Source organism: Mycobacterium sp. Soil_C_30 (genome assembly GCF_057656995.1).
In genome coordinates, this window is sequence record NZ_JBDGJH010000026.1 from 1 (window position 1) to 57671 (window position 57671).

Genomic DNA, 57671 nt, shown 5'->3' on the forward strand with positions numbered 1-57671 from the left:
CTCCTTCTCCGCGAGCGCCCGGATCGCCGCACGCAACTCGTCGTGCTCCTCCGGCAACGCAAACAAATCAAATGACGGATTACCGGCCACGGGAAACTCCTCGAAGAATCGTGCTGGCGGCGCGCGTCCGACGGCGAGCCGCGTGTTGAACGTATGGCAAGCGAGTGGCGCCGCCCGTTGGACTGCGGCACTGAGTACCATGACACAGGTACTGAGTACCTGGCAAGTAGGAGGGCGGGTTATGGCTGCGCAATCGATTCGGGACCGCCTGGTGGTAGCAGCGTTCGCGCTCTTCGAAGAGCGCGGATTTTCGGCGACGAGCGTCGACGACATTGCTGCGCGTGCACAAGTAGGCCGCACGACGCTGTTTCGTCATTTCGGATCCAAAGAAGCACTCGTGTTTCCTGACCACGACGCTCTGCTCGCGCGGGCTCAGCGCACCCTGTCCGAAGCGCGCGGCCCCAGCATGAAGACCGCCGTCATCGAAGTGGCCACCGACGTATTCGACCACTACCTGGCAGAGGGCGACCTCGCGCGATCAAGGTACCGGCTCACCCGCTCGGTGCCGGCACTGAAGGATTACGAGGTTTCAACGGTGGCGCAGTACGTCCGCTTGTTCGCCAAACATCTCAAGCGTTCCGAGCCCGCAGGGTGGAATACAGAACTCAGTGCTGAACTGTTCGCGAACGCCGTGGTGTCAGCGCACAACTTTGTCCTTCGGCGCTGGCTTCGGGGGGAATGCGCAGAGCCACGGACTGAACTCGCCCAAGCACTGGCAAAGGTGGCCACCACCGCCCAGTCGGGCGCCGACTCTCACACCGCCGTCATCGCCTTCTCCACAAAGGAGTCACTCGAGTCCGTCGTCCCGCGTTTACGTCGGGCGCTGGAAGAGTCCGATGCGGACAACCCACCGTCCAAGGCGTGACCCGCAGTCTCGAGCACAACAGCGGCACCGTCCGTGTGCGCACTTCGTCACGACGGGAGTTTGCATGCAGCACAAGGCTTTCCTAGATCACCGCAGACCTGCCGACATGCGGGTGAGGTCAACCTGACGGCGGGTAACCCGCGTGAAGGGTTCAATAACCGCGGCCGAAACATCATGCCTCGCGGATACCTGCCCTTCAGCAATCGGTGCCGCCCAACGTGCGACTCGGCCTAACATCAGTGTTTACACCCCGAGGTCACGAGACCGGGCCGAGGACTACCTCGCCTCGTTATCAGCAGAGAAGTGCATGTGGCGGTGAACGTCGCGGCCGACCGGCATTGCCATTGAACCCTCAAGGCGAAGCAGGTGCGTGGGGCAAGAACCGGTCGTCACTGCGTGCTTCCTGCTCCTCAATCCACCACTCGCGATGGCTCTCAGGCGACTGCCTCAGGCCGGGGCCCCGCGCTTGGCGCTGTGCATACTTCTCCTCTCACGGCAGCTCATTTTTCCTCGCCCTCGTGGACAGTGTCGCGATCCCCACTCCCCGCTTCCTACGGCGCCTGACGGGACTCGTTGACCGTCTTTTGGCTTGTCCCGCGGGCGAAGCGTTGATCGCGTGCCGACGCCAGGGGTCTCACCTAGATACCTCGTGAGAGCGAATTACTCTCTGCACAACGGTTTCAGGGAAAGTCCTACGAGGACGACATGTGGTTCTGGCGTTTGCAGGGCAAGTTGCGGGGTAACCGCATCAAGTCGCCGGACATTCCTCTAGCCGCTGGGAAACGTTGCCGGGTCGACCCACTTTCATCTAAGGAATCAACCGATGCCTGCATCGAACGCTGTCCCCACACCTACCCCCACTGAGGTCAGGCGAACTCCTGTGCAGAAGGGTGCCCTCGCCGTAGGCGCGGTGTTCCTTCTAGTAGGTGTGCTGGGTTTCATACCCGGCATCACAACCAACTACGACCAACTCACGTTCGCCGGCCATCATTCTGAGGCCGCGCTGTTCGGAATCTTCAATGTCTCGGTGTTGCACAACATCGTGCATCTTGCGTTCGGTGTAGCTGGCGTGGCGCTGGCCCGCACGTTCGACACGGCGCGGGCCTACCTCATCGGCGGCGGCGTGATCTACCTGGTTCTGTTTCTCTACGGACTCGTCATCGACCACAACAGTTCGATGAACTTTGTTCCGGTGAACAACGCCGACAACTGGTTGCACCTGGGTTTGGCCGCCGGGATGCTCGCGCTCGGGATCGTCCTGGGCCGTCGGCATGCAGAGCCGGCTCGGTCGGTGGGCTTACCCCCCGAGACGCCGAACGCAGCACGTCACCCAGGTGGTCACACGGAATAGGCAGCAGCGAGTATCGCCTGCAAGACGCCGCTGACGCTCACCGGGCACTGGAGTGATTTTGACCGCGGATTCGGGAGTCGACTGATCACCAATTCGGGAGTCGTCGACGGTTCGCAGCGAGCCGGATTGATCACGAATTCGGGAGTCGTTGGAGCTCGGTTGCCCAGGGCGGATCGTGTTGTAGGCCTCCCAATACCGTCTGGCGAACGCGGATGGTGTTTATGAACCGCGGCATCGACGTCAACTCACCCGGCGGCCACATCCTGGACGTCATCGACACGTGCGCCGCTCCGGTGGACTGGCGATGGCGGGCGACCGCACGGCCGAGTCTGGGCGCGGACTCTTGGGAAATGCCGCATTCTCGTTGCGAGGTGACCGATAGTTCCACCATCGCGAGGGGGGCTGCATGGGCATGGTCGGGGAACGGGCCGTGGTACTGGGCGCGAGCATCTCGGGCCTGCTGGCGGCGAGCGTACTTGCCGACCGTTTTGACTCGGTGACCGTAGTGGAACGAGACGAACTTGGTGATTCACCTGAGGTGCGCCGTGGCGCACCTCAGGCACGTCATTTGCACGGCTTATTGATGCGCGGCTCCCAGATCCTCGACGACCTGCTACCCGGGATTCTCGATGAACTCGTCGCCGACGGAGCGCAACACTTCGACGGGGCCGATCTGTCGCGGATGTATCTGTGCATGAACGGTCACGTGCTCGCACGCGCTGGAGACGCCCGGCAGCTCGGGATCTACGGACCGAGCAGACCCTTCCTCGAAACTCACATTCGCCGGCGTGTGCGGTCCTTGGTCAACGTGGAACTCCTCGACGGCCATGATGTGGTCGACGTGACGTCCACACCGTCCCACGATCGGGTGACCGGCGTGCGGGTCGCACCCCACGCTGGCGGTACCGAATCGACATTGGGGGCCGATCTGGTCGTCGACGCATCGGGCCGGGGCGCGCGGACGCCAGCCATCCTCGAACGTCTGGGCTATCAGCGCCCCGCCGAAGACAAGCTGACTGTGCACCTGAAGTACTCCAGTCAGCTGCTGCGTGTACCGCCGAACATGTTGCGCGAGATGGTCTTCCTGATCACCCCGGTACCGGGGCGACCTACTGGACTCGCCTGGGCGCGCTGTGAGAACGACACCTGGATGCTCACTCTGTCGGGCATGGCGGGCAGCCAACCACCCGACACCTTCGCAGAGTTCCATGGCTTCGCCGCAGCTATGTTGCCTGATTACGCGCTTGCGGCCCTGCGTGCGGCAACACCGCTGGGTCCGACCGCGCAGCACCGCTATCCGTCGAGCCGGTGGTACCGCTATGACCGCCTCCGCCGCGTGCCTGAAGGTTTAGTCGCCTTGGGAGATGCGGTCTGTAGTTTCAATCCGGTATACGCACAAGGCATGACGGTGGCCGCGTTGCAGGCGCTCGCTTTGCGTGACTGCTTGGCACGCGGAACAACGCGCCTGCCACGGCGCTTTTATCGCAGCGCCGCCAAGCCGATTCGGCAGGCCTGGCAGCAGGTCATTGGCAATGATCTGTCGCTACCGGAGGTCGACGGGTCACCACCGCTGTCGACACGGCTGATCAACCCGTACCTCGAACGGGTTTTGACCGCGGCCGAAAGCGACCCGACGGTGATGGAGGCGTTCATGCGAGTTGCCTGGCTGGTGGATGCACCGCCGCTGTTTGATGCGTCCCTCCATCGTCAGACGCGCACTGAGTGCGCGCAGTAGGGGCGGTGCAGCCGCGGTGGTTAATGCCTCGGCCCAGCCGTAGGTGAACGTCACTTCGACCGGCAAGCGATCCGTGCCAATTCCCATTCCTGGTCGTCGGCTACGGACGGTCAGAGGCCGGGACTGTCGGTGACCTTGGGGTGTCCTTGGCACGGGTGTGAGCCAGGCGGAAGGAGTCGGTGCCGGTTCGATGATGTTGCCGCCGAAGGTGAGTCGGTCCACGATCGCTGCGCACAACCGTGGGTCGGTGAACGTTTTGGTCCACCCGGAGAAACTTTCGTTGGAGGCGATCGCCACCGAGGCCTTCTCTTCGCGTTCGGTGAGAACCTGGAACAGCAGCTCGGCGCCGCGACGGTCGAGTTCCATGTAGCCCAGCTCGTCGATGCAGAGCAGATCAACGCGGCCGTAGCGGGCGATGGTCTTGGACAACTGTTTGTCGTCCGAGGCTTCGACGAGTTCGTTGACCAGCTTGGTGGCCAGCGTGTATTTGACCCGGTAGCCGGCCATCGCCGCCTCGGTGCCCAACGCGATCAGCAGATGGCTCTTGCCGGTGCCGGAGTCGCCGATCAAACACAGCGGCAACCCTTTCTTGACCCATTCGCATTTAGCCAAGGTGTGCACGGTGGCGGCATCGACGTGCGGGTTCGCGTCGAAGTCCCAGGTCCGCAACGACTTATCGCGGGGAAACCCAGCGCCTTTGATCCGCCGAGCAGCCCGGCGCCGGGCGCGGTCGTCGCATTCGGCCATCAACAGTTCAGCCAGGAATCCCCGATAGGACATCTGCTCGGCGGCGGCCTCGTCGGCCAATTCGGCGAAGTTGGCGCGGATCGTGGGCAGGCGCAGCATCCGGCAGGCCTGCTCCACCGCAGCGCCGGAGGCCTGTTCGGTCAGTCCGCGCCGGTGCGGCAGGCTGGTGCTCACAGGAGTCGTGGTGGTCATGGCGTGGCAGTGTCCTTCCTGGGGTTGCGCAGCAGAGTGTCGTAGGCCGCGACCGAGGGCAGCGGCCGGGAATCGGTGGGCAACGCGGCCAGCCGCGATGCGGTCAGCGACGCCACCACCTCGGCATCGGACTCGTAGTGTTCATCGGAATGTTCAGAGGTGTTGTCCTCAGCGGCCTTTCGCGCTTCCAACACCACCGAATCAGCGGTCAACGCACCTGCGGCCAGGGCCCGGGCCAACCCGATCACCAGCACTTCGTGCGGTAGATGGCGGTGCGCGAGCAGCACCCCGATCAGTTCGCGGGTGCCGGCGGCGTCGCCGTGGGTCTTGCGGGCGCGGCCCACCAGGCGTCGTGCACCGGGGTGAACCGCCCGGCCGCGCGGGCCTGCTCCAGCGCCGTCGATCCCGGCAGAGCGCCAGGCTTGCGCAGCAGGATCTCCAGGTAATGATCCAACTGCAGGCGGGTTTCGGCCTTCCCCGGCAGGCGCTCATGGGTCGCGACCAACTGGCGGTCGCAGTACACCTCCAGATGCGAAGCATGCAGCTGCACCCGCACCTGGCGGCCAGCGAACCGCACCGGCACCGAATACCGATTGGTGCGCACCGTGATCTGACTGTGCCGATCCACCCGCAAGTTGAACCAACGGCCCGTCTCGAACGCAGCATCAGGCAGCGGCACCAACAGCGGCGCCTCCACGGTGAACAGTTCACCGACGGTACGGACCCGAGCGCCGATACGGCGGTCCAGGTCATCAGCGTCCCACTTGCCGGTCATCGCGTTGAGTTCGGCGATTGACTCGACCTGGGGGACCGGCACGAAGTGATTGCGTCGGAACCAGCCGATCTGGCCTTCCACCCCGCCCTTCTCGTGAGCGCCCTCGACGCCTGGCTGACAGTAGAAAGCCTCGATGCCGTAGTGGGAGCGAAACGCCACCCAACGGTCGTTTTCCACGCGGTGCCGCGACAGACCCAGCACCGCCGAGACCGCCGACTTCAAGTTGTCGTACCGGATCCGGCCGAACGGAACCCCGCCCAGAACCTCAAAGGCGTGCACGTGGCCCTCCAGGAACGCTTCCTGGCCGGCAGACAGGAACACCCGATGCACCGCGCGGCCGGAGAACGACAGCCGCAGCGAGAACAACGTGCACGTAACCGGCTGCCCGCGCAGCTCGATCACCACATCGCCGAGGTCGACCTCTGCCTCATCACCAGGCCGGTGCGACTGCGGCACGAACACCTCGACCGGCGCTCGGCCCGACTCGGCCAGAATCTCCCCACGGCGCGACCATCCTGATCCCCTGAGTATCAGTTCAGCTCTCATCGACCTCGACGCGTCGAGCGCTACCACCAGTCTTGTATGGCGACCAATCAGCACGGTCTTGATTGCCGGTTGGAGGTCACCGTTGTTGCAGCACAATCTTTTCCGTTCGGTACCTTTGGTCGACCCTCGTCTGGGAGATTGGTGGTCGAGGGCGCCAGCTCACAGGGTTAGGTCGCTTCACCTCCGGCCCGCAACGTTCGAGGGCTCGGCTGGTGGTCTCGGATGTTGATATCAATTCACCGCGGCTTCGGTCACCGTGTTTCGTGCTGGCATACGCGGAGCTTGAGTGTGGGCGGATGATTGGTTGCGCAGAGCCCGCATGAGCGATGCGGGAAGGCGACTCGCGTTACCCACGCCGGTAATGATCTCAACGCCAATCGCGCAGCGGACCGACCACATCGGCCAGCTCAGCCATGCCACCGTCGATGCCACCTGCAGGGAGTTGCCTTGGACCGGAGTCTCGTGCCGACACCAGAACTTATCCGGCCGATCCCGACGTGTCGGCCTCACGAGCTTCAGCAAGCGTCCCTGCACCCATAGCCGCGTCGCGAGGTCCATGCGCCCCTGGCAGCCAGTCAGCCTTCACACAAAACGCATCCTCGGGCACGCGAGGCGCCTTTCGCGGGCGATCGCGTGGCGGGGCGTCCGCACTGCAGCACGTTGTCCAAGAGTTGACACCTCACCTTCGTGGTGCGGCCTCGATATCCGCGACCGATACGGAATGATCTGCACCACAACGAATCTCCACCTCAACGGGTGCCCCACACACGGAGTGCGCCATCTTCACTTTTCCTCCGTCGGCACGAACCCAGCGGTCCCCCCATCGCATGAGTGCCAGCAGCGCGGGTAGGAAGTCCTCGCCCTTCTCGGTGAGGTGGTACGCCTCCCTCCCGCGTTGGCCGGGTTCGTGGTAGGGCCGCTTCTCTAGCAAACCCTCCTCGACGAGCTCCTTCAGCCGGGCGGCGGTGATCTTCTCGCTGAGCTTGGCCCTCCGCGAGAATTCGTCGAAGCGGTGCGCGCCGTAGAACGCCTCACGCAAGAGCAACAGGCTGGCGCGCCTGCCGACGACATCCAGCGCCGCCGCGACGGAGCAGCCGTCCGCCGACCAGGCATCGCGGTCGCTGAGCCGGCCAGTGAGTGTTATCGAGGACATAGCCACCATGGTGACAGCTGACTTGCCATCAGTAAAGTCAGACCCCTAGGGTCTGACTAGCAACAGACACAGCCAGAGGTGGCACCGAGCTGAGGAGATTGCGCGTGACCGCAGGAGCCCACCGCGATCGACACCGACCTCCAGCTCCGGGAGGGCTTACCGCGATGCGGCTGGTAGGGGCGATGGAATGACCACCTCAGCCAACAGCCGACCGGGCGCCGTCCTTGCGATCACGTCATCAGCCGCTTTCCTGGCAACGCTCGACCTGTTCATCGTCAACATCGCCTTCCCCGCCATCAGCGCTGACTTTGCGGACGCCGACTTCGGGCAGATGTCTTGGGTCCTCAACAGCTATACCGTCGTCTTCGCTGCGGTTCTGGCTCTGGCCGGCCGCCTCGCCGACCGCTCCGGCCACCGGCGTGTCTTCCTCATCGGGCTGGTGATCTTCACCATCGCGTCCGCGGCCTGCGCGCTGGCGCCCACCCTGTGGGCACTGGTGGCCGCCAGAACTGTGCAAGGTGTCGGGGCTGCCCTGATCACGCCGACCTCATTGTCGTTGCTACTGAACGCCTGGCCTGCGGAACGGCGCGCGAAAGCGGTCGGGATATGGGCGTCGGTAGGAGCGGTCGCAGCCGCACTCGGACCGCCGTTGGGCGGCCTGCTCGTCGCCGCGGGATGGCAGTGGGTGTTCCTCGTCAACGTCCCGATCGGCATCGTCACCGTGGTGGCCGCGGCACGCATTCTCCGGGAATCCGACATCGCGCCGATCGGACGACCCGATCTGTTCGGCGCTGCCTTCCTGGTGCTCGGAGTCGGTGCGCTGGCCTACGCATTGGTCGAGGTTCCCGAGCGAGGCTGGGGCGCAACGGTAGTGATCATCTCACTCGCCGTTTCTGTGGTGAGCATGACCGCAGTCGTCCTACGTTCGCGCCGCCATCCGGTGCCCGCGCTGGATCTTGCGGTGCTGCGTGTTCCCCAGTTCGCGCTGGCCACGGTCATGATGCTGGCGTTCTCATGCGGATTCGCCGGCATGCTCCTGGTCAACGTGCTGTGCCTCACTTCCACCTGGGGCTGGTCGGCTCAGGCGGCCGGCCTCGGGCTCGCGGCCGGCCCGGTTGTTGTTGTCGTCGTCGCCCGACTGGCGAATCGTCTTGCCGCACGGCTGGGAATCGGAGCTGTCGCCACTCTGGGCGCCCTGAGCTTCATGGCAGGTGCGCTCTGGTGGCTGTTGCGGCTCGGACCGTCGGAGAACTACCTGGGCGGTCTGCTGCCCGGTCAGCTGCTGACCGGGCTGGGGGTCGGGCTGATCCTGCCCACCCTGTCCTCCGTCGTGGGGTCCGCGCTGCCGGGACCACGCTGGGGTTCGGGTTCGTCGTTCATCAACACCGCCCGACAGGTCGGCTCGGTACTCGGCATCGCACTGATCGTCACCGTGGTGGGGACCCACATCGCGAGCGCCCCTACGGAGTTCGCCTCCATCCGCTCCGGCTGGGCGCTTCTGGCCGCGGCCGGAGCCACCAGTGCCGTCGTCGGCCTCGCCTTGACCGTTGTGGAATATCGCAACTCGTTGACAAACAGGCTTTTACGAGGACCGCACCACGAGAGTCCGCTGAGAACCCCGTGACCACACCATCGCACACCATGTCAGGAACAAATCAGATACGCAGGGAGTGTGACGCCGCGGCGTGACACTCCGTGATCTCGACGTCACCAATGACAAATCTGTCGCCGCGCTCGTCGAGGGTGTGATCGCCGAGTTCGGGCGCATCGACGTCCTGGTCAACAACGCCGGCATGGGACTGGCCGGCGCCACCGAGGAGAACTCGATAGCGCAACAACAGAAGTTGTTCGGCATCAACGTCTTCGGTGTCATCCGGATGACCAACGCCGTACTGCCACACATGCGGGCCCAGGGAGGCGGACACTCCATCTTCGGCTTCATGCCTGCCCCTTACATGGCCGCCCACAGCGCGACCGAACATGCCGTCGGGCTACTCCGAGTCCGTCGACCTTGAAGTCCGCGGCCACAAAATCAGAGTGTCGCTCGTCCACTATATCCCCGGTTGCTCCGCGACCACCGAGTTGACCAATGCACCTACGCCGTCGATTTCGACACTGACGGTGTCGCCGGGACGCAGGAATAGTTGCGGTTCCCGTCGATATCCCACGCCGCTGGGCGTTCCGGAGAGGATGATGTCGCCCGGTTGCAGGGTGGTGAACACCGAGATGGTCGCTATCAGGGTCGCGATGGAGAAGATCAGGTGGGAGAGGTCGGATTCTTGGACCTTCTCCCCGTTGAGGATGGTGCGGATGCCGGTTCCAGCTGCGTCTACTTCGGTGGGCGTGACGACGGCAGGCCCGATGGGTGTGCTTGTGTCCCAGGCTTTACCCTGAATCCATTGGTGGCTCTTGTATTGGAAGTCGCGCATGGTGACGTCGTTGGCGGTGGAGTATCCGAGTACGTGATCGAGGGCATGGCGCTCGGCGATCCTGCGGCCACGGCGCCCGATGACGATCGCGAGTTCACCCTCGTAATCAACCTGCATCGACTCCGGCGGCAGCACGATGTCGTCGAAGGCACCGATCAGGCTGGATGCGTATTTCGGGAACATCACCGGATACGTCGGTAGGTTTCGGTCGGGCTCGGGGAGGTGGTCTCGGTAGTTGAGTCCGACGCAGAGGATTTTTGACGGGTTCGGGACGACGGGCAACAGGGTGACGCTGTCGGCGGCGATGGCACTGCTGCTTCGTGGTGCTGCGGCGAGGGTGTCGATGGAGGTGTGGATGCCGATTTCTCGGAGCCCTGGCAGGTGCACACCTACGTCAACCGACTTGCCTCCGGCCATGCCGTCCTCGACGCCGCCCGCGCCGCACTCCAGCTACCCGACACCGGACTCGACCCCGACGGACCTGTCGCGCTCTACGGCTACTCCCAAGGCGGTGCGGCATCCGGTGCGGCCGCCGAACTAGCGCCCAGCTACGCTCCCGACCTGCACATCGTGGGTACTTACGCCGGAGCGCCACCGGCCGACCTATCCGGCCTTCTCCCTTCCCTTGACGGCAGTGTCACCGCAGGAATCCTCGGCTACGTCCTCAATTCGGCGGCAGCGTCCTATCCTGAATTCGCCGACACCATCCACCAGGCTCTGACTGCCGACGGCAAGGACCTCCTCGCCAAGACCCAAAACCAATGCCTGGCAGAAACTATGGCAAATTTTGCCTTCCGCCACGTCCAGCGCTACTTCGCCGTCGACATTGCCGCCGCCGCCACCCAGGAACCCTTCAAGAGTCTCTTCGACCAGCAACGCATCGGCCGCCTCAAACCAGATGCACCCGTGTTGATCGTCAGCAACCGTTACGACCCCCTGGTGCCTTTCGTGCCCGCCAACCAGCTCGGCCGTGACTGGTGCGCACAGGGCGCCGACGTCGAATTTTTCACCAACGAACAACCACCGCTGTTCAACAAGCTGATCCTCAATCACGCATTCCCCATCGTCGTCGACGCACCCCGCGCCCTCCGATGGCTTGCCGACCGCTTCGCCGAACTCCCGACCACCTCCAACTGTGGCCAGTTCTGAAGATCCACCGTGCACATGACGACCCCAGTGCTCGACTCTACCGAGCTTTCCCGCGACTTCTTATACACGGGGTTGGCGTATCAGCTGCTCCAAGGCGCACCTTTTACCTGGCTGAATGTGTTTGTGCCTCAATGGGTTCTGGAGCACCACCAGAATATGTTCGGTGAGGCGATCTCGCGCTGCGGAACCCGCCAGGACAGCGCCGAAACTGTAATCGGACGCAGCTTGGAGGTGGATACCATCGAAGCGCCGGCGCCGCACCAATTCCGGTAACCGTCCCGTACCTGGATCAGATCGGCGGGGACTGCACTGGGGCGCCCTTGCGATTTCAGCAGCAACCCCGATGTGGGGCAACGCAAGAGAGGCGCGGCCCCCATGGATCAGTTCGATTTGTCGAATCGCTGGCGTTGTCGAACCCCATACGCTGCCTCTTTCACAGCCTCATCGTCCTCCATTCCCGATCCCAGGGCGCCACCCAGCGTCGCCACTGCCGAGACCAGCCAAGCCATCCTCAATAGCGTTGGGAAATCGACGGAATGGCCGATGTTGTCGGCGACCAGTTGTGGCGGAAGCGTCCACCACGCGGTCAGCAGAAGCAGGATGAAAAGCCCTAGGTGGAAGATGGCAACGCCAACCGTCAAGGTGATGACCGTCGCTGCGTTGTACAACACCGCGCGCTGGCGCTCGTCGGGGGACCGCGGCCGTTCCCAGAGTTCGTGGTCGAGAATGAGCCATGCGATCATGGCGGCGGTCGCCAACATCGTCACCGCGCCCAATCGCCAAGGGCCCATGGTGTCGGACAATTGCCATATGGTCGGGTACGCGAGGCTGACCGCCCCAGTGGCGAACGCAGCCATGATCACCTTGGACATACCAGCCACCAGCCGCCACGGGCGGTTGGCGTAAACCATGCCCGAAAGAAGCCGCAACCGCGACAGAGTGGTCGATGCGACATAGCGGACCACATCATGGTCCTGCATCCGCGTCAGCTGCTTCATGGATCGGTGTGTTTTGTCCGGCAGCCCCGCTATCTCGGCCACGACCGTCTGCGCCGCGTTCCGCACCCGGCGGTCGATGAACAATCCGCCGGCACCGGGGACGGAGATCATTCCGAACTGGTTGTCAACGCTGATGTCGGCAACCACCGGCAATGTTCCGAGACGCCGTGGCAGGTCGGTCAGGTAGATCACGATGTCCTGGGACTCCCCCGCCGGGTCGACGGCACGGACCACCTCCAGGACGTCGGCTTGCTCATCGACAGGATATGCGTGGCGTCGCGTAGTCATCGCCCACGTGCCTTCTCGCGACACGTGTTTCGTCAGAGTCGTCGGCAGGGAACCAGAAAGACGCTCCGCAATCCCTACCGGAGCGCCGGGATCAGCGACTAGCAGGATGGACGGCAGCTCAGGTTTCATTCCCGTTCGCATACCCGGCCCAAAACCGGCAAAACACATCCGTTCGTGTTGGCGTGTGTCAGGTCCCGAAGTACTCGTGGATTTGGCGGATTGCCATAGACCCTTCACCGACTGCGGACGCCACCCGCTTGACCGAACCGCTACGCACATCGCCCGCGGCGAATACGCCGGGTCGACAGGTCTCCAGCATCATCGGTCGACGTCGTGTGTCTATCTGATGCTGGTAGACGTCGGAATAGAGCGCGGCTTGGCCCGTTGTCACGTAGCCGCGGCCATCGAGTTCGATTGTGCCAGCGAGCCAAGCAGTGTTGGGATCGGCACCGATGAAAACGAACAGAGCGCGGGCCTGGATCGTATGACGGTCGCCGGATCGGTTGTCCTCCGCGACCACCGCCGTGAGGACGCCATCTCCGTGTACTTCCCTGATCTCAGTACACGCACTCACGGTAATACGGGGATGCTGGCCAATCTGGTCGACAAGATATCGGGACATATCCGCATTGAGGTCCGCACCGCGGATCAGTACATGGACCCGGGAAACCCGTGCGGCGAGGAAGATCGCCGCCTGGCCCGCGGAATTACCGCCCCCGACTATGACGACGGGGCCCGTGCCACACATCAACGCCTCTTGACAGGTTGCGGCGTAGTACACGCCGTTACCCTCGAACGCTTCGATTCCGGGAACGGCCAGCTTGCGATAACGCGCTCCCATCGCGAGCACTATTGCCCGCGCCGTTACTGACGTCTTGTCACCGAATCGAAGGAGATGTTGTCCGCCATCGGTTTCCAGACCGGTGGCCTCCGCCGAGACCACGATCCGCGCGCCAAATTTCTCGGCCTGGAAACCGGCCCGTTCGGCTAGATCGGCACCTGAGATACCACCCGGAAACCCCAGGTAGTTCTCGATTCTCGAAGAGGTTCCGGCCTGCCCGCCAGTTGCGATTCGCTCCATTGCCGCGGTGATCAGACCATCCGAGGCGCCGTAGACCGCCGCCGCGAGGCCGGCCGGACCAGCCCCCACCACCACGACGTCGAATTCATCGGGCGCTGTGTCGGCTACGGGTAGGCCCACCCGACGGGCCAGGTCGGTGTTGCTCGGGTTACGCAGCACCTCACCGCCCCAGATGACCACCGGCGTGTCTTGGGGCGGCACGCCGAACCGCTGCAACAACCGCTCTGCGTGCTCATCACGCTCAGTGTCAATCCATCGGTGCGGCAGTCTGTTTCGAGTCACAAATTCTCGAAGCCGCACGGTCTCGGGATCAAAAGAGGATCCTATGATCCGCAATCCAGAGCCCTCCTTGATCAGCATCGAGCGGCGTAACAGAAACGCGCGCAAGATGAGGTCACTGAGTACAGGATCGTGGGCGCACAAGGCGCGTACCCGCTCGGTCGGTACTACGAGTACTTCGCCGGGATCTATCACTTCCGCGGTGTAAAACGCGGCCTGACCTTCGAGGTCGCCCAACTCACCCAGGAACCGTCCCGGACCATGGACCCGGATCACATTTCGATTGCCAGCATCGTCGGTACTGATGACCGCGACCTTGCCGGACAGGACGACGAACAGGTGATCGGAGCGTTCACCTTCGCGAACCAGCGTTTCACCTTTGGCGACGCTACGCCGGGCACCGCCTGCCTCGAGGATGGCCACCTGGACGTCCGACAGTCGCGGGTACGCCCCGTCTGTATCGGGGGTTTCCGCCAGCGGAGTCGAGGCACGCTGGTCGACGGTGACCTCAGACATAGTTCTCATGGACATAGCACCAGCGCCAGCCCTCTCCCGGCTCCATGGACTGCACGATGGGGTGGCCGACTGCGTGCGCGTGCGCCCGGGCGTGCCGCATCGGTGACGAGTCGCAGCAGCCGACGTGCCCGCACGTCAGGCACAGCCGCAGGTGCACCCATGGTGTGCCCAGCCGAAGACAGTCCTCACAGCCGTCGGTGTGTGGACGCACCTCGCGGATCGCCACCACATGTGGATCCACGGTCGGGGAAGTCTTCATGCCTGCGCCTCCGTGACGTTGCTATCCGACAGTGCCTGGTCAAGCCAGCGTCTCAGCGCGGCAACCGAAGATGCGCCAGATTGGCGTCCCAGAACTTTGTGATCGTTGATGAGCAGAAGTGTTGGCACCGCCTGGATTGCGAATTGGCTGGCGACCGCGGGCGCCTTGTCCACATCCACCTTGACGAGTTTCAACTGGCCGGAGCGCTCGGTGGCAAGCTGTTCGAGTGCCGGGCTGATGGTCCGGCACGGACCGCACCAGGTGGCCCATACGTCGACGAGAACCGGTACCGCCGAGCTTTCGACGATTTCGGTGAAATCCCCGTCTCCGGCCGTGGCGATCCACGGCAGCCACTGGTGACAGTTGGCGCAACGGGGCGTTCCAGTGGCCGCGGCTGGTACCCGATTGCGCTTTCCGCAGTGTGGACATGTCGTGATGTCAGATTCCATGACACCTCTCCTGCCAGCCCGCCATGACCGGTTTCGAAAACCCTGTGGCGAGTTCGTTATTCTCCAGACTGACGCGGTTTTTGCCACCGCCGGCAATGCCGCCGGGTCGTCCTGGCGTGCGACCCCATCGATGCGCTCCGTTCACCAAACCCCCTCACGACCACACTCTGCTGAAGCGAACCGGATCATGCATCGACCCTCGAGTGCGAAAGAAGGGCAGCCAGACAGTCCTTCGGGGACGGGCTTGTGCGCCGAGGAAGCGACCTCTCCGTTTCGACGCTGGCCGACCGGGTATCGCTTGGCGGTGGCTTTCGACGCCACCGTCTGGAGTCGGCATGAGCGGTCGAACGTGCACCATCTTGCTCATCGCCGATCCCGGTGTACCGGCACGACTGGCCCAGCGCACAGCCGATTCACTGCCGAACAAACTCGGCGACCGATGGAGTCCATCGGTGCGGTGGGACACGTCCGTTCGCGTCGAGCCGCATCTTCGTGACGAACAAGCGTCATTTCTTGACGTCATTGAATCAATGCAGCCGTCGAGGGAAAACGCTGACGTCGTCATATACATGACTGACTTGCCTCGCCGAGACAACCGTATTCCAGTGATCGCCGAGGTCAGTGCTGCGCACGGCTTCGGACTCATCTCCGTCGCCGGGGTGGGCGCCGCGCTGGTCTCGCGCCGTGTGTTGGATCTGGTGGTACTGGCCATCGCCGTGGTGACAAGACAGCCAGAACTGAAACCACGAAGTGCCGCTCGCTTGACCTCGCAAGAGATTCGCGAAGGAGTCCGCTACTTCGCTCCACGTGGCCTTCGTCGACTCCGTCTGCTGGCTGGGATGGTACGTGCCAACCGGCCGTGGCGGTTGGTCGTCGGCCTCTCGAAGGTGCTCGTGGTTGCGCTCGGTTCCGCGGCGCTGGCGCTCGCAACCGATACGATCTGGCTGTTCGCCGATACGATGGGTCCTTGGCGAATGTGCGCGACCACTGTCTTTTCCATCGGCGCAATGGTCACCTGGTTGATCCTTGATCACGAACTCTGGGAGCGTCCGGAGTCCCCGGCCGAACGTGAGCGGTCAACGCTCTACAACATCGCGACCCTGATCACGCTGAGCATCGGCGTCGCTGTGCTCCATGTGGCGTTGTTCGTCTCAGTTCTTCTCGCTGCCGGTATGACGCTGAGACCGGACGTCTTTGAGCAAACACTCGGTCATCCGGTATCGATCGCGGACTATTTGACGCTCGGGTGGTTGGTTGCCGCCATCTCTACCGTCGGCGGGGCGCTGGGATCAGGACTCGAAGACGACGCCGGAGTCAGGGCGGCCGCCTACGGAATCCGGCAACGGCAACGGTTCGACGAGTAGCGCCAACTGAGCGCTTATGTTCGATCCCCTTATGTAACGGAGTCTTTCGCATGACGCGGCGCGATACTCTCCGCACCGACCTCGAGGTCACGTTCTTGGCACGTCCTTCGTCAGGCCACCAGAGCCGGTTCCGAATAATCCACGGTGAGCTCGCCGTTTTCGGAGGTAACGCGGATCTTGCCACCGCCTGCAATGTCGCCGCGTAACAAGGCTCGGCCGATCTTGGTTTCCACCTCGTGGGCAATGTAGCGGCGCAACGGCCGTGCTCCGTACACCGGGTCGTAGCCGTGCCCGGCGATCAACCGGCGCGCCTCGGTGGTGATCTCGAGCTCGATTTGCCTTTGCGCCAACCGCTCCCGCAGTTCTTCCAGCTGCAGACCGACGATATGTTCGAGCTGCGGCAGTGACAGCGGGGTGAACAACACGATGTCGTCGACGCGGTTGAGGAACTCAGGCCGGAAGTGTGCGCGCAGCTCGGCCATCACCCGGTCACGCGCGTCGGGCTTGATCTCGCCGTCCGTGGTGACGCCGTCGAGCAGGTGGAGCGATCCGATGTTGGAGGTCATGATGACCACGGTGTTGCGGAAGTCGACCTGGCGACCCTGCGCATCGGTGAGCCGGCCGTCGTCGAGCACCTGCAGCAGGGTGTTGAACACATCAGCGTGCGCCTTTTCGATCTCGTCGAGCAGGACCACCGAGTACGGCTTGCGACGCACCGCTTCGGTGAGCTGGCCACCCTCCTCGTAGCCGACGTATCCTGGTGGCGCGCCGACCAATCGGCTTACCGTGTGTCGCTCCTGATATTCGCTCATGTCGAGCCTGACCATGTTCTCCTCGCTGTCGAACAGCGCAGCGGCCAATGTCTTTGCGAGCTCGGTCTTGCCGACACCGGTGGGACCGAGAAAGATGAACGAACCGATTGGGCGGCGTGGGTCCCGGATTCCGGAGCGAGCGCGAATGACGGCATCGGCGACCACCTGGACCGCTTCGTCCTGGCCGATCACCCGCTCGTGGAGGATCTCGTCGAGTCGCAGCAGCTTTTCCCGTTCGCCCTCCTGCAGTCGCGTAACCGGGATGCCGGTCCATGCGGCCACGATTTCGGCGATCTCGTCTTCGGTGACGACTTCACGTAGCAGTGGCTTGTCGCCCTGTTTGGACCTCAGCTGCTCCTCGGCCGCGTGCAGTTTGCGTTCCAGTTCGGTGATCTGGCCGTAGCGCAATTCGGCCGCTCGGTTGAGGTCATAGTTGCGTTCGGCCTCCTCGGCATCGCGCCGGAGTTGCTCGAGTTGTCCGCGTAGTTCCTGTACCCGCCGGATCGCCTGTCGTTCGGCATCCCATTGTGCGTGCCGGGCGTCGGCGTCGGCCCGCAGATCGGCCAGTTCTTTGCGAAGTTCGGCCAAGCGGGCCTCGCTCGCCGGGTCGGTCTCCTTGGCCAGCGCCGCCTCCTCGATCTCGAGCCGGGTGACCCGACGGGTTACCTCATCCAACTCCGCTGGCATGGAGTCGATTTCGGTACGCAGCCGTGCGCACGCTTCGTCCACCAGGTCGATCGCCTTGTCGGGCAGGAAGCGGTCGGTGATGTAGCGGTGCGACAACGTCGCGGCCGCCACCAATGCCCCATCCTGAATACGCACGCCATGGAAGACCTCGAGGCGCTCGCGCAGGCCGCGCAGGATCGAGATGGTGTCCTCGACGTCGGGTTCCTCGACCAGAACGGTCTGGAACCGGCGCTCCAGGGCGGCGTCCTTCTCGATGTGCTTGCGGTATTCGTCCAAGGTGGTGGCACCGATCATGTGCAGTTCGCCGCGGGCAAGCATCGGCTTGAGCATGTTGCCCGCGTCCAGTGAACCCTCGACCGCTCCTGCGCCCACCACGGTATGCAATTCGTCGACGAACAACAAGATCTGTCCCTCGCCGGCCTTCACCTCTGACAGCACCGCCTGCAACCGTTCCTCGAACTCACCCCGGTACTTCGCGCCTGCTACCAGTGAGCCCATGTCGAGGGAGAAGATCGTCTTGTCCCGCAGCCCTTCTGGCACGTCGCCGCGCACGATCCGCTGAGCCAGGCCCTCCACGATGGCCGTCTTGCCCACTCCGGGGTCGCCGATGAGTACCGGGTTGTTCTTGGTCTTGCGGCTCAGAATCTGGATCACCCGGCGGATTTCGGCATCCCGGCCGATAACGGGATCCAGTTTCCCGGCACGGCCCTCGGCCACCAGGTCGCGGCCGTACTTCTCCAGCGCCTCGTACGCTCCCTCGGGGGTCGCAGAGGTAACCCGCTGGTTGCCCCGAACCTTGGACAGTGCAGCCAGGAACGAGTCCCGGGTCACGTTGTGGGAGGCGAGGATTCTGCCGGCAGCTGTCGACGTACCCTCTTCGGCCAGGGCGATCACGAGGTGTTCCACGGACACGTACTCGTCCTTGAGCCGCTTGGCCTCCCGTCCGGCCGCCTCGAGCAGATTGGCCAGACGTCTGGTGACAGTGACCTGGCCGGGCGCTGCGCCGGGCCCGGATACCCTGGGGCGGCGGTTCAGCTCCCGGTCCAGATCCGCGCGCAGCGCGGCGACGTCGGCGTCCGCCTGGTCCAGCAGCCGGGGTACCAGACCCTCGGGCTGGTCGATCAGCGCCATCAACAGATGTTCGCCGTCGACTTCGATATGACCCATCCGGGTCGCGATGCTCTGCGCTTCGGCCAACGCTTCCTGTGACTTCTGCGTCAGCTTGTTGATGTCCACGATGATGTCCTCCTTCCGCGAGAGGTGGATTCCAGCTCTTCGATGTGGTCCAGCAGGTCGAGCACCAGTCCGATTGCCGCGTAGTTCAGTCCCAGACCCGTCCTCAACCGCTGGATGCGCGCGACCGTCACCAACGCCGACGGTTCGAACGAAGGCTCGCCGCGGGCATCCCGCCGGCAGGCGACGAGGCCGAGCGCGACCAGTCGGCGCACCATGTCAGGATGCAATCCGCAGCGCGTTGCGAACACGTCGAGTGGCATACCGGGCCGCCGCGCCAGGACATAACGTGGTGCGGTCATCATCCCCTCCTCGGGTCGAACGTGGACACCGCCGCCAGTTGTTCGAACAGCTCACGTTCCCGCGCAGTGGGTTTCGGTGGCACCATCACCTTGATCTCGGCGTAGAGATCTCCTGCGGGACCCCGCGCATTGGGCATCCCTTCACCGCGCAGACGCAACTTCCGACCGGTCGAGGACCCTGGGGGCACCTTGACTTTCGCTTCGCCGCCGGGAGTCCGGACCGCGACAGTGATCCCCAGCACCGCCTCCCACGGCGACACCGGCAGATCAACACTGATGTCGCGTCCGTCGAGCCGGAACTGGGGATGCGGCTTGATGCGCACCCTCAGGTACAGATCTCCGGCCGGCCCATCGCCGCTACCCCGGCCGCCCTCTCCCGCCAGCCGTATTCGCTGACCGTCGATGACGCCGGCGGGAATGGTGACCCTGTAGTTGCGGCCGTCCAGTGAGAGTTGCCGTTTGCCTCCCCGGTAGGCCTCCTCGACGGTCAGTTCCAGCTCTGCTTCCTGGTCAGCCCCGGGGACCGGCCCGAATCCGCCTCCACGGCCGAACATGTCGCCGAAAAGGTCCTCGATGTTGATGCCGCCGCCGGCACCGCCGAAGCCCTGGGCGTTGCGCACCCGCGCGCCGGATCGCCCGGCGCCGCCGAAGCCACCGGCACTGGCAGCTGCTCGCTCCTCCCAGTCCTCGGGAACCTGCCGGAAGTCCTCGCCGAACCGGTCGTAGCGCTTGCGGGTGTCGGGATCCGACAACACCTGGTAGGCCTCATTGACCTCTTTGAACCGGTCTTCGGCCGCCGGATCCTTGTTGACGTCCGGGTGGTACTTGCGGGCCAGCGTGCGGAACGCCTGCTGGATCTGGTCGGAGGTCGCGTCCCGCGACACCCCGAGGGCCTCGTAGTAGTCGCGCGCCACCCGATCTCACTCCTCGCGTCGGCTTACGACCACAGCTGCCGGCCGCAACTGGGTCGAGCCTTGTCCGTAACCCGGGCGCAGCACTTCCACGACTGTCCCTGGTGTCTTGTCAGCGTGCTCGACGACACCGACCACCTCGTGGCGCTGCGGGTCGAACGGCACCCCGGCCTGGGCATCGCGCGGATAACCGAGCTGCTCGAGCACCTGCAGCGCCTGCCCCAGAATGCTCCGCACGCCCTCGACGACCGCGTCGGATTGGTCACCGGTGTGCGCGATCGCCCGCTCCAAGTTGTCCACGATGGGCAGCCAGGCACCGGCCACCCTGGCCCGTTCCGTTGTTCGTTCGCGGTCCAGTTCGCGGGCGTACCGCTTTCGCAGGTTGTCCAGATCCGCGACCGCGCGACGCCAACGGTCCTCGAGCTTGACCAGTTCGGCGTCGGAATCGGCTTGGGAGGCAACCGCTTCAGGCGGGGTTTGCTCAACCGCGCCATGGTCCTCGTTGGTCTTCGAATGTTCTGTCGAACTGACCATGGCGGCTCAGCCCCGATCGAACTCGGCGTCGACCACGTCGTCGTCACCGACTCGCGAGCCATGGCCGTTACCAAACGGCTCCTGCTGCCTTTCGCCGCCGGCTGGGGTGGGCTGCAGCCCGTAGAGTGCCTGCTGCAGTTCCGATGTCAGCGATTGCACCCGTTCCAGCGGGGCCTCGTCCTTGATGGCTTGCCGAGCGTCGGCCACCAGCATCTCGGCGCGAGCCCGGTCGTGTGGCGCGGCGGAGTCGCCCAGCTCGCCGAGGCGGCGCTCGACTTGATAAGCCACCGAATCGAGTTCATTGCGTGCATCGACCTGCCTGCGCAGTTGTTCGTCCTCGCGGCGGTGCGCCTCGGCCTCGGCCAGCATCCGCTCGACCTCGCTCTGATCGAGGTTCGACTGCTCGCTGATGGTGATGCTCTGCTCGGCGCCGGTGTCCTTATCGCGCGCGGTGACATGCAGGATCCCGTTGGCATCGATGTCGAAGATGACCTCGACCTGCGGCTCGCCGCGCGGGGCCGGTCGGATGTTTTCCAGCTTGAACCTGCCGAGTACGCGGTTGTCCCTGGCCATCTCGCGTTCGCCCTGCAGTACAACGATATCCACGGCCGGCTGATTGTCTGCAGCGGTGCTGAACACCTCACTGCGCCGGGCTGGGATGGTGGTGTTGCGCTCGATGATCTTGGTCATCACGCCACCGGCGGTCTCCACACCCAATGACAGCGGGGTGACATCGAGCAGCAGGACGTCGGAGACCTCGCCCTTGAGCACGCCCGCCTGGATCGCGGCACCCATGGCAACCACCTCGTCGGGGTTGACGGTCATGTTCGGGTCCTTGCCGCCGGTGAGCCGGCGGACCAGCGCCTGGACGGCGGGGATGCGGGTCGACCCGCCGACCAGGATGACCTCGTCGATGTCGTTGGCCGTCACCTTGGCATCGCCCATCGCTTGCTTGACCGGACCCATGCAGCGTTCCACCAGATCGTGCGTGAGTTCATCGAACTTCGACCGATTGATGGTCATGGTGAGGTGTTTGGGGCCGTTGGCGTCGGCGGTGACAAACGGCAGGTTGACCTGTGTCTGTGTGACCGAGGACAGTTCGACCTTCGCCTTCTCGGCCGCCTCGAACAGCCGCTGCAGCGCCTGCGAATCTTTACGCAGATCGATGTTGTTCTCGCGCTGGAACTCGTCGGCCAGATAGTCCACGAGCCGCCGGTCGAAGTCGTCGCCACCCAGATGGGTATCACCGGCGGTGGAGCGAACCTCGACCACCCCGTCACCGACGTCGAGAAGGCTGACATCGAACGTCCCGCCGCCGAGGTCGAAGACCAGCACAGTCTCATGGCCTTTTTTGTCCAGCCCGTAGCTCAGCGCCGCGGCCGTGGGCTCGTTGATGATGCGCAGCACATCCAGCCCGGCGATCCGGCCGGCATCCTTGGTGGCGTTGCGTTGCGCGTCGTTGAAGTACGCCGGAACGGTGATCACCGCTTCCTTGACCCGCTCACCGAGGAACTTGCTCGCGTCGTCGACGAGTTTGCGCAGCACCTGCGCGCTGATCTCCTCTGGCGAATATTGCCTGCCACGTACGTCGAACCGGGCGGCGCCGCCCTCGCCCTCTACGACGTGGAAGCTGACGGCCTTGGCCTCCTCCGATATTTCATCGAAGCGGCGACCGATGAATCGTTTCGCCGAATAGATGGTGCCTTCCGGGTTCATGATCGACTGCCGCCTGGCCAGTTGCCCGACCAGACGCTCGCCGTTTTCCGTGAAGGCCACCACCGAGGGCGTGGTTCGCGCGCCCTCGGCGTTGGCAATCACAATCGGCTCCCCGCCCTGCCAGGCGGCGATCACCGAGTTCGTTGTACCGAGATCGATTCCTACCGCTGTTGCCATCGTCTGTTCCTTTCGGTGGTCGGTAGTGAGAATTTGCAACGCACGGTTGGCTACCTCGACGTCGCCGAGGACCTCGTAGTACCTGCCGAAGGCCGCTGACGGAGTGAAAGTCGCGTCGACCCCCCCGCATCGTGTAGAGCAGGAGGCCAATCAGAGCGCCGACGATGACACCCGAGAACGCGCCGTAGCCGGCCAAAGATCGCGCTTGCCTGAAGAGCGGGCTCGTCGAGCTGAACCGCCGAGGTCACCAGCGTCGGATATTCAGCCATCGCTACTCCCAGATGTCGCACGTGTTCAACAGAAGCCTCGACAGCCGCTTGTCGCGGTGCCGCTCGTAAGTCGCTCCCACACATAGAGTCTGGCGATCCGTAGCCGTCGATGCGTGCGCCCGGACAGCCGAAAATCCCGGCTCCGATTCGTCCTGGCAGCACCACAGTGGTGTCAGTGCCAGGCGCGGTGGAAACACAGAGGCCGAAGCCTGTCCTGCGCGGACGGAGGCGTATACCACCGAGGCTGACCACGCCGAATGCTTCAGCACATGAGGATGTTTCAGCGAGTGAATGCCCTGATCACTCTACGTGCCGCACCCCGCAACGCCTGTCACGTGTGGTCACGAAGCAGGTGCCGGCGCCTTGGCGAACTGCTCCACGATCGTCCGGCAGAACGCTGGGAGGTCGTCGGGTGAGCGACTCGAGATCAGGTTCCCGTCGATGACGACCTCCTCGTCGACGACTTCGGCACCGGCATTGCGCAGGTCCGTCCGGATGCTCGGATAGGACGTGAGTGTGCGACCTTTGGCAACACCGGCCTCAACGAGCGTCCACGGTCCGTGACAGATCACCCCGACCGGCTTACCCGAACTCACGAAATCGCACACAAACGCGACCGCTCGCTCGTCGGTCCGAAGCTTGTCGGGATTGACCGTGCCACCGGGCAGAAGCAAGGCGTCATAGTCATCGACCGACGCGTCGGAAACCTCCCGGTCAACGTCAAAAGTGCCAGCGTCGTCGAGATCATTGTTCCGGGCCTGGATCTGTCCCGCATGTAGGGACAACAGGTCGGTCCGAGCACCGGCCTGCTGTACTTCTTGACGCGGGACGTCCAGCTCGATCCGCTCCACACCGTCGGCCGCCAGTATCGCAACTCGTCTGCCTTGCAATGTCTTTGCCATTTCCTGGGTTCCTCCCATATCTCGAGCAACGCCAGTAACCCTGGCATTGGCAGCCCGCACGTCTCTTCGTCCCGCTGGGCCGAATCCGACGACGTCAATTGACATCGGTGAGCCGAGTCCGCACAAATGCCTGTCACAGCGCCAGATCGACTCTTCAGCGCGAGCCGGCGGGGCGAGTCCTGTTCCCATTCTCAACTCAAGAAAAACCCAACGGCGAGGTCGACGCCTCAGTAATCAGTGCGCCGGTGGCTCCGGGAGGACGGGTCCTGCGCAACCCGATGCAGCCCGCGCGGCGACACTCCTCTCAGTGACTTTGATCTGCCTGCTGGGCTGGGGTACCACTGGGTGATTGCCCGAGTTGTGCTGTGACCAGTTGAACTCCCGCGGGGAGATCGCTTACTTCGACGCCGCCGTCTTCGTCGACGGCGATGCTCATCCGCGTTCCGGCAAGAGGCACATTTTCCATGAGCACGGGCAGTAACCGATCCGGGACCATCGGACAGAGCTGGACCTGACCATGCGGAATGTCGGGGTTGAAGCGCAGCAGGCTGCGCAGCACCAGGCGTGTGGACGCAGCAGCCCAGGCCTGGGGCGAACACGACGTCGGATAGGGCACGGGGCATGTGAATTCAGCGCGCGAGAACCCGCAGAACAGCTCGGGCAGCCTCCCGCCGAAGTGATCGGACGCATCCAGAAGGCCCAACGCAATCTGTTGCGTCTCTTCGACGAAACCGTAATTGGCCAGCCCTGCGATAGCGATCGCAGTGTCGTGCGGCCACACCGAACCGTTGTGATAGCTCATCGGGTTGAAGGCGTCCATGTCGGTGGAAAGAGTTCGTACCCCGAAGCCCGAATTCAGCAAAGGTCCCGCGAGATGCGCCGCTACTGCGGCTGCCTTGTCGTCGTCGACGATGCCAGTCCACAGGCAATGGCCCATATTCGAAGCAATGGAGTCCACTTGACGTTTGGCACCATCCAATGCCATCGCGAACGCCTGCTGCTCGGGCATCCAGAAAGCTGAGTTGAACGCCGCTTTCAGCCGCGCCGACCGGCTGCGCCACTGATTGGCGCGGACAGTGTCACCGTCTCCGTCGGCGAGGAACGCTCGCGCCTGAAACGCTGCATACACATATCCTTGTACCTCGCACAGCGCTATCGGCGGGGCGGCCAAATGCCCGTCGGCATGGTTCACGCCGTCAAAAGAGTCCTTCCAGCCCTGATTGACCAGGCCACGGTCGGTATGTCGGCGGTATTCCACGAAACCGTCTCCATCGGCGTCGCCGTACTCGAGAATCCACGCCATGGCGCGGTCGGCCGCCGCCAACAGCGACGGTCGGTCATCGTCGAGAAGCGCTCCCCACCGGTCCAGCTCGGCGAGCAGCATGACGAAAAGCGGTGTGGCGTCCACGGTTCCGTAGTATGTGGTGCCCCCACCCAGCGCTAACGCCGCCTCTGTGCCGAGACGAACCTCGTGAAGGATACGACCCGGCTGCTCCTCCGTCAGAGGGTCTACCCGAGTCCCCTGCAGCCGGGCAAGGGTGCGCAGAGTGTTCACCGCCAAGCGTGGATCCAGCCCCAAGGTCATCCAGGCGGTCAATAATGAATCCCGTCCGAACAGCGCCATGAACCATGGTGCCCCGGCGGCAAGTATCGGATGACCGGGCTGTTTCGGATCTTCGATCTGCAGTGAACCCAGGTCACGGGTACCGACCTCGAGAGAACGATCAAATGCCGAACTGCCGGTGACAATCCGTGGATTCGACAGGCGCCAGGCCTGGAGTCGCTGCGCAGGCCCGCTGCTATCGACCGGTTCACCACAGCGGTGCCGGAGCTGGATTCGATCACCTCCGGTCGACGCCTCCACGGCGAAGCAGGTTGTCCACTGCGACCGTTGCGGCACCACGATCCGGAAGGTGAATCTGCCGGGAGAAACGATCGGGTCCCCCATGGCGGCCGTGATCTGGACACCGCGGGTGTAATCCGGCCCGGCGAACGTGAAGACCATCGACGCCGTGCCGATATCGACGGCCAGGCCGTGCGGCGGCTGTACTCTGCCTTCTTTGACGGCAAAGAGATCCGCGAAATCTGTGTCGACGGCCAAGGACAAGGTGACCCCGACCGGCTCCGCGCCAAGGTTGCGTAAAGTCACGTCCTCACGCATCCCGTCGCCGACCAACCTGTCGCGCAGCACCAGCATCGTGCTGTCCGCCAGCCATTGACGTGGCGGAGTCCGGCCGACGAAGGTTACCCGGTAGGGCTCGGTGGGATCTTCGATCGTGGACAGGTTTTGCACCGGCGCCCCGTCGATGGCAAGCCGCCAGCACGACAACATCCGGGTATCGGCGACGAACAATCCCTGTGGCCGATCGCGATGAATATCGCCCGAGCCGGCCGAGATACAAAACGTGGAACCTTCCAGGAGTGTGACGTCACCGTCGTCGCCGGCCACGGGTGGGCCCGTGCCGGAAGCCCAAGCGCCCGCCGCACCTTCTTCGCCGTCGACCACGCTCACCGGGTAACCATGTCCTGATAGAGGGCGAGGTGGTCAGCGACCATCCGAGTGGTGGAGAAGCGCTGGATGACTGCGGCGCGGCAGGCATCACGGTTCAACTGGTCGACGCAGTGGATCGCGTTCACCAGTTCGGCGGCATCGGCGCACAGGAACCCGGTGCTGCCGCAATCCACGATCTCGGGTGCCGCGCCGTTGAGACAGGCGATGACTGGCGTGCCGCAGGCCATCGCCTCGATCATCACCAACCCGAACGGTTCCGCCCACTGGATCGGGTTCAGGAGCGCCTTGGCTGCACCGAGTAGCGCCAGTTTCGCATCACCGGTGACTTCCCCGACAAAGTGCACATCGTCGGTGAGCAGAGGCGACACTTGTTCAGCAAAGTACGCCTGTTCGAGGGGTTCCCGGTTCTTGGCCGCGATCACCAGCGGCTCGCCTGCGGCACGTGCAGCCAAGACGGCCTCGCGCACCCCCTTCTCCGGGGTCATTCGCCCGAGAAATAACAGGAAATCCCCGTCGCCTGCGCCCAGCGGGTATTCGTCGGGGTCCAGTCCGTGGTGAATGACACGATCCACGGCGATCTCAGGCGCGTGGGACGCTTGGTCGTGTGAAATCGCCACGACGGGTAGCCGCTTTCCATAGCGGCGGTAGATCGTCCGCAGTTCACCGCTGAACGGCCCGTGACATGTGGTGACCACTCGGTCATAGCCGGACGCCAGAGCCCAGGCCGGCCCCAACAGAGTGTGGTCATGAATGATGTCGCAGCCGGCAAGTGCCTCGTAGCCGCCCATGACGTGGGGCAACTCGACCTCGCCGCGGCCGATGCGATCCCAATCCGCCGTGGCCATGGTGTACACAATGGGGACCCGTGCGGTGCTGTCGCCAGTGGCATACAGCACCACCTCGTGTCCGGCCGCAATCAAGCCCTGCGCCAGCTGGCACACCACCGACTCGGTGCCTCCGTAGCCTGACGGGGGTGTCGCCGCCCAAGGCGGCGCCAACAGACCAACCTTCAATGGCTCCTGCGTCATCATGGGTTCATCATGCGAATCAACAGTTACGACCGCACCGGCCCGGTGAGGCGGAAAACTGCGGCGAGGCTGGTCCCGTCAGATTGGGCCATCTAACGAGCACAACCAAGGTCACGATGATGCCGCCCCGTGAAGCCTCGGCAACGTCAATCCTATTGCGGTACAGGAAGGTCAACCAACTGCCATCTGACGGCACATCACCCTACGGCACAGCCTTGTGTAGATACCGGCGGACTGCCGAAGCCAGCTCGCTAGCGGATTCCAGTGGGCTTGCCTGGAACGCAGATGCAACTCGACCGGATCCACCAGGACCCACCCACTGTATGTTCTCGAAAGGTCTGTCAGAGCATAGAACTCTTGATCTGGCTACCGTCGGTTCGCGGATGTCATCGTGAATTCTTGCGCCTGAGTAGTCTTCTCATGAAATAGATGGTCAGGATCCACGGTCCGGCGACGATGAACGGATCCATCCACATGTGCTTCAGGTCGACCCGCTTCCGGCCAAACCGGGACCGGGCGCCGTTGCGGGTGAACTCGGCCTTGATGCCGGTCTCGGTGATCGGGTTGTCCGGATGCAAGCTCAGCAACGAGCGGAGGTGATGCTCGCCGGCGTCGACGCGGTCCGCGTACAGCAGAATCAACCAGTGCGCCGCGCGACCCTCGCTGAACTTGTAAGCGAACCTACGTATGACACCCGAGAGCCCGCTGGGTGGCTGCGCGGTTCCGAACACGGGGGTCAGGAAGCGATGCTCGACGGACCGCTCACGCGGCCACTTCTCGGGCTGACGCTCGGGGAAGTCCCAATGAGCGCCAGTGTCAAGGAACTTCAGCTTGGGAACCGACGGTCGGTCCTCCTTGCTCAGGTCAGCGCCCCAACCGGCAATGCGGGCCCGTAATTCGTCGTTCCCGGGCACCGGAGGATGATCTGGCGTGTAGGCGGGCACCCGATCTGATGCCTGAGTCATATCAATCTCCTTGTGTTGTTCAGTTCTGGTTGACGAGCACGATCGGCTTGATGACGCCGTCCAACTTGGAGGAGAACATGTGATAGCCCTCGGCAATGTGCTCGAGCGGGATGCGATGCGTCACAATGTCGTTGGGCTTGATGTAACCGTTCTGAATGTGCGTCCACAGTCGCGGCCACTGCCGTTTCACCGGGCACTGGTTGGTGTGAATGGTCAGACCCTTGTTCATGGCATCGCCGAACTTCACCGCGCTGAACAACGGCCCGTACGCACCGACCACCGAGACGGTCCCGCCTTTACGGACTGTATCGATCGCCCAGTTGAGGGCGATCGGCGATCCGCCCTGCATCTTGAATTTCGACGTAGACACGTGTTGCAGGAAGTTGCCATCCGCTTCCGCACCGACCGCGTCGATCGCGACGTCGGCACCAAGGAAGTCGGTGGCCTTCTTCATCTCCACCACGATGTCGTCGTACTCGCCGAAGTTGTAGGTCTCGGCGTTGGCGAAACTGCGGGCTTTTTCCAACCGGTACTCCAGGTGGTCGATCACGATGACGCGGCTGGCTCCCATGAACCACGAGGACTTCGCCGCATACAGGCCGACCGGCCCCGCACCGAAGACGATGACGGTGTCTCCTTCGACGATGTCCCCGAGCTGGGCGCCGAAGTACCCCGTCGCCAGTGCGTCGGTGCACAGCAAGGCGTCTTCGTCTTCCATCCATTCGGGGATCACCGACGGACCGACGTCGGCGAAGGGCACCCGAACGAATTCAGCCTGAGCGCCGTCGTAACCACCACAAGTGTGCGAGTAGCCGTAGATTCCGCCCACCGCGGTGGCGTTGGGATTCACGTTGTGGCAGTTGGAGTAGAGGCCCCTGGCACAGAAGTAGCAGGATCCGCAATAGATGTTGAACGGAACCATCACCCGGTCACCCGGTTTGATGTTCTGCACGGACGACCCGACCGTCTCTACAACCCCGATGAATTCGTGTCCGAAGGTGTGGCCGACCCGAGTGTCCGGCATCAAGCCGTGATAGAGGTGCAGGTCGGATCCGCAGATCGCCGCCAGCTCCACGCGCACGATCGCGTCATTGGGATGTTCGATTACCGGAACGTCCTTCTCCTCGATGCGGACTTTGCAGGGTCCGCGGTACGTCATCGCTTTCATTGCGCCTCCTAGTTGAATTGATGGATATCGCCGCGCACTCCGCCCAATTCGCCGGAAAGCGGGTCGGTGTCCAAAAGGTGAGGGAGATTTGCCCTTACAGAGCCAGAGGTGGCGCTACCCGCAGCGTCCGGATGCGCTCGTCTGCCTACGTTCATGCGTGCATCGGCAGATGGAGTCCGCACGAAACACTGGCGGCAACAGCATCGCGGCATCAGAGCTTGCTGGCGAGAACGTCAAGATTGCTGATGTCAGGTGGCGAGACGAAGAGCTCGTCGGCCCTTTCAGCTAGAGCCTTTCCAACGGGGCCGCCAAGATGTGCCTCGCGTGCTGCCTCATCCGGGAACGCGTCCACGATGCCGTACGTCGACGGGCCGAACTGAATCGCGAGCCACGGCTTGGTGCCGGGTTCCTGCTCGACGAGCGGCAGCGCCGAGAGAAGAAAATCTTCGACTGCACGTTCTTTGCCGGGTTTGGCCTCGAGCCGTACCAGCAGTGCTTTCGTAGCCATGGTTGAAACCCCCTTTCCTCGAGCAGGCAACTGGAAGCACAGAACCTTGCCGCAGAGGCGGGGTGTCCCAATCACTTCTACGTACCCACCTTGCCCACCGGCTGATGTCACAGCATCGTCCCGGCAGTCCAAAAATTCGTCGAAGAGCAGACCCCACGGGACGGTGACACAGACCGCTTCGCTATTGCGCTCGAGGCGCCCAGCGATACGGACGGCAACTTCAGCGTCTCGCTGGGCCCGCCGAGGAGTGGCGGGCAGGTCGTCGGGTGACCGACTGGGATACGGCCCTCAGTCTCCGCCAGCCCAGGATGATGCCGAGGTCTCGTACTGATAGGGCGAAGTGGGCTCCGAATATTCGGCTTGCCGGCCCAATCCCTGGCGTCCCGTCGACATCGCACACTACGAGGAGGCAAGCACGGATCAGAACGTCACTAGACAGTAGGAGATTCGAGAATGAAAGCAGTTGTGTACGACGGACCACGCGACGTCGTCGTCAAAGATGTTCCGGATGCCAAGATCGAGCATCCGACCGACGTGCTGGTGAAGGTGACCACCACCAATATCTGCGGCTCGGACCTGCACATGTACGAGGGCCGCACCGACCTGGAGCCGGGCATGGTGCTCGGGCACGAGAACCTGGGCATCGTTGCCGAGGTGGGCAATGCGGTTGTCAAGGTATCGCCAGGGGATCGCGTGTGTGTGCCCTTCAATATCGGTTGCGGTTTCTGCCGTAATTGTGAAGAGGGTCTGACGGCGTTCTGTCTGACCGCGCATCCGGATCCGAAGATGGCCGGCGCCGCCTACGGGTTCGCCGGGATGGGGCCGTTCTGGGGTGGGCAGGCCGACTATTTGCGGGTACCGTTCGGCGATTTCAATCTTCTCCGCCTCCCCGAGGACGCGCAGGACAAGGAAGCCGACTACGTGATGCTCGCCGACATCTTCCCCACCGGCTGGCACTGCACCCGACTGGCCGACATGCAGCCCGGTGATTCGGTCGTCGTGTACGGGGCCGGCCCGGTGGGTTTGATGGCCGCTTACTCGGCCATGATCCAGGGCGCCAGCAAAGTGATGATCGTAGATCGACACCCGGACCGTCTGCGCCTTGCCGAACAGATCGGCGTCATTCCGATCGATGATTCCCAGGGCGATCCGGTTGAGCAGGTCCTTGAGCAGACCCGTGGTCGGGGAGCCGACAAGGGCTGTGAATGCGTTGGCTATCAAGCCCATGACCCACAGGGACAGGAAAATTCGGCCATGACCATGAACCAGTTGGTCGATTCAGTGCGATTCACCGGGCACATCGGAGTGGTGGGTATCTTCTTGCCGCAGGACCCCAACGCGCCCGACAAATTGGAGCAGGAGGGCAAAATCGCCTTCGATATGGGCAAGTTCTGGTTCAAGGGGCAAAAGGTCGGCACCGGGCAGGCGAACATCAAGCACTACAACCGCCAGCTTCGTGACCTGATCCATGAGGGCAGGGCCAAGCCATCCTGGATCGTTTCCCACCAACTGTCGCTCGACGAGGCTCCGTCGGGCTACCAACACTTCGATGCCCGCGACGACGGATGGACCAAGGTCCTCCTCCACCCATAGAGCGGATGCGCCAAGCGGCTCCGCCGCACGGGCGGCGGGGCCGGCTCAACGCGGGCGAGGGGTGCGGCGCGCATCACGCCCTCAGGCCGATCCTTTCCGCAACCTCGCCTGGCCAGCTCGATCCGGTTCAACGGCAGGATGTTCCGACCGCTTCGTGTGCCGAACACCGAAGATGGGCGACGACCTGGCGGGCGGTCCTCGAGGGCCGCGCCGCCGATGTCATGACCGCCGCACACTCGGCCACCGGCATCGACCCAGGGCTGCGCCGCGGTCATCTCACCGAAGCTCGATGACAACAGCGGAAAGCGGCGCTCGCGCGGCTATGCGCGTCCAAAAATCGCTCCCGATAAGGAGTCTGGCAACCCATATCGGTTGTCGAACGCCCACTGCGGGCCGATCACCTGAGATTCGACTCGATCTGTCAGCACTCGAGCGGAGTACAGTTCAACTAGGGGATGTCGGGTGGGCAGTTAGGGCCCGGAAGGGCGCTTGCGATCGCCGCTTTGGGTATGCCTCCCGGCTATGTATGAGCGAACAAGTCCGATTACGGATCGTTCGAGAGCAAGGCGTGAGCATGGTTACTCCAAGGAACGACCAAACGCACAGCCCACCCGCGCGCGCCCACCCGATCGAGCAGACGTTATCAGCGGGTTTGACGGCCCTATCGCGCGTCGACTTCAGCGACTCCGACGCCGGCGAGATCATTCGAGTGGCCACCGCCGCCGTTGACGGACTCGGGCCGTGCCGGGTCGAGGCCAGTTACCGGTCGATGAATGGCGAACTCACTCGGTTTCCACCGTCGCAGTCAGTACACCCCGAGAACGAACGGCACCGCCGGTCCGACTGGGACGGCCAAGTTGACGTCGACAATGGCCGGTGGGGGTGGGCGTTCCCGTTGCGTCACCGACGTGCCGTCAACGGGTGCCTGATTGTCAGCGCCGCCGGGGCACCGACGAAGGATCAAACCCAGCTGCTGACCATTCTGGCCCAACAGACCGGCGCCGCACTGGCACATGCCGCAACCCTTGATCGCTACCGCGGCGATGTGGCGCAGTTGACGAAGTCGAATGCCGATCTGAAGGTTGCGAACCGTGAACTAGCCGCGACGGTGGCGCAGTTACAGCGGCAGACGAAGGTGCACGAAGCTTTGAGCGCAGCACAGGCCGCGGGTACGGGCGAACAAGGAATCGCCGACGCCCTCGAGGACCTGACAGGCCATTCAGTGGCCATCGAAGACCGCTTCGGCAACCTGCATTGCTGGGCCGGACCCGGACTACCACACCCCTACCCCAAACAAGGGGCGGACCAGCGCGAGCTCTTACTGCATGAAGTAGCCGCACAAAACGGCCGAGCACGAATCGGGCGGCGAGTGCTCACACTCGTCCAACCCCGGGCCGAGATCCTCGGTGTCCTCGCCATGAACGATCCGGACGATACGGTGACCGAGGACAACCTGTTCGCCCTGCACTACGGGGCCACTGTTTTGGCCCTGGAGCTTTCCCACCAGCGAGCCGTCGCGGAAATCGAACTCAACCTGCGCCGCGATCTCGTCGATGACCTGCTGGCAGGCACCGACCGGGATGGGGCCTACGCTCGTGCCGACGCTCTGAATCACGACTTGCGCTGCCCCCACTACGTGGTGGTCATGCAAAGTGTCGGTCGCACCGACAACACGCTCACAGTCGCAGCCGGGCGTGCAGCAACAGCGTTGCGGTTGAATTACTTACAAGGTCGCCATGCCGGTCTTGTCGTGCTGCTCATAGACGGCCGCCCGGATCCACAGGCGCTGCACCGCGCGATCAGTGAGGGACTCGGCAAGACCACCATCGTCGTCGGTATCGGCTCCCGATGCTTGGTGCCCGATGACTTTCCGCAGTCCTTCGTGGACGCCCGTCGGGCCATGAGCATCCGCCTGCGCTCAGTCAGCCCGGAAGGCGCAGCGGCGTTCGACGAACTCAGTTTCTATCGCCTCATCGACGCCGCCCAGGGTGATGGCGAGGTCGAGAGCTTTGTGCGCGAATGGCTGGGCACACTCCTGGATTACGACGAAAACAAGAACTCCGGCCTGGTGATGACCCTGAGCGATTACCTGGAGTGCGGTGGAAGTTACGACGAATCCGCGGCCGCACTGCACATCCACCGCAGCACCCTTCGTTACCGGCTGGCGCGCATCGCTGAACTCACCGGCCACGACCTGCGCAACGTCGACACCAGGTTCAACCTGCACGCCGCGACACGGGCGTGGCGCTTCCTGAACCCTGGTCGCTGACCGGAAGCCGGCTGCGAACGGTGCTCAGGGTGAGCCATCGCTCGACTCGCTGACAGTGATCTTGTTCGTCTGAGTGTTCTCAGCCTTCGGCACATAGACCTTCAATACGCCGTAGGCCAAGGACGCCTCGACGTCGGCTTCCCGGAGGTGGCCTGGCAGCGTGACGCGCAACTCGAACTCGCCGACGCGCCGGGTCCGGCGGCGGAAGAAGCCTTCGCGCTTGCGCTCCTTGACCTCGCCGATGACCACCAGTTCGTTGCCGTTCAGACTGACATCGACGTCCTCGCGCCGCACACCAGGAAGCTCGATCTCGATGGCGTATGCGCTGTCGGTTTCGATGATGTCGGCCGACGGCAGCCAGGCAGCTTGACCGCTCCTGTCACCAAAAACCGACTGCGCCAACCGATCCACTTCCGCATAGAGATTGTCGAAATCGTGAAATGGGCGCCCCTGCGCCTGACCAGCAGGTCCCTTCACGGATAGAGTCATGTCAGATCCTCTTCTCTTAAGTCAGTGGTTGTGTCAAAGACTGTCCCCTCGCAAGCGTCAGGGCACCTCGCACTGTGAGGACGATTTCCGGCCCGTGCTTTCACTCGCGCGGGTCAGATATGACGCGCGGTGAGGGCCTCAGAATGCCAGCCGAAACATCGTGAATACCCGCTTCCGGCTCGTCGCCAATACTTCTCCGCTGCAGTAGATCTCCGGCGCGGTCATCGTCGCCGTACATCGCTGGGCGGGCTCCGCTCGCCCCGGGTCGATGTACCGATTGCACGTTGCGACTGGCGGGGTGACTACACCGGCGGCGCCGGGCGTACGTACCCATTCGACTCAGAGACCTTGGCCAAGATCGTCCTCGCGCTCGACGGTTCGGTCAGCCGCGGGGCTGAACACGTGTGTGACACGCCCTGGCAGGGCCGCCGGCAGTTCGTTGACTCGAGCCGGACGCTGCAGTGGCAGGTCGGTGAGTGTTGTGGTCCATCGGTTCCCGGCAGCCCGGCGGATCTTCTTTCTCGAGGAGACGTTGACGCGCGGGACGGTCATGCGCCGGGGCGTCCCAGCCCGTTCGCGCACCGGCCGCTTGGCGTGGCTCGTGCCTCACCGCACGCCGTGCTCGCCGTAGCGTCCGCCCGTGACCAGGTCGCTGAGGGGTTGCAGCTGGGCCAAGGTGTCGGAATCCAGATCGACGTCGAGGGATGCGACGTTTTGATCGAGCCGATCTGCGTGGCGGGTCCCCGGGATGGGCACCACCGGGATGCCCAACCGCGGCGCTTGGGCGTACACCCAGGCCAACGCCACCTGCGCCGGCAGGACGTCAAGCCGCTGCGCGACAGTGCGCACGGTGTCGGCGATGACCTGATTCTGCCGGCCGGCGTCACCGGCGAACCTCGGGTTGCGGGCGCGGAAGTCGCTGGGGTCCAACGTCGCTGTCTGTACCGATCCGGTCAGAAACCCGCGCCCCAAGGGGGCGTACGGCACAAGGCCAATGCCCAGTTCGGCCATCACCGGTGTGACCTGCTCGACATCTCTTGTCCACAAGGAGTATTCGCTCTGCACAGCGGCGATCGGGTGCACGGCATGGGCGCGGCGGAGCAAGTCGGCGCTCACCTCGCTGAGGCCCAGGTACCGGACTTTGCCTGCGTCGACCAGTTCGGCCATCGCCCCGACGGTGTCCTCGATCTGCGCGTTGTGCGGGGGCCGATGCAGGTAGTACAGATCGATGTGGTCGATGCCCAGCCGCAACAGGGAGGCATCGCAGGACCGCTTCACGTAAGGCGGATCGCCACGGTGAACACGGGCATCGTCACCGCTGCTGCGGTCGATGCCGAACTTCGTGGCGATCTGGACCTCATCTCGCCTGTCGGCGATGCCGCGGCCCAGCAGCACCTCGTTGTGGCCGGCGCCGTACTGGTCGGCGGTGTCGAAGAATGTGACGCCCACGTCGATGGCGTGTCGGATCGTGGCGATGCTGGTGTCCCAGTCGGTGGCTCCGTAGTACTCGCTCATCCCCATGCAGCCCAGACCCTGGGCTGACACGTCGAGACCACCGAGAATGATTCGGTTCATCATCAATCCTCTGCAAGACATTGGTTTTCACGTTGGGGGTCGTGCGCGACTGTCAGCGAGTACATCGAGCGGACTGTGCGCCCCGACGCTGCGTCGCCACCTCGAAGGTTATTCACACGCTGCGTGGGCACAATGGGTGCAGTACACCCAGGATCGTCACCACGCGGCAAGCTATCCTGGGACGGCGCGGCTGTTGTTTCGAGCCGCCGGAGGCTGCGTACGCGGAGCAGCGCCGATGTCCCGCGTAGGTCGTCGCGGGGCACACCCGCACCCTCGCCTACGGACTGCTCGGCCACCGCCACCACCATCCTCCTGTCCACCAACTACGCGCTGCTGAGGATCTTCGGCTGACCGAGCACCACTAGCACCACCCAACGCAGCGCACTACCGACACGAATGCAGCCGCCAACATGGCGCACACATTTGATTGCTGCACAAAACATCACGCCGCTTCCCCACCCCACTGCCAAACCCCACCGCGGCGCACCATCACGCGGCACCCCCTGAAGACCCAACCCTTGATTCAGGCTGTATCAACGGTCTCGACACCCCGCGCCAACCGCAAACGCCGCAGCGCTTGTCCCAGCCCACTCACAACTACACCCCACCCAACTCCGGGCGCTCCGGACACAGCAGCGCCACCACCGGGCACAACAATCCGACATTGCTGCCATCTCCAGCGCCAGGCCCGTCACTGATGTAGTCGAACAAGTGCTCCCAATTCCCGACGTCCGGGAACACGACCTCGGCGGGAAGACAGCACGCTAGCTCGTAGCCGCTACCACCGGTGCGTCGGTAGCGGGCAGTGCGTATGCCTGCCAGCAGTACCGTCCCGAGGACGCCAAAGGCGCCCTGCCCCGAGCTCGCGGCCACAGCCCACGGCGGTTACTACCGCGCGCCCAACAGCTGCATCACCAGATAGACGACACCGTAGACGGCGAAGAACGCCGGCGTGATCAGCACACACAACCAGACGAACTTCACCGAAAGAGGCTGCCGCTCCTTCAAACCCAACTGACGCGCAACCAGACGGATCAGATCGCGCCCCTCTCGAGAATTGAACTTGTAGTCCACCACAGGCTCGATCCGACCCCGATCCGACAACGCCCAGATCTTCTCCCGCGTGAAAGACACAACCCGACCGCCCTTGAACTCCCAGGAAAAGGCAAGACTGGGAACCCCGGCAAACCACCGCACCTGCACCTCACGATCAGTGATAGTGAAATGCGTTGAGCGCTCCGAGACACGCCACCGATAGCTCGAACTCAAACCCGCCCGGTTCCACAGCCCCCACCACCGAGCATCCGCAATATCGAGTTGCACGTCGAAACCCTTCTTGGTGTCCACCACCGTGTACGGCGTACCTTGAGTCGCCGCCGCCACCGCATCACGAAACTCACTCATGCGCCTGACCATACGTAACTTCATCCGAGGATTCCCGGCCGACGTGTCCACGCCCACGCCTCCGAGGTCATCGACAGCGCCGTGACCACCGCCGCCAACGGCGGTCGAGCCCGCCGCAGTAAGGAACCTATGCCACCCAGCCCAGCTGCGCTGGCAGCCGTAAAAGTATTGCGGCTCAACACCTCTAATCTGAATCAACAACGACAGTCGAGATCTTGACACACCCAGCACCGCCGCCCACAAGAGTCCCTGTCAACGTCTGCGCGGCCATCTGACGGTGCACAAACTCCACGATGCCGCCGACGCGCTGCCCTCGGTGCCCGAGCGCGCTCAGACCGAAGGCACCTCGATGACCGCAGATACCAGAGCACTCGATATTCAGACCGCGTTGCGCACCAACGCGTCCCGCCCGCGGTAGCCGCCGCATCCGGGGGCGAAGGCCACCGTTGCGACGGTCCGCACGTTCAACCGCTGGATCGAGGCGGACTGGGGATTCTTTGACCAGGAATGGATTTTCGCCGCGCCATACATCACGCTGTGCAAGCCCGGCGCCGCCGTGCGGGAACTCGAGCACGACGCCCGATTCGAATCACCTTGGACGACAGCCGCGAGATCTGCCTCCAGCCGACGAAATCTGACCTTTCGCCGCTACTTCGACGTCAGCGATCCGTGACAACAACTCTCGCCCGACCCAGTGCGTAGATCGCCGCAACCGAATCATCGACCTGCATCTTGTCGCGCTCGATCAGCTGGACGGAGGGAAAGTAGACCCCCGGCCTGTCATAGCTGACGCGTTGGGTAGCGTTGTGCGACATTGAACCTTGTTTCAGTTGGGAAGGTTCGGTAAACGGGCCGTCGACGCCGTAGGGGTTCCACGCAAGTTCAGCTGGTTTGCTGGAATCGCCGGCCATGTCGATCTCAGCACGGAAATTCACCGTCTCGCCCACACTGACCTGAACGCTGTTGGCTCCATTGGCTGTCAGATGGACCGTTGGCTGCACACCGCGGCGCTCCGCCGCTGATGGAGGAACCACGACCTGTCCGTCCACGACCTTCATCGATGTCGAATCTGCAGGCGGACGGCCCTTTTCAGCCCACGCTGCAACATCGAGCAATGCGCGTTCCAATATCCCCGTGTAGTCGATCAGCCGAGGTGTCCGCCCAGGGGCTATGTGGTCGGCGTTGTCGTTGAGCCACAGGCGGAAAATGTCGTCGTATCGATCGCCGACCGCCGCGCGGACCTGCCTGCTGTACCAGTCGCCGTGCCATGGAAAAGCGTCGGCGTCAAGCAGATTGCTGACCATGATCATCTTTGCGTTGACGTTGCCCGTGTGCGTTCCGCCACCGCTGACGCCTTGGGAAATCGCAGCACCCGCCAGCCACGCCCGCTGCGGATAGCGCGGACTTCCATCGTGGGCGCGGTAATGATCGTAGACGTCGAACCCCGGGCGATCAGGTACCTGGTGACGGGCGTAGGTCGCCAATGCCAAGTACCAGTTGTTATCAACCCGAATGCGCATACCCCGGTGCAGCTTGTCCCCGGCCACGGAGGAAACGGTCACCGAACCGGTGCCTGAATCGAGGGTCCCCCGCACCGACGACCCCTCGACAGACGGGACGTCGATATCCACTATCCCGGCGTAGCCGGTGTTGGGCAGTCCCGCCACCATGAGCTCAACGTCCGAACCGCCGTCGAGGACCTCGACCCGGTCGATGGTGACCTCGCGGTCAAGACGAAGGTCTCTGATCCGTTGACCCAGCGGCGAACTCTCGGTTCCGAGGTATCCCGGTTGCGTCCAGAAGTCTTCGCTATAGGTCGGATCCGCCAGCCTGACCTGGTCGGCGAAACCCAGCAAACCGTCGGCAGCGTCTAGACCAAGAAGGTAGCGGTAGTCCTCCCACGCCCGCAGTGGGACCCCGATCGCGGTGACCTCGCGTAGCACGGCACGCTCGGCGTCGTCGAGGGAGCCATAAGGGTCGCCATGACCACCGGGGGCCACTGCGTCGGCAATCAGCGGTGCCTTGTCGCGCAGGATCAGGCGCGCCAACACACGGATGAAGAAGTTGTTGGGAATCGAACTGGGGTCTCCCACGATGTAGGGCACACCACCATCCCATACGCCCGTGGTGTTTTCGAGAGCACCAACGGTTTGGTACGACCCCCCGCTGCCACCCCAGATGTATCCGTAGATATGTTGCGATGTCCCGTAATGGCGTTGTGCGATTTCGCGTGAGAGTTTCGCGGCTGCTGCGTCTGCGCGGTATCCCCCGCTGCTGCTGGTCTGGACTACATACCCGCCGTTGGTGGCAGCGAACGTGATCGCCCGATCGGTGGCGTTCTCGTCGTAAAGCGGGTAGACACTCTGAAAGAATCGGCCCTGCCATTGCTCCTGGGGCGGCAGATAGATGTTGAAACGAACGTCCGTGCCGGTGAAGTGCCCCGAAATCTTCTGATGTGCAACAGGTTCAGAGGCTTCGATCTCGATGTCGATCACTGGCCGTTCGTACTCTTCATCCACACAGTCGCCGGTTATCACCATCGCCGTTCCTTCATCGGACGCCGCGCATGCACGCGGCAGTGGTGTGCTGCAGCCGATCGTGGCCGCCAGCATGACCAGGCTCAGACCGACCCTGATCACGGAATAAACAGATCGGCGAGTTCGTCGAGCAGCGCGATGACACCTTTGGGGTCCTTGCCCACTGGTATGGCGCCGGCGACCAGCTCGTCGAGCGGGAGGGTGCGCCGAGCGATTGCCCTCGTCAGCTTGGCGGTCGGCTCCACCAGGGTGCGGCGCCGGTCATCTTCGTCGATGACGGTCGTGACCAGGCCTTGATCACTCAATCCCGCTACACACTTCGAGACGTAGCCTTGGGTGAAACCAGTCCGCCCAACGATATCGCCGATCGCGCTGCGCGGGTACAGCGCAACGTCGCCGAGCACCAGGCGTTCCGCTGGATTGGACATCGCATCCTGCGGCTCTAGATCGACCTGACGGGACAGTGCGATCAGCCGCTTGCCGAGCAAGTGCATTCGTTGGCGGTCCACCCCGTGACTATAGCTCACTAAAAATGCATTTTTTTCAATGTATCTTTGGTTTTGTGCCCGCCCCGTCCAACCAGCCGGCGACGGCCTGATCAACTCGACAACCGAAAGGTATTGCCGCTTCTCATGTCAATTGCCACCACAGCGCGCCGCGGCTACGCGCTCCTCATCCTCCTTACCCTGACGCTGACAGGCTGCAGCGCACCAATCGAGACGACCGCTACCGAACGCGCTGAAGGCACATCCGAGGCCACAGTTACAAGCCCTCCACCGACGTCTGTTGTCATCGAGCATCTACCTCTGCCGCCGACGGCACCGACGCCGACCGCCGGCAGCTGTGATCACGCAGCCAATGCCAACGGCACCGGCTGCATCAGTGCCGGTCGAGACGGCATTCGCGGGCTCCGAACCTTCACCTGGGACAGCCACCATCTACTGGCCGGGATCACGTACGCGGGAGCCTCCGCCGACTCCGTCTTCACCGGACCTCAGCTGATCCTGGTCAAGACCGACGGCGCACTGTTTCCCAATGGGGACGGCTGGAAGTGCCTCACCTGCGGCGTATCCGAGGGAAACCGGCTCGGCGCGAACGACACAACTGACGTCTCTTACCCGGAGGCATTTCGCGACGGAAAGCGGGTCAAGTTCGGCAGGAACGTGCTGGATTGCGGGACGGTGGACGTCATCGACTGCGACCCGACGGCGAACACCACCCACATCTACCCCATTCGCTCTCCCTTCCCCTCACCCAACGGTGGTCAAATGCGGGAACTACGATTGCATCCCGACAATGAGCACCTGGGCTGGAACCAGATGTTCCTCACTGCAGGCATGACAGACGCGACCCAATTCGGTGCGTTTGGACGCATGACCTTCAACGGTGCAGCAAACCCGCCGGCCTACGAGGTGAGCAACGTGTCCTTCCTCCTGGGCGAAAGTCCGGGCACATCAGGTCGATTCATCGAGGTGGCGCAGCCACCCACCGATGAAAAGCCCGGTCAGCTGCACCTTGCCGAGAGTGCCGGTGTCATCGGCGAATTCCGCGGCTTCACCAACGACGGCACCGCTGCCCTCGGTATCGGTACACAGGAGTCATGGAACTTCGACATCTTTGCCACCGATCTGACCTCGGGAGAATCAACACGATTCAGCCGTGACCCGGCATATACAGATCCCGTAGTGATGGCACCGGATGACACCGCGCTGGTTCTCGCAGACGGGCGAGTGGACAACCACACCGGCAAGCCAGGGGCCAATCAGCCCGAAAGTGACGGACGGATGTACTTCGCCAGCGCACTGCCGGGTGTCCCGCCTCTGGTAGATCTCGCGGCCGGAAGCGCCATCGGCAACCTGTACAACAATCAGTACGGGCTTCCGCCCGCCCCCGGTGTCTCCCCGAACGACGACACCAGTGGTAGAAGATTCTTCCAGCCTTATGTAATCGAGCTCGACGAGCGACGGTCGCCAGAATCCGGCCAGAGCACAATCCACGACGGCTATCAGCTCAACGGTGGTGGCGACACCACTCCCGGCAACGGTGGCATCAGCGACCCGCTGTGGAATGCCGGAGCCGACCCCGCCTGGTCCCCAGACGGCACCGCAATTGCGTACTACCAGCTCTTGGTCGGCCCGCCGGCCTGTGCGCACACGACACCCGAGCCTGCACCCTGCCCCATGTCGACAGAGCCCGGCGGACGGATGTCACGGCTGATGATCGCGCGGCTCACTGACCGGGAGCCGCTACCCCCTCAGCCACAACCACAACCCGTGCCCGACAGCATCCCGTGGGGTCTGGAGTACCAGGTCGGAGACCCACTGCCACCCAAACGGCCCGAGGTAGCAGCTGGTGTCTACACACTGACCGGAGTGCAAGGATCAGCGAACGTCGAAATCGCCCACGGCCCTGCCGCTTTCCCAGGCCACGGTACGGCGGTCAACCGCGTCAAGGTCACATACCGCGGATACAGCTCCGACGGCCGCACAGTCGTGGACGGCATCGAAGAATCCATCAAGGAGACAGGACCACTGCGCTACACCTGGCATTCTGACATCACACTGTCGGGCGAGCACTCTGGTACGCGAAAATCTACCGGTACCAATGGATTCGTCGTCCAGTCACCCGGTCTCGCGCAACCGCCGACAATCTCCGGCACAATGACCACCACTCTCGACGGCCAGATATTCACCTCGCCCGAAACCGGCTCGTGAAGCACACACACTTTCACTGCAGAGCCGGCGGGGTATGCCCCGTTCCAGCTACTCGGCCTCACCATCCCCTCGTCCTCAAACACCATCTGCACTCCCCTACCTGCGATTGAGCTTCGTTCCGGAGATGTCCTGGGACGAATCGCCAGGACAGGGTGGTGGTTGAACAGGTCGAAGTCGTTGATACTTGCCTGCCTGTGAGGTGAGCGTTCTTCTCGGGCCGTCACCCCTGCGATTACGGCCGCAAGCGCGTTTCCTGACTGCACCCCACGTGCACACCCTTGCTGCCTGTTTTGAGGAATCAGTAGATGGGGGCGCCGTGGTGGGCCGGCATCTATCGTGTCGGTTGCCACGCAATGTGACATACGGGTATGTCGCGAGCTGCACTGTTGCGCCAATTGCCTTGATCCTGACATCCGTCTTGTCGCCGACTTGGTGACGAATCCACGGACTCGTTTCTCGCCCTCAGGCAGATCGGGAAACGGTACGTACCCCGATTCATCTACCTTGATCGAGTGTCTTCATCGAGCGCGAGCTCGGCTAGTGCAGATCGCACCGCCGTCGAGGTGGAAGGGCTGTCGTCGGTGTCACCGAACCGGCCCATCAGCACGTAGTAGAACGGGCAGGTCACGATGAGTCCGACAATCCAGGAAACATCGACTCCGCCAAGCCGTTCCGCTAGCGGACCGACATAGAGCGCGGTGCTCAGGAAGGGTACCTGGACGGCAATACCGACAAAGTAGGAGACGACCGCGGGACCGTTGACCTTGCCGTAGCGGCCGCCGTCCTGTTCGAACATTGCGGCGATGTCGTAGTGACCGTGCTTGATGACGTAGTAGTCCACCAGGTTGATCGCGGTCCACGGGATCAGCACACACAGCAGGATCTGCAGGAAGTTGGTGTAGTTCACCAGAAAGTTGTCCGCCCCGAATAACGCCACCGCCAAGGCCACCACGAAGATCACCGTCGCGGTGATGACACGGCTCATCGCCCGAGGTACCCAGTTGGCGAACAGGGTCTGGCCGATGGTGATCGTCGACAACGAGCCGCAGTAGACGAACATCGCGCTCTGCGAGATCAGCGCCACGCTGATCACGATGATCACCAACGCACTCACGCCACTGGTCAACTGCGCCAGCCCCTCGACAGGCCCGAGTTCGGCAGCGGCGGCACCGATCACGGCACCGAGCATCATCGGTACGATCGCACCGAGAACCGCGCCCCAGTAGGTCGCGTAGAACGCCGGCTTCACACCGGTATCCTTGGGCATGTAGCGCGTGTAGTCGGATACAAAAGGCGCACAAGAGATCAGCCACAGCGCCGACAGAGATAGAGTGCCCATGACACCGAATGTCGTCACGTTGCCTGCCGACCAGGTGGTCTCAGGCACCCCGTTGACCGCCAGCATCCAAATGAAGGCGACTGTGATACCCAAGCCCGCGACGATGCTCATCAGACCGGCGAAGCGGTGGATGAACTTGTACCCCACCACCGCGGCGAGCGTAGCGACCACTCCGATGAGTGCAATCCCCAGATTGTCCGGCATGTGCAGGACTGCAGCGACCGACTGCCCGCCGAGCACCAAATTCGACGCGAAGAATCCGATGTACATCAGCACTACGAGAACAATCACCAAAAGACTTCCGTACGAACCGAACTGTGCCCTGGTCTGCAACATCTGCGGGACGCCGGTCTGTGGTCCCTGAGCGGCATGGAGCGCCATGACAACCCCGCCGACGAGGCAGCCCACGGCCATGATCAGCCCCGCCGCCCAGAGTGGGAGGCTGTAGATGGTGGTGCTCAGGAAGCCAGTAGCGGTGGCGGCCAGTGTCAAACCGGTACCGAACCAGATGGTGAAAAGGTCGCGGGCCTTCCCATGTCGTTCATTGAGGGGGATGTGCTCTACAGTCCGTGCTTCTACTGTGCTGCTGTCTATTTCGGCCATGACGTTGGTCTTTCTCGAGGGGTATGGGAAAACGGTTAGCTCGGCCAAACTTGCTGCCCACCGGCAAAACTGTCGAGCCACCGCTTCGTGAGTTCGACATTGTTGAACGAGAAGACGTGCAAGCCGGCGATCGCGGCCGGGTTGCGCTTCGTCACCTCGACGATGAGGTCAGTGGGCTCGAAATGCGATGCCCCCATCAGCTTCAGCGCCGAGGACTTGTTCTTCTTGAGATAGGACAGCGAGCTGCCGACCCCGAGCCGGGCGGAGATCTTGGCCAGTTTGATCCGGTCGACGTGTCCTGGCACCCCCAGGTGCACGGGCAGCTCGATCCCTGACTCGCGGAGTTCCACCGACCACGAGGCGATGGCTGCAGCGTCGAAGCACATCTGGGTCGACAGGTGGCCGTACAACTCGGCGTCCCGGAGGAAGTCCTGCTTTCGATGCAGGCTCTGGGCCAACCGTTCCCGGTCCACCAGCCCGTGCCCATCGGGGTAGGCGGCGAACCCGAATCCGCGGATCGCGGTGCTCAGCTCCCTGTACGCCTTCGCCGCCGCCAAGGCCTCGACGAACGGTCCGTCATGGTGCGCATCGCCACCGATCATGAACGCTTCGGTAACGCCGAGGTCATCGAACCGCGCCACCAGCTCGCGCAGTTCTTCGTGGCTGCGGAGTTGGCGCGCAGCGATGTGCGGTACTGCGTTGTGTCCACGCCGGCGCAGCTCGGTGACCAGCTCGAGCGTGGCGCCCAGACCGTGCTTCGGTGAACAGGTCACCGACAGTCGGGTTCCGGGCGACAGTGCATCAAGATGCTCGTACACCGATTTCAGCGGAATCAGCTCGATCCGGATGGTGGCTGGATCCCACCGCCCCCCGACGGGGAAATAACCGCGTGCATCCGGTGAAGTGGACACGATCCGAGGTCCTCCAGGTAGTGATCAGATGAACGGGATCTTGTGTGATGTGGCGCTATGATCCCCGCCGGGACTCTTGATGATCAGCCTGGCATCGGCGGGAACGTCGGAAGGCACCAGCGCGACGGCGATGTTGCGGTCCAGTGCATAGGACCACACTGCCCAGCGGACGACGCCGATCTCTGCACCTGACTCGTCGGCAACGGGCCAGAACGATTCGAACAGCGGCCACTCTTCGCGGTCGGAGACCAGACCGATGGTTTTGCGGGCCGGTCCGGCATCGCGGACCTTCCGCAGTGCGTCGCGCCCGATGAAGTCCGCTCCGTCGAGGTCCAGGAACCCACCCAAGCCGGCTTCCAACAGATCCATGTCGGAGTTGGTGGCGTACTGGGTGTCCAGAATCCCCTGCTCCACAGCACGGTTCAGGTTGGGACCGGTCACCAAGATGTTGTGCTTACGCCCGGCCTCGCGGACCGCGTCCCAGGCGTCGACGGCGTGAGCCGTGCCGACAGGGTAGACCTCGTACCCCGCTTCCTTGCTCCAGCCGGTGTTGGAGATGACAACCTCGACGCCAGCAAGTTCAGTGGTCATGCAATGAAACCGTTTGAGGGAAGCGAGGTCTCCCTGGACCAGCGGTACCAGGACCTCACGTGCGAGCGGACCCTGCACCTGAAAGGGAGCCACGTCGGCCTCTTTGACTGTGACGTCGAAGCCGCCGGCCTTGGCCAGGCCGTAGGCCCACAGGCTGACATCGACGTCGGAGTGCGAGAACCACACGACGTCCTCGGCGGGACGCAGGATGATCATCTCGGACATGATCTTGCCGTTCTGGTCACACAACGGTGAGTACTTGCAGCCGCCGACCGGGAGCTTTGAAAGATCGCGAGGTGCGAGGTAATCGGCAAACCTCAGGGCATCAGGTCCACGGAACTCGGCCTGGCGCTCAGCGCCGACGTCCCACAACGTCACACCGCCGACGATGGCGTCGTACTCGGCCCTGGGGTCGTTGGCGTATACGAACGGCATGTAGGTGTGGTTGTACACTCCCCACTCCAAGGCACCCTCTTGCAGAGTGCGCTCGAAGTACGGTGACCGGCGGGTGATGTACAGCAAGTTCTGACGGGTCAAGGTGGTCATGATGTTCCTTCCTAGTGCTTCTTACTGCCTGGTTCAGGAAAGCCGGTTGGTGTCGAAGTACTCGACGACGCGAGTCACGACACCCGACTCGGTCTCGGCGATCATGGCGAACTCAAAGTCCATCCTTGATCCGTCTGCGATCACAATGGCGGTCATTCGTCCTTCGGCACAGGCTCTTTCGTCGCTGCCGATGATCCAGTAGAGCTGGACATCGACGTCGCTGAGCTCGTCGACTGCTGACTGGTTGGTCAACCGCACATCCTCGGCACCCACTAGCGGCCGCGTGTGCAACGGATCAATGAAAATGCCGTTCTCGCCGAAGATCTCGGCTATGGCGTTGTTATCGCGGCGAATCCAGGCCTGCGCGAGGCTTCTGATCGCAGTTTCGGCATTCATCGGTTCTGACCCTTCCGGTCACTGGTGTTGTCGAGGACGGTGATGTGAGCCGGGGCGACGCCATCGAGCGCGGTGACGCCTGTCTCGCCGAACGCGCGGGCGAAACAAGTGTGGGCAGCGGTGGCCGCGTCGTCGAAACCACTGTCGTGCAACAGCATCAAGCGGGATTCGCTGACACCGCACCAACCCAGGATGCCGTCGCGGACCAAGCAGTCCAATGCGGCCGCGTAACCCCGCTCGCGGAACGTGTGCGCCGACCCGCCGGTGGTGAGCAGGAACGTGAAGGGTCGCGGCCTCAGCAGACTTCCTTCGGGGTCGTTGGCGAACTCGTAGGCCCAGCCGTTGCTCCACACCCGGTCGAACCAGCCTTTGAGCATGGCCGGGAACCCCAGCCACCACAACGGGCTGAGGATCACGATTTCGTCGGCGCGGTCCACCCTGGCCTGTTCCTCGAGCAGCGAGGACTCCAGCCTTCCCCCCTCGAACTGGGCGTAGTCCTGCGCTTTGAACACAGGATCGAAGCCCTCGCCGTACAGGTCGGCAACCTCGTGGTGACGCTCGGCCGCAGCTAGGCCTGCGGTGTAATGGGCCAGGATCTGTCTACCCAACGAGGCGGCCTTCGGATGACACGACACCACTAACGTGTGGGAGGTGCCGATGGCCGACTCAGACATGGAGGATGGTCCGGTTCTGGTGGATGTGCACCCGGTCCTCGACGTGCAGGGCGACCGCTCGAGCGAGCACGTTGCGCTCGACGTTCTTCCCTCGGCGCTGCATGGTCGCGGTGTCGTCGGTGTGGCCGACGTGCTCGATGCCCTGCTCGATGATGGGCCCGGCGTCCAGTTCGGCGGTGGCGTAGTGCGCGGTGGCACCGATGATCTTCACGCCGCGCTCGTAGGCCCGCTGGTACGGCTGGGCGCCGACGAAGGCAGGCAGCAGCGAATGGTGGATGTTGATCACCGGCACGCCGACGTCACGTAGGAAGCCATCGGTGAGGATCTGCATGTAACGGGCCAGCACCACGAAGTCGATCTGGTGCTCGCGCAACAGCTCGAGCATCCGGGACTCGGCCTGCGGGCGGATTGCAGAGTTCGCCGGTACGTGCACGAACGGGACCCCGAATCTCTGCACCCGGTCCCGCAGCTGATCGTGATTGGAGATGACCAGCGGCACGTCCACCGCGAGGTCACCGTTCTGTACGCGCCACAGCAGGTCGAGAACGCAGTGGTCTCCCGTCGAACACAGGATCGCCATCCGCTTGCGCCGGTCCGCCGGCGCGGTCCGGTAGTCCATCCGGAACCGAGCGCCGATCTCGGACATCACAGCGTTGGCTGCGTGCACAACGTCACGGGGAATGTCGAGGGTCAGTCGCAGGAAGAACATCCCGGATTGCTGGTCCGATATGAACTGGCTCAACTCGCGGATGTTCCCGCCGATATCGGCCATCCGCGACGTCAGCGCGGCGATGATGCCTGGTTGGTCACGACAGGCCGCGAGGATCCGAATGGTCGTCATCAGCGTGTCTGTGTCGGTATCGGCTGGTACAGCCGACGCCTGCCGCATATTTCTCACCAACTTAGGATTCGAGGTGTCGGTCCGCGTGGGTGGCCGATGAGGGGCCGATCTGGTTACGCGGTTGCCAACAACTGTGCAACGCGAGAAGACCGAGATGATTGGTGCACGTGCACAATCATGGGGCGAGGCCGATGTTCACGCGCATAGCGTCACAACAGTGCGGGATCTGAGCGCAACCACGACGAGAGGACTGTGACGGCGATGACCATCGCCCAAGACATGCTGGCTCTCAGTCACGCCGTCCATCAAGGTACTGGCCTCGCGGGCCTGGTCACGGTGGTGCGACGGGTTACCGCCGGCCCTGCCGCGTTCGTCGACATGCGTGGGAGTCTGTTGGCGTCGGCGCCCACCCGAGCGCAGTGGCCACTGGCTGATGTCCCCCGCTGGACGCCCGGCACCACGACACTGGGTGATCCGGTCGTCAACGTTCACCCCGTGGCAATGTCCGGCACCGTCGAGGCGCTGATGCTGGTGCACGGCGACGATGAGCATGCCGATCTGTGCCATATGGCAGCCGAGCTGGCGGGACTGGAGCTCGCGCGGCTGCAGGCCAATCTCGCCGGCCGCCGAGAACTCGCCTCTCAGATTCTCGAGGACATCTTCGGCGGGCTGTTGCGAGGTGCAGAGGCGCGTGGCCGGCTCGCTTCGGTGGGCATCGACATCGGGGCGAACCGGCCCTACACGGTGGTGGTCGGCCGATGTGACAGCGCGGGCGCCGATCTGAGCATGCGTCCCTGGAACCTTCATGCGTTGCTCAACGGCACAGGTGATCCCTATGTCCGCGCCACCATCGATGACGAAATCGTCTTGGTGGTACCCGATTCCGACGGGGTCGGCGCAGTGGCCTCGGCGCTGTTACAGCATTTGAGGACCATCGAACACCGCGCGTCGGTGGGAATCGGACCCCCGGCTCCGGACCCGTTGTCACTGACCATCAGTTACCACCAGGCGCGGGACGCCTCGCGTGGCGATGCGGTGTCCAGCGCCAGACCGCTGAACCTCGGATATCTATTGCTCGGGCTGTCCGACCGGTTGCCCTTGGTGGCGTTGAGCACAAAAGCACTCGAGCCCATCGTCACCCACGATCGCGAATCCGAGAGCGGACTACTCGATACTCTGGTCACGTACCTGAGGTGCGACTGTTCGGTCACCGACACCGCCGCGCAGCTGTTCATACACCGCAACACGCTGCGCTATCGGCTGAAACTGATCCAACAGCTGACCGGGTGGTCGCCCGACACGTTCGAAGGACGACTGCACTTTTGGATCGCGACCCGCGGTCACGAGCTGGAGCAGGACGAACAACGGATGAGGCGAGGCGAGGCGTGACGGCGGATGCCACCGTGCACGGCACGGTCCGGGGAGTCAATGGACTGTGGATGCGCACTCCGGATATCGAGGATTCGCGGGAGTTCTACCAGGCCTTGACCGCACCCGCGCGGACGCGGCTCTCCTTTCTGCAGTCCACACAGCCGGCCTCGTGGCTGGTCGCCTTCGGCGCGACGGACGTCGAGTCGGTCATCACACGCAGTGTGGCAGCCGGTGCGCGGGTACTGGGAGCCGTCGAGCAGACCGCCGTCGTCGAGTTGGAGGACCCCCGCGGGGTCAGATTCGGGCTGTCCGGCGCCGGGCCCGAGTTCATCACGTCCACTCCGGCCGTCGGCGACGTCATCCTCGCCGATCTCTACACCGGCGATCTGGATTACGAATGCAACTTCTATTCAACGACTTTCAACGTCACCGTCGACGTCCTGCCCGACGACCCCGTCGACTATGTTCAGTTCAGTTCCGAAGGCCGACACGTGGCAGGAATGCTGGACAGGTCCTCGTTCCTCGCTCCAGGGACGCCCGAGCACTGGATGCCGTACCTGTACTTCGACCAGGTGGAACGAGCAGTCACCCGGGCGACCACACTGGGCGGACTGGTGGTGGTGCCCACCACGCCCAGCCCGACCGGCGCCTATGCGGTGGTCATGGATCCGCTCGGCGCTCTGGTCGGGTTGTGGGACGGTGCGTCACTGGAGGCTTGCCGGCAGGACAGCGCGACGATCATCCCGACGTGCCTCTGATCGGGTGGCGTTGAGGGCCGGCCACGCAGACAGAGTGTTGAGTGCCGTGCGACTCGAGGCGCCATCGTGGATCGCACGGTCCCCGAGGAGTGGCATTCGCCAACCGGCCATCACCCTCAGTCATACCGAGCCGTCAGCCGTTCGCGGCCGGAGCGAATGAAGCACTGGCGCGGTAGGCGAGATAGCCGCGCTGGATGGCGATCTGGTCGGCGAGGTATTTCGCGTCATGCCAGACACCCCAGATGAAACTCGACCCCCGACGGGTCTGCCATGGCAGGCCGAGGAAGAACACTCCCGGCTCCGCGGCCACCCCGCGCTGGTGCAGCGGCCTGCCTTTGTCGTCGAAAGCGTCGACCTGCAACCAGCTGTAATCGGCTGCGTACCCGGTTGCCCAGACGATGGCGGTGACACCTGCCGCTGCGAGGTCGAGTTCGAGGACCGGATTCGTGATGCAGTCCGGATCCGGGCCGAACAGCCGCGCTTCTGGTTCTTCCGGGAGGTCGAGACCGTTACGCGCGACGAAGTCATCTGCCTCGTCGAGCATGGACAGATAGCTCGCATCGCCGTTGTCGACGTTGCGCTTCAAATCCGGGGCGATGGTGAGCACACCGTCTTCGAACGATCTGGCCATACCCAGAAGAGTGATTCCGCCGGAAGCAAGTGCACGAAAGTCGACGGTGTGTCCACCCTGGGCTCCGCTGACTGCGATCGTCACATGCTCGGCCCCTCGAGGTGGCGTCAGCATGTTCCACTTGCCGAGAACTCCGAGCCACCAGCAGAAGTCGCGACTTCGATAGCTGCGTGGGGGCCGATCGTGCGGTCCCACCGCGAGGTAGACCTGCCGTCCTGACTGGCGCAGTTCGGCGGCGATCTGCACCCCGGACGACCCGGCGCCGACCACCAGCACGGCGCCGGCAGGCAACTGCTGCGGGTTGCGGTATTCGTTCGAATGGAGCTGAGTGATGCCAGTGGAGTCCGGAACCACCTTCGGGATCACCGGATTCTGAAACGCACCGGTGGCCGCGACCACGTACTCTGCATGGAGCAGCCCCTCGGACGTCTGAACCTCGAAACCTTTTTGCCCCTGCAGCTTTCGCACAGATTGCACATCGACACCAGTGCGGATGGGCGCCTCGAACGCTTCTGCGTACGCGACGAAGTAGTCTGCTACCTGCTCTTTGGTGGCGAAGGAGTCGGGATCGATGTCGAAACGGCGACCGGGAAACCGGTCGTGCCATGCCGGTCCGTTTGCCACCAGCGAGTCCCAGCGCCACGACCGCCACCGCTCCGCGACGCGGGCACGCTCGAGCACGAGGTGAGGCACCTCGTGCGAGGTCAGATGCTCACTCATCGCGATACCGGCCTGTCCCGCCCCGACCACGAGAACTTCGACCTTCTGGGTTGACATCCCGACCTCCGAATTCACCGCACACTGTGCACGCGGGTTAGCTGTTTCATTTCCGTGTGACTCGCCACCGCGCGTGAGCACCGCTCATCTCCGGCCGGCACGGGCGCGATCAATCCCGGTCCACGCCAACGCAATCGCGGCATCCAGTAGCGCCTTCTGCGCGCTCTGGCCGACGCAGAAGGCCGCGAACTCACGCTGATGGTTGGTGGCCGGCAGCGACCCGATGCCGACGTAGGGGTGGATGGCGGGTACGACCTGCGACACGTTGCCCATATCGGTTGAAGCGCGGTTCATTCGCGCGGCCACACCGTTCGGGGCAAATTGCCGTCCGAGTTCGGTGGCGTTGGCGGTGTACCAGCCCAGTGCTGCTGTGTCGGCGCGAAATTCAGCATACGGCTGGCTTTCGGGTTCGATCTCGAGGGCACAGCCGGTGGCGAGTGCCCCGGCTTCGAAACATCTCATCACCTTCGGTTCCAACTCGGCCAACTCCGCCAGCGTCTCCGCCCGGACATACCACCGGCCCGAGCTGTGTTCAGGGACGGCGTTGGGGGCGTCGCCGGCATGTGTCACCACTCCGTGTACGCGGGTGCCCGAGGGCAGGTGCTGACGCAACAGGCCGATGGCGACCTGAGCGATGGTGAACGCGTCGGCGGCGTTGATCCCCTCCTCCGGGTAGGCCGCAGCGTGTGCCGATTTGCCGGTGTAGCTGACGCGGGAGTGACTGACCGCGAACGGGCGTGCCTCGGCGACGTCGACGGGTCCAGGATGGACCATCATCGCCAGATCGACACCTACGAATGCACCACGATCGAGCATCTCGATCTTTCCGCCGCCGCCCTCTTCCGCGGGGGTGCCGTAGACCTCCACGGTGACGCCGATATCGTCGGCCACCTGGGCCAGCGCCAGCGCCGCACCCACCGTGCTGGCGGCAATCAGATTGTGGCCGCAGGCGTGCCCGAGACCGGGTAGTGCGTCGTATTCGGCACAGATCGCCAACCTGATCGGTCCGTCGCCGTAGCGGGCCAGGAATGCGGTGTCGAGACCGAGGTAGCGTGGCTCGACCTCGAAACCCGCACGGTCCAGCAGCACCGGAACCCTGGCCGCGGCGCGGTGCTCTTCCCACGCGGTTTCCGGCTCGGCATGCAGGGTTGCCGACAACGCGACGAGGTCGGTGGCGAACCGGCTCACCGTCGCCTGCGCTGCGACCTTCGTGGGGTCGGCTGCAGCCGACGTCATCGCAACGCCGTCGTATACGGCCATCAGAGATCACCGGGTACGCCGTAGGACGGTGCGGTCCACGGATCCAGCGCGCGCGCCAGGTAGGTGTCACGTTGGGGCAGCCACAGGTCGACCAGTCGCCCCAGCTCCCCCACCGGATCGTCATGCCAGTCCACCCGCAGGTCGGTCACCCGCCACGGCACGTCACCCACAACTGCCAGTCCTGCCGAGTGGATCGGACCCTCCTCTCCCCCGGCCGCGACGGCGGCCTGTACGGCGGCCAGCAGTCGCTTTTCGAGTTCGCCGTCCTGGGCATCGAACGCTTCCGTCATCACCTGCGGCACATCGGGATTGGCCAGCATATTTCCTGCGGCCACCGCGTGGGTGCTGGACCAGCCGGCGTGCACACCCAGCGTCTGATCTCCGCTGTACCACGCGCCGGGACCGGTACGCCCGATGAGCGTGAGTTGCCGGTAGGCGATGCCGTGGGCCGATTCGACCACAGCGGAGAGGGCGTGCTCACTGTCTGGAGTTCGAGAGAGGTTGTCCAGCAGTTGGACTCCGAGTCCGGGATGGGTCACGTTCTGCGAGGCCGCGGCGCCGACACCGGAGCGTAGGTGGATGCATCGTGCTGCGACCGCCGGGCTCGAAGAACACACCGCCATGCCGAATTTGCCATCATGGCGTCCGACGATGGAGAACGTCATCGCTGCTCGTCCGGAATCACTGCGATGGCGTCGATCTCACACAGCCATTCCGGTCGTGCCAGCGCCGACACCACAACCCCCGTGGAAATGGGATGAACACCGCGGGTCCATCTGCCGACCGTCCGGTACACCACTTCTCGGTAGCGGGGGTCGACCAGATAAATGGTCAACTTGACCAGGTGGTCCATCTTGCTGCCGGCCTCTTCGAGCAACAGGTTGATGTTGGCCATCGCCCGTTCAGCCTGCGCCCCGACATCGCCGATACCGACCGATTCACTGGTCTCCAGGTCCTGTCCGATCTGCCCCCGGACATAGACGGTGCCGTTGGCCACAACCGCCTGGCACAGATCGTTGTCGAGATTCTGCTCGGGGTAGGTGTCTTTGGTGTTGAACGGACGGATCCTGGTGTGAACGGTCATCGGTCTCTACCCTTCTGGTGCATGTACGGCCTTGGTCTGGATGGGCTGTGCTGCCGAACTCAGTTGTAGGACGTCCAGACCGTCTTGAGTCCGACGTACTTGTCGAGGGCGTGCAACGAGAGGTCCCGGCCGAATCCGGACTGCTTGAACCCACCGAAAGGCGTCGTCACACTCAGAGCGTCAACTGTGTTGACCGATACCGTTCCCGCGTGCAGCGCGTCCGAAATCCGATGTGCGCGTGAGAGGTCGCGTGTCCACACGGATGCAGCCAGCCCGTAGCGGCCGTCGTTCGCCAGCCGGACCGCCTCGGCCTCCGTGCTGAAGGTCAGCACACCGAGCACCGGTCCGAACAGCTCCTCATCGACGATCCGGTCCCCGGGGCGCAACCCGGTGACGATGGTGGGTTCCAGGTAGGCACCCTGACGCGCGCCACCGAGTATCACCTTACCGGTGGTGGCCGCGATGACGTCGTGGACGGCCACCGCCGCAGGCTCGTCGACCATGGGGCCGAGTCGGGTTTCGGGATCGAGTGGATCACCGGATTTCCAGGAGCCGACGGCTCGCTTGAGACGCCCCAAGAAGTCCCCGGCCACGCTGTCGTCGACGATCAACCGTGTTGTGGCAGAACACACTTGACCGGCATTGGCGCAGAATCCGAACGCAGCCAGCTCGGCGGCACCGTCGAGATCGGCGTCGTCGAAGACCACCACGGGACTCTTGCCCCCGCATTCGAGCCACACTTGTTTGAGGTTGGACTCACCTGAATAGGTCAGGAAGCGTTTACCCACCTCCGTGGACCCGGTGAAGACCAGCACGTCGACGTCAGGATGGCGTCCCAGCGCCTGCCCTGCGGTCTCCCCCAGCCCGGGAACGACGTTGAGCACGCCGTCCGGGATCCCGGCTTCGGCGGCGAGTTCGGCGAGCAGCAGCGCCGACTGCGGTGACTGTTCGGCCGGCTTCAGCACCACGCTGTTGCCGACGGCCAACGCAGGGGCCAGTTTCCAGCCCGTGATGTCGAGGGGAAAATTCCACGGCACCACCGCACCCACCACTCCCAGCGGGGTGCGGCGAATGGTGGCGAAGTTTCCCGGCGGCACCGGGGCCACCTCGTCGTAGATCTTGTCGAGGGCCTCGGCGTACCAGGCGAAGCAGTCCGCGGTGGCCGGAACGTCGACACCGTAGGTGTCCGAGATCGGACGTCCGACATCGAGGGTGTCGCAGAGGGCAAGTTCCTTGGCCCGAGCCCGGATGAGATCGGCAAGCGCGAGCAGTCGCTTCTTGCGCTCGCCGAGCGCGAGCCTGGACCACCTGCCATCCTCGAAGGCGTTGCGTGCCGCCGTGACGGCCAGGTCCACGTCGGCCTGGCGGCATTCGGCAACGTGAGCGACGACCTCACCCGTGGCAGGGTTCACATCGGCGAACGTCTGCCCCGACTTGGAGGCCACCCAGTCTCCATCGATGAACGCCGCGGTCCGCGGGGTGAACCGTTGCGCTTCTCTGACCCATGCGGCGTGATCCATCACAGCTCATCATCCTTCACAGTGCTCGTTGGCGACGCCGTCGTCGGTTGCGCTTGTCACGCGGTTGAACGAATGAGACTGCAGCACTGCCGGTTCGGCCACGCTCGCCTGAGGAACACGCCACTTTCGAGGCGGCAGGTCGCAGTCTCTTCCCGGTCAGTGTGGCGGCGATGAGAGGATCTGTCGAGATGGATCTACCGGTCTTCTTCATCGAAATTTCCAATGCAATGCGTTTGTCCTGGCAATCGGCACCACGACGACACAACACTGTCCGGCCCGAATTGCACGGACGGCGACGGCGCGCCACAGTGGTGGCCGCGCGACCGAACGGGCGCGATTGACATCTCGAAGGAGCGCCCGTGGCTGACCAGCCGATCGGACCCGAGCACGATGCCGATTTCATTGTCGTCGGCGGTGGCACGGCCGGGTGCCTGCTGTCGACCCGGCTGGCCGAATTGGGTTGGACGGTCACGCTTGTGGAGTGGGGACCCGACGACGAGGACGAGCCTCGGGCACGCGACCTCCGCCGTTGGGACGAGATGCTGGAGGGCGAATACGACCTCGACTATCGCAGCAAACCCAATGCCCGCGGTAACTCCGACATCCGGCTTGCACGCCTTCGCATCCTGGGCGGATGTTCCACCGCCAACACCATGATCGCGTTCCGCCCCCTCCGACGGGACCTCGAGGAATGGGTGGAACTCGGCGCCGCGGAGTGGGAACCGGACACCGTGCTGGCGGCCTACGACAGATTGCGCACGCCGATCCAGGCGGTGGCCGACGCCGATCGCAACCCCTTTGTCGCCGACGTGGTGTCGAGCGCTGTCACCGCACTGGGCATTCCCGAGCGCTCTACGTGGAATGATGGAGCGCTGGACGAATTAGCCTCCGGTGCAGGTTTTTTCGAGGTCGGTTATGTTCCCGGAACGCATCTGCGCTCATCGACCTCCATCTACTACGTGCACCCGGCCAGAGCGGCGGGCAACGGCCCCACTGTGCTCACCGGTCACCGGGTAGTGCAGATCCTGGTGGACGACGCGGCGCCGGAGTGCGAGGCGCAACCTCGAGCGGTCGGAGTTCGGGTGCGCGCGGCCGACGGCTCGACCGCCACACTGCACGCCTCACAGGAGGTCGTCGTCTGCGCCGGTGCCATCGACAGCCCGCGGCTGCTGCAATTGTCCGGCATCGGTCCCCGCGCGGTTCTCGAGGCGGCCGGTGTCCCCGTACGCGTCGACCTTCCGGGGGTGGGTGAAAATCTGCAAGACCACGCTGAAGGCCTGGTGGTCTGGGAATCGGTCCGCAAACCCCCGTCAACCTGTGCAAGCGGGTGGGATGCCGCGGCGATCGTCGACATCGACGGCGACGGGCGGCCTGAGGTGCACATGCATTTTCCCGTGGAACCGTGGGCAGTGCACGCCGAGACGTGGCGAGCCAGGCACGGCGAGGCTCCGCTACCGGAGAACATCGTCGCGATCGCCCCGAACGTGGCGCGTCCGCTGAGCCGTGGGCGGGTGTGGATCGAATCCGCCGACGCCGACCAACCTCCGGCAATCGACTTTCGCTCCTTCAGCGATCCCGACGGGCGCGACGAAGAGGTCCTGTTGGCCGGTGTCCGGATGGCCAGAGAGATCGGCAACCACGAGCCCATGCGGTCGTGGCTGGTCCGCGAGGTCTTCCCGGGCCCGGAGGTCGTCGGAGACGAGGAACTGTCCCGCGTTGCCCGGGCCACCCACCAAACCGTCTACCACCCGAGCGGGACGTGTCGAATGGGTCGCGACGACGACCCGGATGCCGTCCTGGACAGTCGGTTGCGCGTGCGCGGCGTTCG

Annotated in this window: 49 protein-coding genes and 2 pseudogenes (1 of these 51 running past the window's edge); 14 read left to right on the top strand and 37 right to left on the bottom strand. The window is 63.7% G+C overall.

Translation table 11 applies throughout. The features are described 5' to 3' along the window. On the bottom strand, positions 1-90 hold a 90-nt coding region (locus AC3A6P_RS31445; RefSeq protein ID WP_487696382.1), incomplete at its 3' end, for a hypothetical protein. Between the two features lie 151 nt (positions 91-241). On the opposite strand from AC3A6P_RS31445, the gene AC3A6P_RS31450 reads away from it, so the two are divergent. The 3 genes from AC3A6P_RS31450 to AC3A6P_RS31460 all read left to right on the top strand — a co-directional run bounded on the left by AC3A6P_RS31450 (position 242) and on the right by AC3A6P_RS31460 (position 4011). After that, complete coding sequence (locus AC3A6P_RS31450; RefSeq protein WP_487696304.1) at positions 242-925, top strand: TetR/AcrR family transcriptional regulator; 684 nt, start codon at positions 242-244, stop codon at positions 923-925. An 823-nt stretch (positions 926-1748) separates the two neighbouring features. Then, entirely contained in the window at positions 1749-2276 is a 528-nt protein-coding gene (locus AC3A6P_RS31455; RefSeq protein WP_487696305.1) for a DUF4383 domain-containing protein, read from the top strand. Between the two features lie 406 nt (positions 2277-2682). After that, positions 2683-4011 (top strand): FAD-dependent oxidoreductase, encoded by a 1329-nt coding sequence (locus AC3A6P_RS31460; protein WP_487696306.1) that lies wholly within the window; start codon positions 2683-2685, stop codon positions 4009-4011. 100 nt (positions 4012-4111) lie between these two features. On the opposite strand, the pseudogene istB reads toward AC3A6P_RS31460, so the two are convergent. From istB to AC3A6P_RS31480, 4 genes and pseudogenes are all read right to left on the bottom strand, one after another. Next, positions 4112-4950, bottom strand: a pseudogene (gene istB / locus AC3A6P_RS31465) (IS21-like element helper ATPase IstB). Next, a complete protein-coding gene (locus tag AC3A6P_RS31470) occupies positions 4947-5294 on the bottom strand; it encodes a hypothetical protein (RefSeq protein WP_487696307.1) in 348 nt (115 codons plus the stop codon). The pseudogene istB and the gene AC3A6P_RS31470 overlap by 4 nt, the downstream one beginning before the upstream one ends. Further along, positions 5243-6181 (bottom strand): Mu transposase domain-containing protein, encoded by a 939-nt coding sequence (locus AC3A6P_RS31475; RefSeq protein WP_487696308.1) that lies wholly within the window; start codon positions 6179-6181, stop codon positions 5243-5245. Before AC3A6P_RS31475 ends, AC3A6P_RS31470 begins: the two co-directional genes overlap by 52 nt. 769 nt (positions 6182-6950) lie before the next feature. Then, the gene (locus tag AC3A6P_RS31480) at positions 6951-7424 is read right to left on the bottom strand and encodes a winged helix-turn-helix transcriptional regulator (RefSeq protein ID WP_487696309.1); all 474 of its coding nucleotides are present in this window, start codon (positions 7422-7424) and stop codon (positions 6951-6953) included. A gap of 187 nt (positions 7425-7611) precedes the next feature. Between AC3A6P_RS31480 and AC3A6P_RS31485 the strand changes: the two genes are divergently transcribed. Both AC3A6P_RS31485 and AC3A6P_RS31490 read left to right on the top strand, forming a co-directional pair. After that, complete coding sequence (locus tag AC3A6P_RS31485) at positions 7612-9048, top strand: DHA2 family efflux MFS transporter permease subunit (RefSeq protein WP_487696310.1); 1437 nt, start codon at positions 7612-7614, stop codon at positions 9046-9048. A gap of 61 nt (positions 9049-9109) precedes the next feature. Beyond that, positions 9110-9439, top strand: coding sequence for an SDR family NAD(P)-dependent oxidoreductase (locus AC3A6P_RS31490; protein WP_487696311.1), 330 nt, complete (start codon positions 9110-9112; stop codon positions 9437-9439). Positions 9440-9475: 36 nt separating this feature from the next. On the opposite strand, the gene AC3A6P_RS31495 is transcribed toward AC3A6P_RS31490, so the two are convergent. After that, positions 9476-10234: a fumarylacetoacetate hydrolase family protein gene (locus AC3A6P_RS31495; RefSeq protein WP_487696383.1), complete on the bottom strand. Its 759-nt coding sequence runs from the start codon at positions 10232-10234 to the stop codon at positions 9476-9478. Here AC3A6P_RS31495 and AC3A6P_RS31500 point away from each other — a divergent pair. Next, positions 10235-11002 (top strand): annotated as a pseudogene (locus AC3A6P_RS31500) (lipase family protein); the annotation flags it as partial. Positions 11003-11382: 380 nt separating this feature from the next. Here AC3A6P_RS31500 and AC3A6P_RS31505 read toward each other — a convergent pair. Genes AC3A6P_RS31505 through trxA form a run of 4 tightly spaced genes read right to left on the bottom strand, consistent with a single transcriptional unit; the run spans position 11383 to position 14872 of the window. Further along, complete coding sequence (locus AC3A6P_RS31505) at positions 11383-12417, bottom strand: hypothetical protein (protein WP_487696312.1); 1035 nt, start codon at positions 12415-12417, stop codon at positions 11383-11385. Between the two features lie 58 nt (positions 12418-12475). Continuing rightward, the gene (locus AC3A6P_RS31510) at positions 12476-14164 is read right to left on the bottom strand and encodes an FAD-dependent oxidoreductase (protein WP_487696313.1); all 1689 of its coding nucleotides are present in this window, start codon (positions 14162-14164) and stop codon (positions 12476-12478) included. After that, positions 14157-14423 (bottom strand): UBP-type zinc finger domain-containing protein, encoded by a 267-nt coding sequence (locus AC3A6P_RS31515; protein ID WP_487696314.1) that lies wholly within the window; start codon positions 14421-14423, stop codon positions 14157-14159. The genes AC3A6P_RS31510 and AC3A6P_RS31515 overlap by 8 nt, the downstream gene beginning before the upstream one ends. After that, positions 14420-14872: a thioredoxin gene (trxA, locus tag AC3A6P_RS31520; RefSeq protein WP_487696315.1), complete on the bottom strand. Its 453-nt coding sequence runs from the start codon at positions 14870-14872 to the stop codon at positions 14420-14422. Before trxA ends, AC3A6P_RS31515 begins: the two co-directional genes overlap by 4 nt. Before the next feature lie 335 nt (positions 14873-15207). Between trxA and AC3A6P_RS31525 the strand changes: the two genes are divergently transcribed. Continuing rightward, positions 15208-16236, top strand: a complete 1029-nt coding sequence (locus AC3A6P_RS31525) for a hypothetical protein (RefSeq protein WP_487696316.1) — start codon at positions 15208-15210, stop codon at positions 16234-16236. 110 nt (positions 16237-16346) lie between these two features. Here AC3A6P_RS31525 and clpB read toward each other — a convergent pair whose 3' ends face one another. The 11 genes from clpB to AC3A6P_RS31580 form a co-directional block, all read right to left on the bottom strand. Beyond that, entirely contained in the window at positions 16347-18971 is a 2625-nt protein-coding gene (gene clpB / locus AC3A6P_RS31530) for an ATP-dependent chaperone ClpB (RefSeq protein WP_487696317.1), read from the bottom strand. Then, entirely contained in the window at positions 18953-19270 is a 318-nt protein-coding gene (locus AC3A6P_RS31535) for a chaperone modulator CbpM (protein WP_487696318.1), read from the bottom strand. The genes clpB and AC3A6P_RS31535 overlap by 19 nt, the downstream gene beginning before the upstream one ends. Then, on the bottom strand, positions 19270-20184 hold the full coding sequence (locus AC3A6P_RS31540; protein WP_487696319.1) for a DnaJ C-terminal domain-containing protein: 915 nt from the start codon (positions 20182-20184) through the stop codon (positions 19270-19272). Before AC3A6P_RS31540 ends, AC3A6P_RS31535 begins: the two co-directional genes overlap by 1 nt. Positions 20185-20190: 6 nt before the next feature. Beyond that, the gene (locus tag AC3A6P_RS31545) at positions 20191-20715 is read right to left on the bottom strand and encodes a nucleotide exchange factor GrpE (RefSeq protein WP_487696320.1); all 525 of its coding nucleotides are present in this window, start codon (positions 20713-20715) and stop codon (positions 20191-20193) included. A 6-nt stretch (positions 20716-20721) separates the two neighbouring features. Continuing rightward, positions 20722-22608 (bottom strand): molecular chaperone DnaK, encoded by a 1887-nt coding sequence (gene dnaK, locus AC3A6P_RS31550; protein WP_487696321.1) that lies wholly within the window; start codon positions 22606-22608, stop codon positions 20722-20724. Between the two features lie 610 nt (positions 22609-23218). Then, positions 23219-23779: a type 1 glutamine amidotransferase domain-containing protein gene (locus tag AC3A6P_RS31555; protein WP_487696384.1), complete on the bottom strand. Its 561-nt coding sequence runs from the start codon at positions 23777-23779 to the stop codon at positions 23219-23221. 304 nt (positions 23780-24083) lie between these two features. After that, on the bottom strand, positions 24084-26285 hold the full coding sequence (locus AC3A6P_RS31560; RefSeq protein ID WP_487696385.1) for an amylo-alpha-1,6-glucosidase: 2202 nt from the start codon (positions 26283-26285) through the stop codon (positions 24084-24086). 2 nt (positions 26286-26287) lie between these two features. Continuing rightward, positions 26288-27322: a glycosyltransferase family 4 protein gene (locus tag AC3A6P_RS31565; RefSeq protein WP_487696322.1), complete on the bottom strand. Its 1035-nt coding sequence runs from the start codon at positions 27320-27322 to the stop codon at positions 26288-26290. A 383-nt stretch (positions 27323-27705) separates the two neighbouring features. Then, the gene (locus AC3A6P_RS31570; RefSeq protein WP_487696323.1) at positions 27706-28284 is read right to left on the bottom strand and encodes a hypothetical protein; all 579 of its coding nucleotides are present in this window, start codon (positions 28282-28284) and stop codon (positions 27706-27708) included. A 19-nt stretch (positions 28285-28303) separates the two neighbouring features. Then, positions 28304-29452 carry a zinc-dependent alcohol dehydrogenase gene (locus tag AC3A6P_RS31575; protein WP_487696324.1) on the bottom strand — a complete coding sequence of 383 codons (1149 nt, stop codon included), beginning with the start codon at positions 29450-29452 and terminating at the stop codon, positions 28304-28306. 211 nt (positions 29453-29663) lie between these two features. After that, the gene (locus AC3A6P_RS31580) at positions 29664-29960 is read right to left on the bottom strand and encodes a putative quinol monooxygenase (RefSeq protein WP_487696325.1); all 297 of its coding nucleotides are present in this window, start codon (positions 29958-29960) and stop codon (positions 29664-29666) included. Between the two features lie 453 nt (positions 29961-30413). Here AC3A6P_RS31580 and AC3A6P_RS31585 point away from each other — a divergent pair, with 453 nt between their 5' ends. Continuing rightward, on the top strand, positions 30414-31553 hold the full coding sequence (locus tag AC3A6P_RS31585) for a glutathione-independent formaldehyde dehydrogenase (protein WP_487696326.1): 1140 nt from the start codon (positions 30414-30416) through the stop codon (positions 31551-31553). Positions 31554-32127: 574 nt separating this feature from the next. Then, positions 32128-33822, top strand: a complete 1695-nt coding sequence (locus AC3A6P_RS31590; protein WP_487696386.1) for a PucR family transcriptional regulator — start codon at positions 32128-32130, stop codon at positions 33820-33822. A gap of 24 nt (positions 33823-33846) precedes the next feature. Here AC3A6P_RS31590 and AC3A6P_RS31595 read toward each other — a convergent pair whose 3' ends face one another. The 3 genes from AC3A6P_RS31595 to AC3A6P_RS31605 form a co-directional block, all read right to left on the bottom strand. Continuing rightward, a complete protein-coding gene (locus AC3A6P_RS31595; protein WP_487696327.1) occupies positions 33847-34311 on the bottom strand; it encodes an Hsp20/alpha crystallin family protein in 465 nt (154 codons plus the stop codon). 606 nt (positions 34312-34917) lie between these two features. Further along, positions 34918-35889: an aldo/keto reductase gene (locus AC3A6P_RS31600; RefSeq protein WP_487696328.1), complete on the bottom strand. Its 972-nt coding sequence runs from the start codon at positions 35887-35889 to the stop codon at positions 34918-34920. 885 nt (positions 35890-36774) lie between these two features. Next, positions 36775-37290, bottom strand: a complete 516-nt coding sequence (locus AC3A6P_RS31605) for a hypothetical protein (RefSeq protein ID WP_487696329.1) — start codon at positions 37288-37290, stop codon at positions 36775-36777. Positions 37291-37567: 277 nt separating this feature from the next. On the opposite strand from AC3A6P_RS31605, the gene AC3A6P_RS31610 reads away from it, so the two are divergent. Continuing rightward, a complete protein-coding gene (locus AC3A6P_RS31610; RefSeq protein WP_487696330.1) occupies positions 37568-37708 on the top strand; it encodes a hypothetical protein in 141 nt (46 codons plus the stop codon). A gap of 241 nt (positions 37709-37949) precedes the next feature. Here the strand turns inward: AC3A6P_RS31610 and AC3A6P_RS31615 are convergent, their stop codons facing one another. After that, positions 37950-39830, bottom strand: a complete 1881-nt coding sequence (locus tag AC3A6P_RS31615) for a hypothetical protein (RefSeq protein WP_487696331.1) — start codon at positions 39828-39830, stop codon at positions 37950-37952. Positions 39831-39925: 95 nt separating this feature from the next. Further along, positions 39926-40336 (bottom strand): helix-turn-helix domain-containing protein, encoded by a 411-nt coding sequence (locus AC3A6P_RS31620; protein WP_487696332.1) that lies wholly within the window; start codon positions 40334-40336, stop codon positions 39926-39928. 123 nt (positions 40337-40459) lie between these two features. Here AC3A6P_RS31620 and AC3A6P_RS31625 point away from each other — a divergent pair, with 123 nt between their 5' ends. Further along, a complete protein-coding gene (locus tag AC3A6P_RS31625; protein WP_487696333.1) occupies positions 40460-42541 on the top strand; it encodes a hypothetical protein in 2082 nt (693 codons plus the stop codon). Positions 42542-43040: 499 nt separating this feature from the next. On the opposite strand, the gene AC3A6P_RS31630 is transcribed toward AC3A6P_RS31625, so the two are convergent. The 6 genes from AC3A6P_RS31630 to purU are packed head-to-tail and all read right to left on the bottom strand — an operon-like array spanning position 43041 to position 48442. After that, the gene (locus tag AC3A6P_RS31630) at positions 43041-44483 is read right to left on the bottom strand and encodes a purine-cytosine permease family protein (protein ID WP_487696334.1); all 1443 of its coding nucleotides are present in this window, start codon (positions 44481-44483) and stop codon (positions 43041-43043) included. 35 nt (positions 44484-44518) lie between these two features. After that, complete coding sequence (locus AC3A6P_RS31635) at positions 44519-45394, bottom strand: methylenetetrahydrofolate reductase (protein WP_487696335.1); 876 nt, start codon at positions 45392-45394, stop codon at positions 44519-44521. A gap of 24 nt (positions 45395-45418) precedes the next feature. Continuing rightward, a complete protein-coding gene (locus AC3A6P_RS31640; protein ID WP_487696336.1) occupies positions 45419-46531 on the bottom strand; it encodes a glycine cleavage T C-terminal barrel domain-containing protein in 1113 nt (370 codons plus the stop codon). 33 nt (positions 46532-46564) lie between these two features. Then, positions 46565-46927: a nuclear transport factor 2 family protein gene (locus tag AC3A6P_RS31645; protein WP_487696337.1), complete on the bottom strand. Its 363-nt coding sequence runs from the start codon at positions 46925-46927 to the stop codon at positions 46565-46567. Beyond that, positions 46924-47601: an NAD(P)H-dependent oxidoreductase gene (locus AC3A6P_RS31650; protein ID WP_487696338.1), complete on the bottom strand. Its 678-nt coding sequence runs from the start codon at positions 47599-47601 to the stop codon at positions 46924-46926. Before AC3A6P_RS31650 ends, AC3A6P_RS31645 begins: the two co-directional genes overlap by 4 nt. After that, positions 47594-48442, bottom strand: a complete 849-nt coding sequence (gene purU / locus AC3A6P_RS31655) for a formyltetrahydrofolate deformylase (protein ID WP_487696339.1) — start codon at positions 48440-48442, stop codon at positions 47594-47596. Before purU ends, AC3A6P_RS31650 begins: the two co-directional genes overlap by 8 nt. A 261-nt stretch (positions 48443-48703) precedes the next feature. On the opposite strand from purU, the gene AC3A6P_RS31660 reads away from it, so the two are divergent. After that, entirely contained in the window at positions 48704-49831 is a 1128-nt protein-coding gene (locus AC3A6P_RS31660; protein ID WP_487696340.1) for a PucR family transcriptional regulator, read from the top strand. Then, on the top strand, positions 49828-50571 hold the full coding sequence (locus AC3A6P_RS31665) for a VOC family protein (RefSeq protein ID WP_487696341.1): 744 nt from the start codon (positions 49828-49830) through the stop codon (positions 50569-50571). The genes AC3A6P_RS31660 and AC3A6P_RS31665 overlap by 4 nt, the downstream gene beginning before the upstream one ends. A 133-nt stretch (positions 50572-50704) precedes the next feature. Here AC3A6P_RS31665 and AC3A6P_RS31670 read toward each other — a convergent pair whose 3' ends face one another. The 5 genes from AC3A6P_RS31670 to AC3A6P_RS31690 form a co-directional block, all read right to left on the bottom strand. Further along, positions 50705-51979, bottom strand: a complete 1275-nt coding sequence (locus AC3A6P_RS31670; protein ID WP_487696342.1) for a flavin-containing monooxygenase — start codon at positions 51977-51979, stop codon at positions 50705-50707. Positions 51980-52063: 84 nt separating this feature from the next. After that, the gene (locus AC3A6P_RS31675; RefSeq protein WP_487696343.1) at positions 52064-53239 is read right to left on the bottom strand and encodes a M20 family metallopeptidase; all 1176 of its coding nucleotides are present in this window, start codon (positions 53237-53239) and stop codon (positions 52064-52066) included. Next, positions 53239-53904 carry a DUF1028 domain-containing protein gene (locus AC3A6P_RS31680; protein ID WP_487696344.1) on the bottom strand — a complete coding sequence of 222 codons (666 nt, stop codon included), beginning with the start codon at positions 53902-53904 and terminating at the stop codon, positions 53239-53241. The genes AC3A6P_RS31675 and AC3A6P_RS31680 overlap by 1 nt, the downstream gene beginning before the upstream one ends. Next, positions 53901-54323 carry a RidA family protein gene (locus AC3A6P_RS31685; protein WP_487696345.1) on the bottom strand — a complete coding sequence of 141 codons (423 nt, stop codon included), beginning with the start codon at positions 54321-54323 and terminating at the stop codon, positions 53901-53903. The genes AC3A6P_RS31680 and AC3A6P_RS31685 overlap by 4 nt, the downstream gene beginning before the upstream one ends. Before the next feature lie 59 nt (positions 54324-54382). Then, complete coding sequence (locus tag AC3A6P_RS31690) at positions 54383-55843, bottom strand: aldehyde dehydrogenase (RefSeq protein ID WP_487696346.1); 1461 nt, start codon at positions 55841-55843, stop codon at positions 54383-54385. A 359-nt stretch (positions 55844-56202) separates the two neighbouring features. On the opposite strand from AC3A6P_RS31690, the gene AC3A6P_RS31695 reads away from it, so the two are divergent. After that, a protein-coding gene (locus AC3A6P_RS31695; RefSeq protein ID WP_487696347.1) for a GMC family oxidoreductase crosses the window boundary here: on the top strand, positions 56203-57671 show its 5' portion. 130 nt of this gene lie beyond the right edge of the window; the window shows 1469 of its 1599 coding nt (coding positions 1-1469); it begins with the start codon at positions 56203-56205; the stop codon falls past the right edge of the window.

Bases quoted from the DNA above. Each gene is read 5' to 3' on its own strand.
- dnaK (WP_487696321.1), bottom strand. From the start codon at position 22,608: ATGGCAACAGCGGTAGGAATCGATCTCGGTACAACGAACTCGGTGATC.
- AC3A6P_RS31680 (WP_487696344.1), bottom strand. From the start codon at position 53,904: ATGACGTTCTCCATCGTCGGACGCCATGATGGCAAATTCGGCATGGCG.
- AC3A6P_RS31565 (WP_487696322.1), bottom strand. From the start codon at position 27,322: ATGATGACGCAGGAGCCATTGAAGGTTGGTCTGTTGGCGCCGCCTTGG.
- trxA (WP_487696315.1), bottom strand. From the start codon at position 14,872: ATGGAATCTGACATCACGACATGTCCACACTGCGGAAAGCGCAATCGG.
- AC3A6P_RS31585 (WP_487696326.1), top strand. From the start codon at position 30,414: ATGAAAGCAGTTGTGTACGACGGACCACGCGACGTCGTCGTCAAAGAT.
- AC3A6P_RS31450 (WP_487696304.1), top strand. From the start codon at position 242: ATGGCTGCGCAATCGATTCGGGACCGCCTGGTGGTAGCAGCGTTCGCG.
- AC3A6P_RS31615 (WP_487696331.1), bottom strand. From the start codon at position 39,830: ATGGTGATAACCGGCGACTGTGTGGATGAAGAGTACGAACGGCCAGTG.
- AC3A6P_RS31525 (WP_487696316.1), top strand. From the start codon at position 15,208: ATGAGCGGTCGAACGTGCACCATCTTGCTCATCGCCGATCCCGGTGTA.
- AC3A6P_RS31640 (WP_487696336.1), bottom strand. From the start codon at position 46,531: ATGACCACCTTGACCCGTCAGAACTTGCTGTACATCACCCGCCGGTCA.
- purU (WP_487696339.1), bottom strand. From the start codon at position 48,442: ATGACGACCATTCGGATCCTCGCGGCCTGTCGTGACCAACCAGGCATC.
- AC3A6P_RS31605 (WP_487696329.1), bottom strand. From the start codon at position 37,290: ATGAGTGAGTTTCGTGATGCGGTGGCGGCGGCGACTCAAGGTACGCCG.
- AC3A6P_RS31455 (WP_487696305.1), top strand. From the start codon at position 1,749: ATGCCTGCATCGAACGCTGTCCCCACACCTACCCCCACTGAGGTCAGG.
- AC3A6P_RS31670 (WP_487696342.1), bottom strand. From the start codon at position 51,979: ATGTCAACCCAGAAGGTCGAAGTTCTCGTGGTCGGGGCGGGACAGGCC.
- AC3A6P_RS31505 (WP_487696312.1), bottom strand. From the start codon at position 12,417: ATGAAACCTGAGCTGCCGTCCATCCTGCTAGTCGCTGATCCCGGCGCT.
- AC3A6P_RS31545 (WP_487696320.1), bottom strand. From the start codon at position 20,715: ATGGTCAGTTCGACAGAACATTCGAAGACCAACGAGGACCATGGCGCG.
- AC3A6P_RS31650 (WP_487696338.1), bottom strand. From the start codon at position 47,601: ATGTCTGAGTCGGCCATCGGCACCTCCCACACGTTAGTGGTGTCGTGT.
- AC3A6P_RS31595 (WP_487696327.1), bottom strand. From the start codon at position 34,311: ATGACTCTATCCGTGAAGGGACCTGCTGGTCAGGCGCAGGGGCGCCCA.
- AC3A6P_RS31690 (WP_487696346.1), bottom strand. From the start codon at position 55,843: ATGGATCACGCCGCATGGGTCAGAGAAGCGCAACGGTTCACCCCGCGG.
- AC3A6P_RS31625 (WP_487696333.1), top strand. From the start codon at position 40,460: ATGTCAATTGCCACCACAGCGCGCCGCGGCTACGCGCTCCTCATCCTC.
- AC3A6P_RS31600 (WP_487696328.1), bottom strand. From the start codon at position 35,889: ATGATGAACCGAATCATTCTCGGTGGTCTCGACGTGTCAGCCCAGGGT.
- AC3A6P_RS31570 (WP_487696323.1), bottom strand. From the start codon at position 28,284: ATGACTCAGGCATCAGATCGGGTGCCCGCCTACACGCCAGATCATCCT.
- AC3A6P_RS31535 (WP_487696318.1), bottom strand. From the start codon at position 19,270: ATGACCGCACCACGTTATGTCCTGGCGCGGCGGCCCGGTATGCCACTC.
- AC3A6P_RS31675 (WP_487696343.1), bottom strand. From the start codon at position 53,239: ATGGCCGTATACGACGGCGTTGCGATGACGTCGGCTGCAGCCGACCCC.
- AC3A6P_RS31660 (WP_487696340.1), top strand. From the start codon at position 48,704: ATGACCATCGCCCAAGACATGCTGGCTCTCAGTCACGCCGTCCATCAA.
- AC3A6P_RS31590 (WP_487696386.1), top strand. From the start codon at position 32,128: ATGGTTACTCCAAGGAACGACCAAACGCACAGCCCACCCGCGCGCGCC.
- AC3A6P_RS31515 (WP_487696314.1), bottom strand. From the start codon at position 14,423: ATGAAGACTTCCCCGACCGTGGATCCACATGTGGTGGCGATCCGCGAG.
- AC3A6P_RS31645 (WP_487696337.1), bottom strand. From the start codon at position 46,927: ATGAATGCCGAAACTGCGATCAGAAGCCTCGCGCAGGCCTGGATTCGC.
- AC3A6P_RS31480 (WP_487696309.1), bottom strand. From the start codon at position 7,424: ATGTCCTCGATAACACTCACTGGCCGGCTCAGCGACCGCGATGCCTGG.
- AC3A6P_RS31510 (WP_487696313.1), bottom strand. From the start codon at position 14,164: ATGTCTGAGGTCACCGTCGACCAGCGTGCCTCGACTCCGCTGGCGGAA.
- AC3A6P_RS31575 (WP_487696324.1), bottom strand. From the start codon at position 29,452: ATGAAAGCGATGACGTACCGCGGACCCTGCAAAGTCCGCATCGAGGAG.
- AC3A6P_RS31630 (WP_487696334.1), bottom strand. From the start codon at position 44,483: ATGGCCGAAATAGACAGCAGCACAGTAGAAGCACGGACTGTAGAGCAC.
- AC3A6P_RS31485 (WP_487696310.1), top strand. From the start codon at position 7,612: ATGACCACCTCAGCCAACAGCCGACCGGGCGCCGTCCTTGCGATCACG.
- AC3A6P_RS31460 (WP_487696306.1), top strand. From the start codon at position 2,683: ATGGGCATGGTCGGGGAACGGGCCGTGGTACTGGGCGCGAGCATCTCG.
- AC3A6P_RS31555 (WP_487696384.1), bottom strand. From the start codon at position 23,779: ATGGCAAAGACATTGCAAGGCAGACGAGTTGCGATACTGGCGGCCGAC.
- AC3A6P_RS31685 (WP_487696345.1), bottom strand. From the start codon at position 54,323: ATGACCGTTCACACCAGGATCCGTCCGTTCAACACCAAAGACACCTAC.
- AC3A6P_RS31580 (WP_487696325.1), bottom strand. From the start codon at position 29,960: ATGGCTACGAAAGCACTGCTGGTACGGCTCGAGGCCAAACCCGGCAAA.